Annotated in this window: 53 protein-coding genes (2 of these 53 cut by a window edge); 22 read left to right on the forward strand and 31 right to left on the reverse strand. The window is 66.0% G+C overall.

The genetic code is table 11. The features are described from left to right. Together AC1DOP_RS08945 and AC1DOP_RS08950 are read right to left on the reverse strand one after the other, a co-directional pair. Positions 1-766 carry the beginning of a xanthine dehydrogenase family protein molybdopterin-binding subunit gene (locus AC1DOP_RS08945; RefSeq protein ID WP_441934704.1) on the reverse strand. It extends 1478 nt beyond the left edge of the window, so the window shows 766 of its 2244 coding nt (coding positions 1-766); the start codon lies at positions 764-766; the stop codon falls past the left edge of the window. Between the two features lie 14 nt (positions 767-780). Then, positions 781-1284 carry a (2Fe-2S)-binding protein gene (locus AC1DOP_RS08950; RefSeq protein ID WP_441934703.1) on the reverse strand — a complete coding sequence of 168 codons (504 nt, stop codon included), beginning with the start codon at positions 1282-1284 and terminating at the stop codon, positions 781-783. 154 nt (positions 1285-1438) lie between these two features. Here AC1DOP_RS08950 and AC1DOP_RS08955 point away from each other — a divergent pair, with 154 nt between their 5' ends. The 7 genes from AC1DOP_RS08955 (at position 1439) to AC1DOP_RS08985 (ending at position 9534) form a co-directional block, all read left to right on the forward strand. Then, complete coding sequence (locus tag AC1DOP_RS08955; RefSeq protein ID WP_441934702.1) at positions 1439-2323, forward strand: HlyC/CorC family transporter; 885 nt, start codon at positions 1439-1441, stop codon at positions 2321-2323. A gap of 81 nt (positions 2324-2404) precedes the next feature. Then, positions 2405-3988, forward strand: coding sequence for an apolipoprotein N-acyltransferase (gene lnt, locus AC1DOP_RS08960; RefSeq protein ID WP_477250805.1), 1584 nt, complete (start codon positions 2405-2407; stop codon positions 3986-3988). 114 nt (positions 3989-4102) lie between these two features. Then, entirely contained in the window at positions 4103-5065 is a 963-nt protein-coding gene (gene glyQ, locus AC1DOP_RS08965) for a glycine--tRNA ligase subunit alpha (protein WP_441934700.1), read from the forward strand. 24 nt (positions 5066-5089) lie between these two features. Further along, entirely contained in the window at positions 5090-7201 is a 2112-nt protein-coding gene (gene glyS, locus AC1DOP_RS08970) for a glycine--tRNA ligase subunit beta (RefSeq protein ID WP_477250806.1), read from the forward strand. A gap of 12 nt (positions 7202-7213) precedes the next feature. After that, the gene (gmhB, locus tag AC1DOP_RS08975; protein WP_441934698.1) at positions 7214-7774 is read left to right on the forward strand and encodes a D-glycero-beta-D-manno-heptose 1,7-bisphosphate 7-phosphatase; all 561 of its coding nucleotides are present in this window, start codon (positions 7214-7216) and stop codon (positions 7772-7774) included. Between the two features lie 54 nt (positions 7775-7828). Continuing rightward, the gene (locus AC1DOP_RS08980; RefSeq protein WP_441934697.1) at positions 7829-8560 is read left to right on the forward strand and encodes a lysophospholipid acyltransferase family protein; all 732 of its coding nucleotides are present in this window, start codon (positions 7829-7831) and stop codon (positions 8558-8560) included. A 65-nt stretch (positions 8561-8625) separates the two neighbouring features. Beyond that, complete coding sequence (locus AC1DOP_RS08985; RefSeq protein ID WP_441934696.1) at positions 8626-9534, forward strand: M48 family metallopeptidase; 909 nt, start codon at positions 8626-8628, stop codon at positions 9532-9534. 19 nt (positions 9535-9553) lie between these two features. Here AC1DOP_RS08985 and AC1DOP_RS08990 read toward each other — a convergent pair whose 3' ends face one another. The 6 genes from AC1DOP_RS08990 to AC1DOP_RS09015 all read right to left on the reverse strand — a co-directional run bounded on the left by AC1DOP_RS08990 (position 9554) and on the right by AC1DOP_RS09015 (position 15559). Continuing rightward, positions 9554-10039, reverse strand: a complete 486-nt coding sequence (locus AC1DOP_RS08990; RefSeq protein WP_441934695.1) for a YcxB family protein — start codon at positions 10037-10039, stop codon at positions 9554-9556. Between the two features lie 118 nt (positions 10040-10157). After that, positions 10158-11444, reverse strand: coding sequence for a lipid IV(A) 3-deoxy-D-manno-octulosonic acid transferase (waaA, locus tag AC1DOP_RS08995; protein WP_477250807.1), 1287 nt, complete (start codon positions 11442-11444; stop codon positions 10158-10160). Further along, positions 11441-12424 (reverse strand): lipopolysaccharide heptosyltransferase I, encoded by a 984-nt coding sequence (gene waaC / locus AC1DOP_RS09000; protein WP_477250808.1) that lies wholly within the window; start codon positions 12422-12424, stop codon positions 11441-11443. The genes waaA and waaC overlap by 4 nt, the downstream gene beginning before the upstream one ends. An 11-nt stretch (positions 12425-12435) precedes the next feature. After that, a complete protein-coding gene (locus AC1DOP_RS09005) occupies positions 12436-13818 on the reverse strand; it encodes a phosphomannomutase/phosphoglucomutase (protein WP_441934692.1) in 1383 nt (460 codons plus the stop codon). A gap of 230 nt (positions 13819-14048) precedes the next feature. Continuing rightward, positions 14049-14378: an H-NS histone family protein gene (locus AC1DOP_RS09010; protein WP_441934840.1), complete on the reverse strand. Its 330-nt coding sequence runs from the start codon at positions 14376-14378 to the stop codon at positions 14049-14051. 86 nt (positions 14379-14464) lie between these two features. Beyond that, positions 14465-15559, reverse strand: coding sequence for an MraY family glycosyltransferase (locus AC1DOP_RS09015; RefSeq protein WP_441934691.1), 1095 nt, complete (start codon positions 15557-15559; stop codon positions 14465-14467). Positions 15560-15863: 304 nt separating this feature from the next. Here AC1DOP_RS09015 and AC1DOP_RS09020 point away from each other — a divergent pair, with 304 nt between their 5' ends. Continuing rightward, complete coding sequence (locus AC1DOP_RS09020) at positions 15864-16715, forward strand: symmetrical bis(5'-nucleosyl)-tetraphosphatase (RefSeq protein ID WP_441934839.1); 852 nt, start codon at positions 15864-15866, stop codon at positions 16713-16715. Positions 16716-16764: 49 nt separating this feature from the next. Here AC1DOP_RS09020 and AC1DOP_RS09025 read toward each other — a convergent pair whose 3' ends face one another. Genes AC1DOP_RS09025 through AC1DOP_RS09050 form a run of 6 tightly spaced genes read right to left on the reverse strand, consistent with a single transcriptional unit; the run spans position 16765 to position 21326 of the window. After that, positions 16765-17511 carry a lysophospholipid acyltransferase family protein gene (locus AC1DOP_RS09025; protein ID WP_441934690.1) on the reverse strand — a complete coding sequence of 249 codons (747 nt, stop codon included), beginning with the start codon at positions 17509-17511 and terminating at the stop codon, positions 16765-16767. Between the two features lie 16 nt (positions 17512-17527). Further along, the gene (locus AC1DOP_RS09030) at positions 17528-18811 is read right to left on the reverse strand and encodes a dihydroorotase (RefSeq protein WP_441934689.1); all 1284 of its coding nucleotides are present in this window, start codon (positions 18809-18811) and stop codon (positions 17528-17530) included. Between the two features lie 8 nt (positions 18812-18819). Then, complete coding sequence (locus AC1DOP_RS09035) at positions 18820-19785, reverse strand: aspartate carbamoyltransferase catalytic subunit (RefSeq protein ID WP_441934688.1); 966 nt, start codon at positions 19783-19785, stop codon at positions 18820-18822. Then, entirely contained in the window at positions 19778-20302 is a 525-nt protein-coding gene (gene pyrR / locus AC1DOP_RS09040) for a bifunctional pyr operon transcriptional regulator/uracil phosphoribosyltransferase PyrR (RefSeq protein WP_441934687.1), read from the reverse strand. The genes AC1DOP_RS09035 and pyrR overlap by 8 nt, the downstream gene beginning before the upstream one ends. Further along, positions 20286-20681, reverse strand: coding sequence for a Holliday junction resolvase RuvX (ruvX, locus tag AC1DOP_RS09045; RefSeq protein WP_441934686.1), 396 nt, complete (start codon positions 20679-20681; stop codon positions 20286-20288). The genes pyrR and ruvX overlap by 17 nt, the downstream gene beginning before the upstream one ends. A 30-nt stretch (positions 20682-20711) precedes the next feature. Next, positions 20712-21326: a YqgE/AlgH family protein gene (locus AC1DOP_RS09050; RefSeq protein ID WP_441934838.1), complete on the reverse strand. Its 615-nt coding sequence runs from the start codon at positions 21324-21326 to the stop codon at positions 20712-20714. A gap of 223 nt (positions 21327-21549) precedes the next feature. Between AC1DOP_RS09050 and AC1DOP_RS09055 the strand changes: the two genes are divergently transcribed. After that, positions 21550-22980, forward strand: a complete 1431-nt coding sequence (locus tag AC1DOP_RS09055; protein ID WP_441934685.1) for a cryptochrome/photolyase family protein — start codon at positions 21550-21552, stop codon at positions 22978-22980. Positions 22981-23023: 43 nt separating this feature from the next. Here the strand turns inward: AC1DOP_RS09055 and AC1DOP_RS09060 are convergent, their stop codons facing one another. The 6 genes from AC1DOP_RS09060 to AC1DOP_RS09085 form a co-directional block, all read right to left on the reverse strand. After that, a complete protein-coding gene (locus AC1DOP_RS09060; RefSeq protein ID WP_477250809.1) occupies positions 23024-28387 on the reverse strand; it encodes an Hpt domain-containing protein in 5364 nt (1787 codons plus the stop codon). Positions 28388-28396: 9 nt separating this feature from the next. Continuing rightward, entirely contained in the window at positions 28397-30724 is a 2328-nt protein-coding gene (locus AC1DOP_RS09065; protein ID WP_477250810.1) for a methyl-accepting chemotaxis protein, read from the reverse strand. Positions 30725-30760: 36 nt separating this feature from the next. Then, complete coding sequence (locus AC1DOP_RS09070; RefSeq protein WP_477250811.1) at positions 30761-31279, reverse strand: chemotaxis protein CheW; 519 nt, start codon at positions 31277-31279, stop codon at positions 30761-30763. 2 nt (positions 31280-31281) lie between these two features. Continuing rightward, positions 31282-31650: a response regulator gene (locus tag AC1DOP_RS09075; RefSeq protein ID WP_441934681.1), complete on the reverse strand. Its 369-nt coding sequence runs from the start codon at positions 31648-31650 to the stop codon at positions 31282-31284. 17 nt (positions 31651-31667) lie between these two features. After that, positions 31668-32057, reverse strand: coding sequence for a response regulator (locus tag AC1DOP_RS09080; protein WP_477250812.1), 390 nt, complete (start codon positions 32055-32057; stop codon positions 31668-31670). A gap of 176 nt (positions 32058-32233) precedes the next feature. Next, positions 32234-32386: a rubredoxin gene (locus tag AC1DOP_RS09085; RefSeq protein WP_441934837.1), complete on the reverse strand. Its 153-nt coding sequence runs from the start codon at positions 32384-32386 to the stop codon at positions 32234-32236. A 227-nt stretch (positions 32387-32613) separates the two neighbouring features. On the opposite strand from AC1DOP_RS09085, the gene thiD reads away from it, so the two are divergent. The 5 genes from thiD (at position 32614) to AC1DOP_RS09110 (ending at position 37251) form a co-directional block, all read left to right on the forward strand. Then, entirely contained in the window at positions 32614-33432 is an 819-nt protein-coding gene (gene thiD, locus AC1DOP_RS09090) for a bifunctional hydroxymethylpyrimidine kinase/phosphomethylpyrimidine kinase (protein WP_477250813.1), read from the forward strand. Next, entirely contained in the window at positions 33425-34726 is a 1302-nt protein-coding gene (hemL, locus tag AC1DOP_RS09095; RefSeq protein ID WP_441934678.1) for a glutamate-1-semialdehyde 2,1-aminomutase, read from the forward strand. Before thiD ends, hemL begins: the two co-directional genes overlap by 8 nt. A 107-nt stretch (positions 34727-34833) precedes the next feature. After that, entirely contained in the window at positions 34834-36117 is a 1284-nt protein-coding gene (locus AC1DOP_RS09100) for an NRAMP family divalent metal transporter (protein ID WP_441934677.1), read from the forward strand. Positions 36118-36509: 392 nt separating this feature from the next. Further along, positions 36510-36917, forward strand: a complete 408-nt coding sequence (locus AC1DOP_RS09105; RefSeq protein ID WP_441934676.1) for a hypothetical protein — start codon at positions 36510-36512, stop codon at positions 36915-36917. A 172-nt stretch (positions 36918-37089) separates the two neighbouring features. Then, positions 37090-37251, forward strand: a complete 162-nt coding sequence (locus AC1DOP_RS09110) for a hypothetical protein (protein WP_441934675.1) — start codon at positions 37090-37092, stop codon at positions 37249-37251. Positions 37252-37492: 241 nt separating this feature from the next. On the opposite strand, the gene corA is transcribed toward AC1DOP_RS09110, so the two are convergent. The 8 genes from corA to mpl form a co-directional block, all read right to left on the reverse strand. Then, positions 37493-38458, reverse strand: coding sequence for a magnesium/cobalt transporter CorA (gene corA, locus AC1DOP_RS09115; RefSeq protein ID WP_441934674.1), 966 nt, complete (start codon positions 38456-38458; stop codon positions 37493-37495). 332 nt (positions 38459-38790) lie between these two features. Then, positions 38791-39543: a monofunctional biosynthetic peptidoglycan transglycosylase gene (gene mtgA / locus AC1DOP_RS09120; protein ID WP_441934836.1), complete on the reverse strand. Its 753-nt coding sequence runs from the start codon at positions 39541-39543 to the stop codon at positions 38791-38793. Then, on the reverse strand, positions 39543-40367 hold the full coding sequence (gene aroE, locus AC1DOP_RS09125; RefSeq protein ID WP_441934673.1) for a shikimate dehydrogenase: 825 nt from the start codon (positions 40365-40367) through the stop codon (positions 39543-39545). The genes mtgA and aroE overlap by 1 nt, the downstream gene beginning before the upstream one ends. 6 nt (positions 40368-40373) lie before the next feature. Further along, entirely contained in the window at positions 40374-41258 is an 885-nt protein-coding gene (locus AC1DOP_RS09130) for a TonB C-terminal domain-containing protein (protein WP_441934672.1), read from the reverse strand. A gap of 232 nt (positions 41259-41490) precedes the next feature. Beyond that, a complete protein-coding gene (locus AC1DOP_RS09135; RefSeq protein ID WP_477250814.1) occupies positions 41491-43551 on the reverse strand; it encodes a ribonuclease catalytic domain-containing protein in 2061 nt (686 codons plus the stop codon). Position 43552: 1 nt separating this feature from the next. Next, positions 43553-44149 (reverse strand): chorismate--pyruvate lyase family protein, encoded by a 597-nt coding sequence (locus AC1DOP_RS09140; protein WP_441934670.1) that lies wholly within the window; start codon positions 44147-44149, stop codon positions 43553-43555. Next, the gene (locus tag AC1DOP_RS09145) at positions 44146-44736 is read right to left on the reverse strand and encodes a YqiA/YcfP family alpha/beta fold hydrolase (protein ID WP_477250815.1); all 591 of its coding nucleotides are present in this window, start codon (positions 44734-44736) and stop codon (positions 44146-44148) included. The genes AC1DOP_RS09140 and AC1DOP_RS09145 overlap by 4 nt, the downstream gene beginning before the upstream one ends. Next, positions 44733-46118, reverse strand: a complete 1386-nt coding sequence (gene mpl, locus AC1DOP_RS09150) for a UDP-N-acetylmuramate:L-alanyl-gamma-D-glutamyl-meso-diaminopimelate ligase (RefSeq protein ID WP_441934668.1) — start codon at positions 46116-46118, stop codon at positions 44733-44735. The genes AC1DOP_RS09145 and mpl overlap by 4 nt, the downstream gene beginning before the upstream one ends. Positions 46119-46206: 88 nt before the next feature. On the opposite strand from mpl, the gene AC1DOP_RS09155 reads away from it, so the two are divergent. The 8 genes from AC1DOP_RS09155 (at position 46207) to AC1DOP_RS09190 (ending at position 53447) form a co-directional block, all read left to right on the forward strand. Further along, positions 46207-46839: a hypothetical protein gene (locus AC1DOP_RS09155; RefSeq protein ID WP_477250816.1), complete on the forward strand. Its 633-nt coding sequence runs from the start codon at positions 46207-46209 to the stop codon at positions 46837-46839. After that, complete coding sequence (locus AC1DOP_RS09160; protein ID WP_477250817.1) at positions 46832-47389, forward strand: TlpA family protein disulfide reductase; 558 nt, start codon at positions 46832-46834, stop codon at positions 47387-47389. The genes AC1DOP_RS09155 and AC1DOP_RS09160 overlap by 8 nt, the downstream gene beginning before the upstream one ends. A gap of 127 nt (positions 47390-47516) precedes the next feature. Next, positions 47517-47954, forward strand: a complete 438-nt coding sequence (gene aroQ / locus AC1DOP_RS09165) for a type II 3-dehydroquinate dehydratase (RefSeq protein WP_441934665.1) — start codon at positions 47517-47519, stop codon at positions 47952-47954. An 88-nt stretch (positions 47955-48042) separates the two neighbouring features. Beyond that, a complete protein-coding gene (gene accB, locus AC1DOP_RS09170) occupies positions 48043-48510 on the forward strand; it encodes an acetyl-CoA carboxylase biotin carboxyl carrier protein (protein ID WP_441934664.1) in 468 nt (155 codons plus the stop codon). A 103-nt stretch (positions 48511-48613) separates the two neighbouring features. Further along, positions 48614-50014 carry an acetyl-CoA carboxylase biotin carboxylase subunit gene (gene accC, locus AC1DOP_RS09175; RefSeq protein WP_441934663.1) on the forward strand — a complete coding sequence of 467 codons (1401 nt, stop codon included), beginning with the start codon at positions 48614-48616 and terminating at the stop codon, positions 50012-50014. Beyond that, positions 50011-50925: a 50S ribosomal protein L11 methyltransferase gene (gene prmA, locus AC1DOP_RS09180; protein ID WP_441934662.1), complete on the forward strand. Its 915-nt coding sequence runs from the start codon at positions 50011-50013 to the stop codon at positions 50923-50925. Before accC ends, prmA begins: the two co-directional genes overlap by 4 nt. 5 nt (positions 50926-50930) lie before the next feature. Next, positions 50931-52490, forward strand: a complete 1560-nt coding sequence (locus AC1DOP_RS09185; RefSeq protein ID WP_477250818.1) for a zinc-ribbon and DUF3426 domain-containing protein — start codon at positions 50931-50933, stop codon at positions 52488-52490. A gap of 18 nt (positions 52491-52508) precedes the next feature. Further along, positions 52509-53447 (forward strand): carbohydrate kinase family protein, encoded by a 939-nt coding sequence (locus AC1DOP_RS09190; RefSeq protein WP_441934660.1) that lies wholly within the window; start codon positions 52509-52511, stop codon positions 53445-53447. A gap of 16 nt (positions 53448-53463) precedes the next feature. Here AC1DOP_RS09190 and AC1DOP_RS09195 read toward each other — a convergent pair whose 3' ends face one another. From AC1DOP_RS09195 to AC1DOP_RS09205, 3 genes are all read right to left on the reverse strand, one after another. Continuing rightward, entirely contained in the window at positions 53464-53988 is a 525-nt protein-coding gene (locus tag AC1DOP_RS09195) for a YggT family protein (protein WP_441934659.1), read from the reverse strand. Between the two features lie 76 nt (positions 53989-54064). Beyond that, on the reverse strand, positions 54065-55552 hold the full coding sequence (locus tag AC1DOP_RS09200) for a transcriptional regulator (RefSeq protein ID WP_477250819.1): 1488 nt from the start codon (positions 55550-55552) through the stop codon (positions 54065-54067). A gap of 525 nt (positions 55553-56077) precedes the next feature. Next, positions 56078-57671, reverse strand: partial view of a glycosyltransferase family 4 protein gene (locus tag AC1DOP_RS09205; RefSeq protein WP_477250820.1) — the 3' portion only. The gene runs 53 nt beyond the window's last position; 1594 of the gene's 1647 nt are visible here — the last part of the coding sequence; its start codon lies off the right edge, out of view; it ends in the stop codon at positions 56078-56080.

Genomic DNA, 57671 nt, shown 5'->3' on the forward strand with positions numbered 1-57671 from the left:
CCATCACCGCCGCGATGCCCATGTCCGGCAGGCGCGCGTCGATGCCGAACAGGGCCTGGCCGTTCACCTTGACCGGCGAATCCAGGCGCTTCATCGACTTGCCGATCAGGGTGAAGTCGGCCGCGTCCTTCAGTGTCACGGTCTTGGGGAACTGCAGCTTCGAGGCGGCGTCGACGAATTCGCCGAAATGGCCCGAGCGGTTCGAGGCATCGTGGCGCACGGTGCCGCCGACCACCTTCAGCTCCTTCTCGTCCACCTTCCAGGTCTGGGCGGCGGCCTGCACCAGCACCGTGCGCACCTTGGCGCCGGCCTCGCGCAGCGGCTTCCAGGCGCCGCGCACCGAGGTCGAACCGCCGGTTACCTGGCCGCCCAGCATCGGATCGGCATACAGGCTGTTGTCGGCCGGCGCCTGCTCCAGCTTCACCTTCGACAGGTCGGCGCCCAGCTCCTCGGCCAGCAGCATCGGCATCGAGGTGAAGGTGCCCTGCCCCATCTCGACCTTGTGGATGATGAGGGTGACCAGGCCGTCGCGGTCGATGCGGATGAAGGCGTCGTGGGCCAGGCCGGCCGGCTCGGATGCCGCGGTGGCGGCCTGGCCAACCGCGGTCTCGGACGGTTTCTCCTTGCGGTCGTTGTGCCCATCCTTGCCGTCACCCGTGCGATGACAGCCGAACAGCGAGAAGCCGAACACCAGGCTGCCGCCCGCCACCGCGCCGGCTTTCATGAAGCCGCGGCGCGAACCCGATACTTTTTCCTTGGTTTCCATGTGCGCTCCTCGGTTCAGGCCTTGCGGGGTGCTTGCGGCTGGGCGGCCGGGGCCACCGCGGGCGACGGGATGCCGGCCGCGATCTTGATCGCCTTGCGGATCCGTCCATAGGTGCCGCAGCGGCAGATATTGCCGGCCATGGCGCTGTCGATGTCGGCGTCGCTCGGCTTCGGCGTAGCCTGCAGCAGCGCGGTGGCCGACATGATCTGGCCGGACTGGCAGTAGCCGCACTGCACCACGTCGACCTGGCGCCACGCGTCCTGCACCCTTGCTCCGACCGGATCGTTGCCGATCGCCTCGATGGTCGTGATCTTCTTGCCGGCCGCCGCCGAGACGGGCGTCACGCAGGAGCGGATCGGCTGGCCGTCCAGGTGCACGGTGCAGGCGCCGCACAGGGCGACGCCGCAGCCGAACTTGGTGCCGGTCAGTCCCATCACGTCGCGGATGGCCCACAGCAGGGGCATGTCGTCGGGGATGTCGAGATTGGTGGTGGTGCCGTTGATGTCCAGGGCGGGCATGAATAACTCCTTCGGTAGCGAATGAACAACTATAAGACAAGCGGCGGACAGAAGGGCGCACACATTCGCCGGGCTAGGTGAGCTGCATAAAAAACAGGCATCCGCGCTTTTGGTGTATCCTAATGCCCATCGCAACAACGGCTTCACGCCAACTATGCCCGAGCACCCTGCTGACGTCCGTAACGACGTCAAAACCCACCGGTCGCTGTTCGAACGGCTGACCGCCCTGATCTCCCCCGAGCCCGAAAATCGCGCCGAGCTGCTCGAAGTGCTGCACGACGCCCACGAACGCAACCTCATCGACGCCGATGCCCTCTCCATGATCGAGGGCGTGTTCCAGGTATCCGACCTGTCGGTGCGCGACATCATGGTCCCGCGTTCGCAGATGGACGTCATCGACATCACCAAGCCGATCGAGGAATGGCTGCCGATCGTGCTCGAGACGGCGCACTCGCGCTTCCCCGCCATCGAGGGCGAGCGCGACAAGGTGGTCGGGATCCTGCTGGCCAAGGACCTGCTGCGCTACTACGCCGAGGAATCCTTCGACGTGCGCGACATGCTGCGCCCGGCCATCTTCATCCCCGAATCGAAGCGCCTGAACGTGCTGCTGCGCGACTTCCGCGCGAACCACAACCACATGGCCATCGTGGTCGACGAGTACAGCGGCGTGGCCGGCCTGATCACCATCGAGGACGTGCTGGAGCAGATCGTCGGCGACATCGAGGACGAGTACGACTTCGACGAGGAAGAGGACAACGTCCTGTCGATCAAGGAAGGCCAGTTCGGCCCGCGCTGGCGCGTCAAGGCCCTCACCGAGATCGACCAGTTCAACGAAGAGATCGGGGTCGACCTGCCCGAGGACGACGTCGACACCATCGGCGGCCTGGTTGCCAGCCACCTGGGCCGCATGCCGCACAAGGGCGAGGTCTTCGACCTGGACAACCTGCGCTTCGAGGTGCTGCGCGCCGACGCGCGCCAGATCCATGTACTGCTGGTCGAAAAGCTGCCTTCGCGCGACGGTGACGCCGATCACGACTGAATGTCGTCGTCCTCGCGCAGGCGGGGAGTCGTTTCCGGCAATGCCGGGAACGACAAATTAGCTAATGAATTGGACCCACGCTTGATCCTGCGCCGCCGTACCCAGACCGCCACCGCGCCCGACCCGGCGCTGCGCGGCACCCGCCCCTCCCCCATCGGCCTCGCCCTTGCCGCCATCGCCGGCGCGGCGAGCCTGTTCTCCTTCGAACCCTTCGGCTGGTGGCCGCTGCAGTTCCTCTGCCTGGCCTACTTCTTCTACCAGGTCGGCATGGGCAGCTCGACCCGCCGTGCGCTGTGGCTCGGCTGGGCTTTCGGCTTCGGCTGGTCGATTGGCGGCATGCACTGGCTGTATATCGCCCTGAACCGTTTCGGCGGCCTGGCCGCGCCGCTGTCGGCCGCCGCCATCGCCCTGCTCGGTCTCTACATGGGCCTGTTCGCAGCGTTCGCGGCAGGCGCCTCGAGCTGGTTGCGCAAGCGCTGGTCGCTGCCGGTGCCGGCCTTTTTGCTGCTGGTATTCCCGGTGCTGTGGGGCGTGTCGGAATGGATGCGCGGCTGGGTCTTCACCGGCTTTCCCTGGGCCGCTTCCGGCTATGCGCACAACACCGCGCCCCTCGCCGGTTTCGCGCCCATCCTCGGCGTCTACGGCATCGGCGTGCTGGTGGCCCTGTGCGCCTCCTGCCTGGTGATGCTGACCCAGCGCCGACGCCTGCCGGCGCTCGGCCTGGCGGCCGGCGTGCTGCTTGCCGGCTGGGGCCTCGGCCACGTGGAGTGGACCCATCCGGCCGGCCAGCCGATCAGCGTGCGCCTGCTGCAGGGGGACATCCGCCAGGACGAGAAATTCGCCTCCGCCTACCTGAACCAGATCCTGACGCGCTACCGCGACATGATCACGGCCGCGCCGGCCGACCTGATCGCCGCGCCGGAGACCGCCATTCCCGTGTTCCCGCAACAGCTGCCGCCGGACTATCTGGCCGGCTTTGGCGACTATGCGAAGCGCAGCGGCAGCTTCCTCATGTTCGGCATCCCGCTGGCCGACGGTCCCGACGCCTATGCCAACAGCGTGGCCGGCATCGGTCCGCAGGGCCAGACCTACCGCTACGACAAGCACCACCTGGTGCCTTTCGGCGAATTCATCCCGGCCGGCTTCCGCTGGTTCACGAACCTGATGAACATCCCGCTGGGCGACTTCACCCGCGGCCAGGCGGTGCAGGCGCCGTTTGCCGTGAAGGACCAGCTGGTGCTGCCCAACGTCTGCTACGAAGACGTGTTCGGCGAAGAGATCGCCAGGCAGCTGCGCGACGCCCCCCGTCCGGCCACGCTGCTGCTGAACGTGTCGAACCTGGCCTGGTATGGCGAGTCGGTGGCGATCCCGCAGCACCTGCAGATCTCGCGCATGCGCTCGCTCGAGACCGGGCGACCGATGCTGCGCGCGACGAACAACGGCGCCACCGCCATCATCGACGGCCGCGGCAATGTCCAGCAGGTGATTCCCTACTACCGCCAGGACGTCCTGACGGCCAGGGTGCAGGGCATGGCCGGCAGCACGCCGTATATCCGCTTCGGCAATCTGGCCTTCCTGGCGCTCGGCGCCCTGATGCTGCTGGGCGCCTGGCTGACCGGACGTTCGCGCCGGATGCCGAAGAAAAGTGCCCAAACCGCCGGCTGATTTCGCGATTCGTTTCGAGTCAGCCGTGAAAACCCGCTAAAATTGGCCTTTTAGCAAACTCACCGCGGTCGCGGCCAGCGTGCCCGACGCCGATATTTAGCTCCACGCCCAAAAATGCTTACATTCCAACAAATCATTTTGACCTTGCAAACCTACTGGGACAAGCAAGGTTGCGCCCTGCTCCAGCCGTACGACATGGAAGTCGGCGCGGGCACCTTCCATACCGGCACCTTCCTGCGCGCGATCGGCCCCGAGCCCTGGCGCGCCGCCTACGTGCAGCCTTCGCGCCGCCCGAAGGATGGCCGCTACGGCGAGAACCCGAACCGCCTGCAGCACTATTACCAGTACCAGGTGGTGCTCAAGCCTGCGCCCGAAAACATCCTCGACCTCTACCTCGGCTCGCTGGCCGCGCTGGGCCTGGACCTCAAGAAGAACGACGTCCGCTTCGTCGAGGACGACTGGGAAAGCCCGACCCTGGGCGCCTGGGGCCTGGGCTGGGAAGTCTGGCTGAACGGCATGGAGGTGACCCAGTTCACCTACTTCCAGCAGGTCGGCGGCCTCGATTGCAAGCCGGTGCTGGGCGAGATCACCTACGGCATCGAACGCCTGGCGATGTACCTGCAGGGCGTCGAGAACGTGTACGACCTGGTCTGGACCGAGTGGGAAGAAAACGGGGCGGCCGGCGAACCGGTCACCAAGCGCCTGTCCTACGGCGACGTCTTCCACCAGAACGAAGTCGAACAGTCGACCTACAACTTCGAGCACTCGAATACCGAACTGCTGTTCCAGGCCTTCAATAACCACGAGAGCGAGGCCAAGCGCCTGATCGAACTGGAGCTGACCCTGCCGGCCTACGAGCAGATCATGAAGGCGTCGCACAGCTTCAACCTGCTGGACGCGCGCGGTGCGATTTCCGTCACCGAACGCGCCGCCTACATCGGCCGCGTGCGCACGCTGTCGCGCATGGTCGCCCAGGCCTATCACGACTCGCGCGAGAAGCTCGGTTTCCCGATGCTGGGGGCCGCCGAGGCGCGAACTGGAAAAGATGTGAATGCCGAAGACGTCAAAGTCGGCTAAGCCCAGAACAAAGAATAGAAGACCATGAACCAGACCCTACTCGCTCAGACCTTGCTGATTGAGCTGCAGACCGAAGAGCTGCCGCCGAAGGCCCTCGTCAAACTGGGCGCCGCTTTTGCGAACGGCATCGCCAATGGCCTGAAGGCCCGCGACTTCCTCGACGCCGGAAGCGTCGTCACCGCCTATGCCACCCCGCGCCGCCTGGCCGTGTCGATCACGAACGTGCGCCCGACCTCGCCGGACAAGGCGATCCGCGAAAAAGTGCTGCCGGTTGCGGTGGCCCTGGACAAGGACGGCAAGCCGACCGCGCCGCTGGCCAAGAAGCTGGCCGCGCTGGGCTTCCCCGACCTGAAGATCGAAGACCTGGAACGCGCCCAGGACGGCAAGGCCGAGAGCTTCTTCTACAGCCATACCGCCCCGGGCAGCAAGCTGGCCGACGGCGTGCAGCCGGTGCTGGAGGAAACCGTCGCCAAGCTGCCGATCCCGAAGGTGATGAGCTACCAGCGGCCAAGCGGCGATACCGTGCAGTTCGTGCGCCCGGTCCACTCCCTGCTGGCCCTGCACGGCGAGGCCGTGGTGCCGCTGTCGCTGCTCGGCCTGGCCAGCGGCCGCGCCACCCTCGGCCACCGCTTCCTGTCGGACGGCCAGCCCTTCGACATCGCACACGCCGACCAGTACGCCGCCGTGCTGAAGGACCAGGGCAAGGTGGTCGCCAGCCCGGAAGACCGCAAGGACACCATCCGCACCCAGCTGCTGGCCAAGGCCGGCGGCGACCAGGTGCTGATGCCGGAATCGCTGCTGGACGAAGTGGCGGCCCTGGTCGAATGGCCGGTGGTCTACGAATGCCGCTTCGAGGACGTGTTCCTGTCGGTGCCGCAGGAATGCCTGATCCTGACCATGCAGACCAACCAGAAGTACTTCGCGCTGACGGACAGCGCCGGCAAGCTGCGCTCGCGCTTCCTGATCGTGTCCAATATCGAGACCGATGACCCGAGCGCCATCGTCGGCGGCAACGAGCGCGTGGTGCGCCCGCGCCTGTCGGACGCCAAGTTCTTCTTCGAGCAGGACAAGAAGAAGTCGCTGGAATCGCGCCTGCCGCTGCTGGCCAACGTGGTCTACCACAACAAGCTTGGCACCCAGGCCGAACGTACCCAGCGCGTCACCCGCCTGGCCGGCGCCATCGCGCGCCGCCTGGGCTACGACGTGCTGCTGTCCGAGCGCGGCGCCCAGCTGGCCAAGGCCGACCTGCTGACCGACATGGTCGGCGAGTTCCCGGAACTGCAGGGCATCATGGGTACCTATTACGCCCGCAACGACGGCGAGAACGAGGAAGTGGCGCTGGCCGCCTCCGAACACTACCAGCCGCGCTTCTCGGGCGACGCCCTGCCGTCGACGAATACCGGCCTGGCCGTGGCGCTGGCGGACAAGCTGGAAACCCTGGTCGGCATCTGGTCGATCGGCCTGCAGCCGACCGGCGAGAAGGATCCCTTCGCGCTGCGCCGCCACGCCCTGGGCGTGATGCGCATGCTGGTGGAGAAGCGCCTGCCGCTGGGTATCTCCGAGCTGCTGAAGGACGCCACCGGCGTGTTCGACTACATGGCGTCCTTCAAGGACCCGAGCGTGGAAGTCGGTGCCTTCATGCTGGACCGCCTGCGCGGCATGCTGCGCGACCGCGGCTTCTCGCCGAACGAGGTGGAAGCGGTGCTGGCCCAGAACCCGGACCGCGTCGACGACGTGGTGCAGCGCCTGGAAGCCGTGCAGGCCTTCGCCGCGCTGCCGGAAAGCGCTTCGCTGGCGGCCGCCAACAAGCGCATCACCAACATCCTAAAGAAGAACGAGGAAGCGCTGGCGCAAGCGGGTTCGGTCGACCCCGCCCTGCTGCAGGACGAGGCCGAGAAGCAGCTGTACGCCAGCGTGCAGCGCGTGCAGCCGGAAGTCGATGCCGCCTTCGCGCGCGGCGACTTCAGCGGCACGCTCAAGACCCTGGCCCAGCTGCGCGACGACGTCGACGCCTTCTTCAACGACGTGATGGTGATGGCCGAAGACGTCAAGCTGCGCAACAACCGCCTGGCCCTGCTGGCGATCCTGCACGGCATGATGAACCGCGTGGCCGACATCTCCAAACTGGCGGCATAGGCAAGACGCACCATGAAGCTGATCATTCTCGACCGGGACGGAGTCATCAACCACGACTCCCCCGAGTTCATCAAGTCGCCGGCCGAGTGGATCCCGATCCCGGGATCGCTCGAGGCGATCGCACGCCTGAACCAGGCCGGCTACCGCGTGGTGGTGGCCTCGAACCAGTCCGGCATCGCGCGCGAACTGTTCGACATCACCGCCTTGAACGCCATCCACCAGAAGATGCACGCGGCGGCCCAGCTGGTCGGCGCCGACATCGACGCCATCTTCTTCTGCCCGCATGCGGCGATCGACAATTGCGACTGCCGCAAGCCGAAGGCCGGCATGTTCGAGGAGATCAGCAAGCGCTTCAAGCTCAGCCTGAAGGGCGTGCCGACCGTCGGCGACTCGCTGCGCGACCTGCAGGCCGGCTTCATCAGCGGCTGCTCTCCCTACCTGGTCCTGACCGGCAAGGGCGAGAAGACCTATGCCACCGGCGGCCTGCCGCCCGGCACCCAGGTCTTCCCGGACCTGGCGGCGATGGTCACCGCCTTCCTCAAGCAACCTGCCTCTAGCCCAGCAGCCGCCTGATCTGCTAAGCTGAGCTGAGCAACAACCATTGCCGATCCATCCGGAGACTGTTCCTTGCGTACTGCCATCCTGTTCCTGCGCTCCCTGTTGTTCACGATTGTCATGATCGTCGCCACCGTGGTCTGGGCCTGCGTCTGCTTCCTCGCCGCGCCCTTCAAGTACAACACGCGCTTCTGGGTGACCTCGCGCTGGAACGTCTTCGTCATCTGGCTCGCCAAGGTCCTGTGCGGCATCCGCTATGAATTCAAGGGCTACGACAACCTGCCGCAAGGCCCGGCGATCCTGCTGTCGAAGCACCAGTCGGCGTGGGAGACCATCTTCCTGCTGCCGAACATGACGCACCCGCTGGTGTTCGTCTTCAAGAAGGAAATCCTGTACATCCCCTTTTTCGGCTGGGCCATGGCGCTGCTGCGCATGATCCCGATCGACCGCAAGCGCGGCAAGCGCGCCTTCGCCGACGTGATCCGGCACGGCAAGCGCCGCCTGGCCGACGGCCAGTGGATCATCATGTTCCCGGAAGGGACCCGCATCCCGGTCGGCCAGAAAGGCCAGTACAAGAGCGGCGGCACGCGCCTGGCGATCGCCACCGGCGCCGTGGTCGTGCCGATCGCGCACAATTCGGGCGAATGCTGGCCCAAGAACTCGTTCATCAAGCGTCCGGGCCTGATCACGGTCTCGATTGGCAAGCCGATATCGCCGGAAAACCACACTCCCGACAGTCTGATGCAAGAGGTCGAAAATTGGATAGAATCGGAAATGCGCGTCATTTCGCCCCACGCCTACTGAGGTACCTGGACGAACTGGGCGAGCAGACCACAGCACCATCCAGAGTACCAACGCTGCAGCCCTCCATGACCTCCCCGAAGATCGACGCGACACAGCTCGAGCTGTTTGCGCAAGAATTTTTTGCGGCGCTCAAACCCGTCGCATCGCCACCGGCGGCGCCCAAGCCGCCGGTCCCGCTGTTCAAGGCGCCGCCCGCGCCGACCCGCACCCTGCCGATTCCGCCGGTTGGTCCGAACGACGGACCGCTGCGCAAGATCCAGCTCGGCTCCCACACCGTCCACTACGTGCTGCGCCGCTCGGCGCGGCGCTCCCACGGCTTCATGATCAGCGACGACGGCCTGCACGTGACCTCGCCGCGGCGTGCACCGATGGACGACGTCGAACGCGCCATCCGCGCCAAGCAGAACTGGATCCTCACCAAGCTGTTCGAACGCAGCGAACGGCGCAGCATGCGCGGGAAGCAGCCGCCGGTCGAATGGGTCGACGGCGCCTGCCTTCCCTACCTGGGCTTTGATGTCGTGCTGCGCCTGGAGCCGGCCGCACGCAGCCACTGCGTGTTCGATGCGGATTTGCGCGAGCTGCGCCTCGGTGTGACGCCGGGACTGGAGGAATGGCAGATCCGCGAACGGGTCAAGCTGTGGTTCCAGGACGAAGCCAGGAAGCTGTTCCGCGAACGCCTGGACCTGTATGCGCCGCGCGTCGGCGTGAGGTATAGCGCGTTCGCGCTGTCCTCGGCCGGCACGCGCTGGGGCTCGTGCACGGTGGCCGGCAACATCCGCCTGAACTGGAAGCTGATCCACTATCCGCTGGCGCTGCTGGATTACGTGGTGGTGCACGAACTGGCCCACCTGCGCGAGATGAACCACAGCCCGGCATTCTGGGCCGTGGTGGGCGACGTCTTCCCGGATTACGAGGGCGCCAAGGCGGGCCTCAGGAAGCGGTCGATCGAGATGCCGGTGCTGTTCCCGGAGTGAGCCGGGCTGTATGCCCGACTTACACCGACCCGCGCAACTGCAACTCACCCGCCGCGCGCGCCGCGGCGATTCCCTTCATCGCATCGACCTCTTTCGAGCTCAGGCAGCGGAAGGGAATCGGCAGCGTGCCGCGCTTGAGCACCATCATGAAGCCGTTCGTGTAAGTACGGATACGCGCCACGTCGTCCCAGCCGATCAGCGTCACACCGGTATCGCTGGTGCGCACGATGCCGTGCTGGTCGATGGTGAACTCGTAGGTGCGGCGGCCGCGGCGCAGCAGCACGAAGTGGGTGGCGGCCGCCAGCGTGCTCTTGATGCGCAGGTAGAGGCCCATCGGCCGGCGGATGCGGCGGCGGCGGATCAGGTAGCCGCCGTGTTCCCACATGAAGCGTACATACTCCATCAGCGAGTAGCGGACCCAGAAATGCAGGCTGTAACGCGCTGCGGGTGGATGCACTACCGGAATCGGCGCCGGCGGCATTGCGTCGGCTCCAAGATCCCTCATTTCAGGCGCGTCCATGAGCGCGGCGCCGCCATCCACGTTGCCGCCCGCTCGCGCACGATTAGACCACAACATGTGCATCCCCTTTCGTTTACCAAGCTAAAGAGAATGGTAACAAAAGCTATGCAATAAGTTGTCGCAAGAGTTCAACAGTGCGCGCGGTCGCGCCACGATGGCGTCCGGCGAATGCCAGCGCCTGCTCGCCCATGCGCGCACGGGCGGCGCCGTCGCCCAGCAGGCGGGCGGCTTCGCTCATCAGCGCGCCGGCATCGGGCACACGCAGGGCCGCGCCGGCCCCGACGGCCTCATCCGTGGCCTGCAGGAAGTTGAAGGTGTGTTCGCCGACCAACACCGGTTTGCCGACGGCGCAGGCTTCGATCAGGTTCTGGCCGCCCAGCGGCATCAGGCTGCCGCCGATGAAGGCGCAGTCGCAGGCCGCGTAATAGGCGAACATCTCGCCCATCGAATCGCCCAGCAGCACGTCGGCATCGACGCGCTCGGGCAAGGCCGACCTGCGCGCCAGGCTCAGGCCGCGTTCCTCTACCATGCGCGCGACCTCGTCGAAGCGCTGCGGATGGCGCGGCACCAGCAGGAGCAGCATGCCCGGCGGCTTATTGGCCAGGTCAGCGGCCAGCGCGCGCCAGGCGTCGAGGATGAGCGCCTCCTCGCCTTCGCGGGTCGAGGCGCACAGCAGCACCGGACGCTCGACGAAGCGCGAACGCAGCATGGCGCCGGTCTGCAGCGCGCTTTCCGGCGGCACCACGTCGAACTTGATGCTGCCGGTGACGGCGACCTCGGGCGCGCCCAGCGAGGCGATGCGGGCCGCATCCGCCTCGGTCTGGGCCGCGGCCAGGGTGATGCCGCGCGCCGCTTCCATCATCAGTCCGCCAAACTGCTTCCCGCGCCGCAGCGAGCGCTCCGACAGGCGGGCGTTTACCAGCGCCACCGGCACCTCGTAGCGATCGCAGACGGCAACCAGGTTCGGCCACACTTCCGTCTCCATCAGGATGCAGATCGAGGGCTCGAAATGGCGCAGGAAGCGCCCGACCATGAAGCCGGTATCGTAGGGCAGGAAGGACTGGACCACGCGATCGCCGTGTTTGCCGAACAGCGCCTTGCCGGTGGCGCGCCCGGTCGGCGTCATGTGGGTCAGCAGGATGCGGCAGGCCGGCCATTCGCGCAGCAGGGCTTCGACCAGCGGCTCGGCGGCACGGGTTTCGCCGACCGACACCGCATGCACCATAATGGTGCGTTTCAGCTGCCGGTCGGGCCCCGGCTTGGGGCCGTAGAAGCCGAGGCGTTCGCCCAGGTGCTGGCGGTAGCCGGGCTCCCGGCGTCCGCGCCACCACAGGCGGCCCAGCACCAGCGGCAGCGCCAGCCACCACAGCAGGGAATACAGCAGTCTCATCGCGCTTGCTCCAGCAGGCGCCGCGCGGCGGCGATGACCTCGTCGCTGGAGGGCGGCCGGCCGGTATCGCCGAGATTCACGATGCGCGGCGACCAGTTGCCCTCGGTCTTCCAGCGCGGCGAATCGCAGTAGATCTCGACCGTCGGCCGGACGAAAGCGGCGGCGATGTGGGTCAGGCCGGTATCGACGCCGACCGCCAGCGCCGCGTGGCGGGCCAGCTCGACCGCGTCCATCATCGACAGCTTCGGCAGCACGCGCGCATTCGGCAGCGCGGCGGCCAGGCGCTCGGCTTCTTCCTTCTCCTTCGGCGAGCCCCAGGGCAGCAGAATCGTCATGGGCGCCAGCGCCTGGCCCAGCGCGATCCAGTTGGCAGGCGCCCACTTCTTGGCATCGCGCGCGGTGCCATGGAAGAACACGGCGTAATCCGCGGCCGGCATCCAGTCCGGACGCCGGCTTGGGTCGGGCGCGGGCAGGCCGAAGTCGGGCGGGGTGTCGGCCGCATAGCCGAGGCTTGCTGCGGCGATTTCGCGGCCGCGCTGGACCGCATGGGTGCGCAGCGCCACCGGGATGCTGCGGGTATGGAAGATGCGCGAGGCGCCCTCGTAGCCGGAATCCTCGGTGCCGTTCGCCATGCCGATCTTCTGGCCGCCGCGGCCCACGCGCGCGGCCGCCATCACGAGGCCGGTCTTGATCAGGCCTTGGGTATCGAACACGTAGTCGTACTGTTCCGCGCGCAGGTCGCGGAAGAAGGCGCGCACTTCGGCGCGCACGGCCTTGTCCTTCAAGCCCTTTTTCCAGCGCCGCAGCGCGAACGGGATCACCTTGCGCACATGCGGGTTCAGGCGCACCAGGCTGACATAGCCCTCTTCCACCACCCAGTCGATCTGGGCGTCCGGATGGTGGCGCAGGATGTCGGCCACCATCGGCAGGTTGTGCAGGACGTCGCCGAGGGACGACACCCGCACCAGCAGGATCTTCAACTTGGACTCGCTCAGAACGGCAGTTTGGCGTCGGGCTTGGCGGCCAGGATCACGCGCGCGAATTCCTTCTGGATGCGCGCCAGGGCTTCCGGGGTTTCGCCTTCGAAGCGCAGCACCACCACCGGGGTCGTGTTCGAGCCGCGCGCCAGGCCGAAGCCGTCGGCATACTCGACGCGCAGGCCGTCGATGTCGACCACCTGCTGCGCGCCCGGGAATTGCGCCTCCTTGCGCAGCTTCTCGATCAGCGCGAAATTCTCGCCTTCCTGCAGGTGCAGGTGCAGTTCCGGCGTGCTGCTGGCCTTCGGCAGCGCGTTCAGCACGGCGGACGGATCGGCCGAGCGGGTCAGGATCTCGAGCAGGCGCGCGCCGGTATAGAGGCCGTCGTCGAAGCCGAACCAGCGGTCCTTCCAGAAGATGTGGCCGCTCATCTCGCCGCCCAGCGGGGCGCCGGTTTCCTTCAGCTTGGCCTTGACCAGCGAGTGGCCGGTCTTCCACATCAGCGGGCGGCCGCCGTGCTGGGCGATCCAGGGGCCGAGGTGGCGCGTGCACTTGACGTCGTAGAGGATCTCGGCGCCCGGGTTGCGCGACAGGACGTCGGCCGAGAACAGCATCATCTGGCGGTCCGGGAAGATGATCTGGCCATCCTTGGTCACCACGCCGAGGCGGTCGCCGTCGCCGTCGAAGGCCAGGCCGATCTCGGCGTCGCCGTCGCGCACCGCGGCGATCAGGTCTTCCAGGTTTTCCGGATGCGCCGGGTCCGGATGGTGGTTCGGGAAGTGGCCGTCGACCTCGCAGAACAGTTCCGTCACCTCGCAGCCCATCGCGCGATACAGCTCGCCGACGAAGGCGCCGGCCACGCCGTTGCCGGCATCGACCGCGATCTTGATCGGACGGGCGATCTTGACGTCGCCGGCGATGCGCTGGATGTATTCATCCTTGATATCGTGGGTGGCATAGGCACCCTGGCTTGGTGCCGGCTTGAAATCGCCGCGCTCGATGGACTGGTAGAGGGCCTGGATGGCGTCGCCGTAGATGGCTTCGCCGGCCAGCACCATCTTGAAGCCGTTGTAATCCGGCGGGTTGTGGCTGCCGGTGACCATGATGCCGCTGTGCGCGTCCAGCACATTGGTGGCGAAGTACACCATCGGCGTGGCGACCATGCCGAGGTCGATCACGTCGACGCCCGCTTCGCGCAGGCCCTCGGCCAATGCCGCCGCCAATGCGGGGCCGGACAGGCGGCCGTCGCGGCCGATCACGACCTTGCGCTCTCCCTTGGCCAGCGCTGCCGCGCCGAAGGCCTGCCCGATCTTCCTTGCGATGCCTGCGTCGAGCGTGCTATCGAGCACGCCGCGGATGTCGTATGCCTTGAAGATCGTTTTCGAGAGAGGGACCATTGCCTATACCTTGATGGAAAAAGAGCTTCATTGTAATGGCAAGCACGAGGCTTGGGAACGATGCGTCCCTGGCGTGCGGCGGCAAATCGGAAGTGTAACGCGGGGAGTGTAAAGCGGGAGATGTAATGCGGGAGGTGTAATGCGGGGATACGGCAGAAATGATCGGCAATCGGAATCGATGCCGGAAATCCGCCGCCGCTGATCAGGCGGCGGCGAGCGCGGGATTCGGATCAGACGCGCAGTTTGTCCAGCGATTTACCGCCTTCGACCCATTCCTTCACCCATTTCGGCTGACGGCCACGGCCGGTCCACTGCTGGGATTCATTGTCCGGATTACGATAACGAACGGCGACCGAGCCCGTACCCGATTTGGCGCCGGCCTTGGCGCCGCGGCCACCAGTGGCGATCAGGTCTTTCAGGGGAACGCCAACGCTTTGCGCGATCGCAATGATCTGTTCGCGAGCTTTTTGTACTTCCTGCTGTTCACGCTGTTTCATTTCCTGCTTGATCTGCTCCTGCAGGTTACGCAAATCGCCCAAGGACATATTAGACAGATCCATCATCGTTCCTTTATCAATGTTAAGTTGAAACAGATTTTATCGAAATCTCACCAATTGTCGCAATATACACCATTTGCAATAATCTGTTAGTTCTTTTTGTTCCAAATCAGCCAGCGCGGGGACTTGAATCGAACAATACGCGCGTACAACCAAACGTAACTGATAATGAACAACAAACAGAAGAATATCAGGGCGCCTGTATTCCGCCAGAACACGGTTGCCGGAATAACCGCAGTCAATGAAAACAGCCACAGGTAAGGAGAAGTACGGGCGTTTCTTTTCATGAGTGCGCGCGCTTCCTTGCGACCGACCGTCCATTGAACGATGCGCCGGAAAATCAGGCTATGCAGGTGAATACCGTCTGGCATTGCGGGAGATTTTCCCCGTACAAACATGCGCCTATAGGCAGAAAACAGGGTTTCGAAAGCCGGATAAATCAACAGTAACGCCGCATACCAGGTCGACACCGAGGGATTGCGCATCACCAGCAGCAGGGCCAGTTCGCCCAGCATGAAACCGATGAAGTAGGCGCCGCCGTCACCGAGGAAGATCAGGCCGACCGGATAATTCCAGATGAGGAAACCCGCGGTCGCGCCGGCCACCGTCAGCGCCGCCACCACGATGAACATGTCGCCCACCTGCATGGCGACATACGCCAGCGATACCAGCATGAATATCGTGACCACGCTGGCCAAGCCATTGAAGCCGTCGATGATATTCACCGCATTCGCGATCCCGGCCACCGCCAGCACCGTCAGCGGCAGCACGATCCATGGCGAGAGCAGACTCCAGCTCATGAACGGCATATCCAGCCGCGCGATTTTCGCGTCCAGTACCAGATATCCGAACAGGGCCGCGATCATGGTTAATACCAGTCGCCGCGACGGCCTCACCTTGCCGGTATAGTCTTCGACGATTCCGCCGGCGAAGGCGATCGAGGAGCACACCAGCAGCGCCAGCAGCCAATAACCGAGGGAGGGCTGGCGCCATACCGAAATGCCCGCACTGATGGCAACCGCCAGGAAAATCGGCAGGCCGCCGATCCTCGCCACGTCGTGCAAATGGACCTTCTGGACACCGCTGAAATTGTTGTCGAGCGCAGGTCCATGCAATTTCGAATGCTTGATGACCAGCAGGGTCAGCAGTGCAGAGGAGACAAAGCTCACAAGGAATGAAAACATTTATTATTCTTCAAATGCAATAGCCGACCAGGCAATCCGCATGCAAGCCGCGCACCGGGCCCGAATATTGTGCTGGCTTCCGCTTCCTTACACCTATTCGATGCAGGCTGCGGCAAAACGCCATTGTACTGGATTAAGCGAAGCGTCCCGGAACCGAGCAGTTTACGCGCGCATGTCCTGTTCCGATTGACGGAGATCGGTATTTTCCCCGGCACCGCCAGGCAGCGGTCGACTAGTTACATTTAGAAATGAACTCATGACGGCCCTGCATCAATTCGTCCAAATACATTAGTATGGCTTCATGATGAAAACTTATGTGATTGGCGACCTGCAGGGTTGCGCCCATGAAGCCGGCCTGCTGCTGGAACGTATTGCCGCCGATGCGCACTCGATGGAGGAAGCGCGCGTTCTTTTCGTCGGCGACCTGATCAACCGCGGTCCGGAATCGCTGACTGCGCTGCGGCGCATGAAGACGCTGTCCGAAGCCAGCGGCGGCCGGGTCGAAGCCCTGCTCGGCAACCACGACCTGCACCTGCTGGCGGTGGCGGCCGGAGTCCAGAAGACCAGCCGCTCGGATACCCTGGACGAGATCCTGGCCGCGCCCGACCGCGACGAACTGATCGCCTGGCTGCGCCGGCGCCCACTGGCGATGTTCGTCGATGCGCATTTGCTGGTCCACGCCGGCGTGCCGCCGCAATGGACTGCGGAGCAGACCATGCGGCTGGCGGCCGAGGTCGAGGCGGTGCTGCGCGGCGACGGCTGGACCGACTTCCTGGCGCAAATGTATGGCAACGAACCGGACCGCTGGGACGAGGCGCTGACCGGCATCGACCGCCTGCGCTGCATCGTCAACGCCCTCACCCGCATGCGCCTGTGCGACCCAAGCGGCCGCATGGACTTCCAGCACAAGGAAAGCGACAAGGGACCGGACGGTTCGGACCTGCTGCCCTGGTTCGACGTGCCGGGCCGCCGCACCGCCGACGTCACCGTGGTGTTCGGCCACTGGTCGGCGCTGGGCCTGGTGCTGCGTCCGAATCTGGTGGGCCTGGACAGCGGTTGCGTGTGGGGTGGGAAGCTGACTGCGGTGTGCCTGGATGACCGGACTTTGCTGCAGGTGGATTGTCCCGCGTATCGGGAGCATAGCGGTAAAAAATGAAGCCTTCGCTGGCTCCTGCACGTCACCCCCGCGAAAGGGGAATGACGTTCTATTTCTCGACTACCGCCACCCCAAGCGAACCCGCAATCGCATCATGCGCCGCCCGCGCAAGCTCGCGCCGGTGCGCCCCCTGCGTCTCGATCGGCGCCAGGCAAGCCACCCGCGCCCGCACCGGCTCGCCGCCCAGGATGCGGAAGATACTGTCCACGAACGTGGTCTCACCGGTGTAGTCCACGGCGGGATGCCAGTCACCGCGGGCGTCGAGGTAGGACAGCGCCACCGGCTGCACCGGGACCCGGGCGTCGATCGCCGCTTCGAACAGGTTGGCGTGGAAAGGCAGCAGGCTGCCCTGGCTGGCCGTGGTCCCTTCCGGGAAGAAGGCCACCCTCTGGTGCTGGGCCAGCGCGTCCACCAGTCCCTTGAAGATGTGGCGCAGGTCGCGCCGGTTGCCGCGCGCGATGAACACGGTGCCGGCCTGCGCGACCAGCCAGCCGACCACCGGCCAGGCGCGGATCTCGGCCTTGGCCACGAAGCGGCAGGGGTGCAGGGAATTGATGACGAAGATGTCGAGCCAGGAGATGTGGTTCGACACGATCAGCGCGTGCTGCAGCGGCATGCCCTCTCCGCCCCGCTCGAGCTCCACCCGGCAGATGCCCAGCAGGCGCGCCGACCAGTGCCGTACCAGGCGCTCGCGCAGCGGCGCGCCGGCCCAGGGGAACACCAGCGCGCAGGTAACCAGGCCTTGCAACAGATGGAGTACGATGCGCGCGAGGCGCCACGCGAGCCGGATCTTCACACCGTGGGGGCGCTGCTCAACGCTCCCAGGCAAGGTGGCCGGCGACGACGGTCGCCTTTACCTGGCCGGAGAGCTCGTAGCCGAGGAAAGGCGTGTGCTTGCCCTGGCTGGCCAGCGCCGACGGCGCAACCAGCCAGCGCGCCTGCGGATCGAACAGCACCACGTCGGCGCTGGCGCCGACCGACAGCGTGCCCGCCGACAGGCCGGCCGTGCGCGCCGGATCGGCGGTGATCTTGCGGATCGCCCGGGGCAGCGCATCGGCCTGGCCGTGCTGGTCTTCGGCCCACTTCAGCATCAGCGACAGCAGCAGTTCCAGGCCGGTGGCGCCGGGCGAGGCTTCGGCGAAGGGCAGCAGCTTCTCGTCGTCGTCGACCGGGGTGTGGTCGGAGCAGACGGCATCGATGGTGCCGTCCAGCAGTGCGGCGCGGATCGCCTCGCGGTCGCGCTGGCTGCGCAGCGGCGGGGTCAGGCGCGCGTTCGGGTCGAAGAAGCCGATGTCGGCATCGGTCATGTGCAGGTGGTGCACGCCGACGTCGCAGGTGACCGGCAGGCCTTCCCGCTTGGCCGCGCGGATCAGGTCCAGCGCCGCGGCGGACGAGATGCGGCACAGGTGCACGCGTGCGCCGGTCGCGCGCATCAGTTCGAAGATGGTGTGCAGGGCGATGGTCTCGGACATCACCGGCACGCCGGACAGGCCCATGCGCGAGGCCAGCGGGCCGGCGTGGGCGATGCCGCCGCGGCCGATGTGCGGGTCCTGCGGACGCAGCCAGACCGTGTAGTCGAAGGTCTTGGCGTACTGCAGGGCGCGCAGCAGCACCGTGGTGTCCTCGATCGGCTCCTCGGCCTGGGCAAAGCCGATGCAGCCGGCCTCGGTCAGCTCGGCCATCTCGGTCAGGGCCTTGCCCTTCAGGCCGACGGTCAGCGCGCCGAGCGGATGCACATTGGCCTGGTTCAGGATGCGCGCGCGGTGCTTGAGCATCTCGACCAGGCCTGGCTCGTCGAGCACCGGGTCGGTGTCCGGCGGGCAGACCAGGGTGGTCACGCCGCCCTGCACCGCCGCCTGCATTTCCGATTCCAGCGTCGCCTTGTATTCGTAGCCCGGCTCGCGCAGGCGCGCGGACAGGTCCACCAGGCCGGGCGCCACCACCAGGCCGCCGGCGTCGATGGTGCGCTCGGCGGCAAAGCCTTCCGGCGCGCTGCCCACGGCGGCGATCTTGCCGTCAGCGATGAAAAGGTCCTGTACGGCGTCGATGCCGTTTGCCGGGTCGATCACCCGGCCGTTCTTGATATGTAGTTTCATGCCCGAGTTCATCCGTGAGTACCTGCCAGAATGCTCATCACCGCCATGCGCGTGGCGATGCCGAACGTCACCTGCGGCAGGATCACCGCCTGCGCGCCGTCCGCCACCCTGGAATCGATCTCGACGCCGCGGTTGATGGGGCCCGGGTGCATCACGATCGCGTCCGGCTTGGCCAGCGCCAGGCGTTCCGGGGTCAGGCCGTAGCTCTTGAAGTATTCGCCGGCCGAAGGCAGCAGCGCGCCCGACATGCGTTCATTCTGCAGGCGCAGCATGATGATCACGTCGACGTCCTTCAGGCCTTCTTCGATGTTCGTGAAGACGCGCACGCCCATCTGTTCCAGGCCGCCCGGCAGCAGGGTGTGCGGACCGATGGCGCGCACTTCCGGCACGCCCAGCGTGGTCAGCGCGTGGATGTCCGAACGCGCCACCCGGCTGTGCAGGATGTCGCCGACGATCGCCACCCGCAGGTTGGTGAAGTCCTTTTTATAGTGGCGGATGGTGTACATGTCGAGCAGGCCCTGGGTCGGGTGCGCATGGCGCCCGTCGCCGGCGTTCACCACGTGCACGTGGTTCTGCCTGGTGTCGTTCAGGTGCTTGGCGATCAGGTAGGGCGCGCCGGACTGCGAGTGGCGCACCACGAACATGTCGGCATGCATGGCCGCCAGGTTGTCGATGGTGTCGAGCAGGGACTCGCCCTTGCTGGTCGAGGAAGCCGCGATGTTCAGGTTGATGACGTCGGCCGACAGGCGCTTCGAGGCGATCTCGAAGGTGGTGCGGGTGCGGGTCGAGTTCTCGAAGAACAGGTTGAACACGCTCTTGCCGCGCATGAGAGGCACCTTCTTGACCTCGCGGTCGGAGATGCTCACGAAGCTCGATGCGGTATCGAGGATGTGGTTGATGATGGACTTGGGCAGGCCTTCGATGGTGAGAAGGTGCTGCAGCTCGCCGTTCTTGTTGAGTTGCGGGTTATGCATTGTCGTCTTCGATCGTGAGCGAGAGTTGGCCGGCGGCGTCGCGCGACAGGGACAGCGACTGGCCGGCTTGGAGCGTGGCGTGGGAGCCGACGAAATCGGCGGCGACCGGCAACTCGCGGCCACCACGGTCGGCCAGCGCCGCCAGCATGATGCGCTGCGGGCGGCCGTAGTCGAACAGCACGTTGATCGCGGCGCGCACCGTGCGGCCGGTGTACAGGACGTCGTCGACCAGCACGATGGCCGCGCCGTCGACATTGAAGTCGATGCGGGTCGGCTTCACGTCCGGGTGCAGGCCCTTCTTCGCATAGTCGTCGCGGTAGAACGAGACGTCGATGAAGCCCAGGCGGTTTTGCAGGCCGAGGTCGGCGGCGAGCCGTTCGGCCAGCCAGGCGCCGCCCGAATGGATGCCGACGATGGCGGCATCGGGCAGGCCGGCAAGCCCGGCGCGCAGCTGCTCGAGCAGGGTCCGGTACAGGGCCTCCGCATCGAAGTCCGGAGTTTCAATAGTTGTTGGCATGGTCGTCAAAGTATTGTTGCAAAATGATGGCGGCGGCCTTGGCGTCGATGATCTCGCCGCGCTTGGCGGGGATCACGGCCGACGAGTAGCGTTCGTCGACCAGCTCGACGGGCAGCTTGAAACGGCCGTGCAGCTGGTTGGCGAAGCGGCGCGAACGCTGGGTCATCTCGTGCTCGGCGCCGTCGGGATGGCGCGGCTCGCCGACGACGAGAAGCGCCGGCTTCCATTGCTCGATGAGTTCGCCGATGACCTTGAAACGGGTTGCGTTGTCGATGGCCTTGATGACGGACAAGGGCTGTGCCTGTCCAGTCAGCGTGTTGCCCATCGCGATGCCGATGCGCTTCACGCCGAAGTCGAATCCGAAAACGATCTCTACCATTACAGGGACACGATCCCCTTCCGGATCCCTTTATGCATGGCCGGCTTCCGATGCGAGCATCAGCGGGTCGATGCCCAGCAGCTTGATCGCGGCGACATAGCGCTCCTCGATCGGCAGGTCGAACAGCACGCGGGCGTCGGCGCCCACGGTGAGCCAGCCGTTGCGGGCGATTTCCTCTTCCAGCTGGCCCGGGCTCCAGCCGGCATAGCCGATCGAGACCAGCATGCGCTGCGGCCCGGTGCCGTTGGCGACGGCTTCCAGTACGTCGATCGAGGTGGTGAAGGCGACATCGTCGGTGACGCTGAGCGAGGACGAATAACGGCCGCCCGGCGAATGCAGCACGAAGCCGCGGTCGTCCTGCACCGGGCCGCCGAACATGATGGGTTCGTCGACCACGTTGGGGCGCAGGGTGTCGGTGACCTTGAGGTCGATGCGGTCGAACAGCACGTCCATGGTCATGTCGGTCGGCTTGTTGATGACGACGCCGAGGACACCCTTGTCGTTGTGTTCGCAGATATAGACGACCGTGCCGCCGAAGATCGGGTCATTCATCGACGGCATGGCGATCAGGAAATGATTAGCCAGGTTCAGCTCGGACTGGACCGAAACCGGTTGCATCAGGCGCTCGGGAGCCTCCTGCGGCATTCCGGGCATGATTAGAGGCTTGCCGACCTTACTTTTCTTCATACTCATACTCTCTGTTGGCTCACTCTCTCCGACCGCTGGTGGTCCACACGCTAAGCTTGGGTTTTTCGCTAGTTTACACCCATTTGCTTACGCGGCCATGAAGGCACGTTCGGACGCCCCTCCAGGTCGAAAGAATGGTAGACAGTAAAATTGCCCTTTACCTTGACTCCGCACACAAAAGATGACTCTAAGAAACTCTCTGGTCTGGTTCCGGCGTGACCTGCGGGTCGAGGACCATGCTGCGCTGCACCATGCGCTGAGATCGTCGGATCGTGTGTTCTGTGCCTTCGTGTTCGACACCGACATCCTGGCCGGCCTGCCGCGCGACGACCGCCGCGTGCAGTTCATCCATGCCAGCCTGAGCGAACTCGACGCCCGCCTGCGTGCATGGGGAGCTTACCTGATCGTGCGACAGGGGCGCGCCGCAGACGAGATCGTCCGCCTGGCTGCCGAGCTGGACGTGGAGTCGGTATTCGCCAACCGCGACCACGAACCGCAGGCGCTGGCGCGCGACGGCGAGGTCCAGCAACGCCTGCGCGAAGCCGGCCGCAGCCTGCAGACCTTCAAGGACCAGGTGATCTTCGAGCAGGACGAGGTGCTGACCCAGGCCGGCGGCCCCTTCTCGGTCTTCACGCCGTACAAGAATGCCTGGCTAAAACGGCTGGCCGCCCATCCGGAAGCGGCCGATGCCTGGGAGACCGCGCCCTGGGCCGGCACACTGGCGCCCGCACCCGCAGGACATGCCCTGCCCACTCTGGGCGAGCTCGGCTTCACGCCGCATGCCGATCCCGTCGTCCCGACCGGCATCTCCGGCGCGCAAGCGCTGCTGGACGCCTTCCTGCAACGCATCGACGGCTACCACACCGACCGCGACTTTCCCGCCCTCGACAGCACCTCGCGCCTGTCGGTGCACCTGCGCTTCGGCACGCTGTCGGTCCGCGCCCTGGTGCGCCTGCTGCGGGAACGGAGCGGCATTGGTGCCGGTACCTGGCTGTCGGAGCTGATCTGGCGCGAATTCTACATGGCGATCCTGCAGCGCCATCCGCGCGTGGTGACGCACTCCTTCAAGGCGGCTTTCGACAGCTTGCGCTGGGAAGAAGGTCTTGAAGCCGACGCCGCCTTCGCCGCCTGGTGCGAGGGCCGCACCGGCTATCCGCTGGTGGATGCGGCGATGGCGCAGCTGAACCGCAGCGGCTTCATGCACAACCGCCTGCGCATGGTGACGGCCAGCTTCCTGACCAAGGACCTCGGCATTTCATGGGTACACGGCGAGCGCTATTTCGCGCAGCACCTGAACGACTACGAGCTGGCGTCCAACAACGGCGGCTGGCAGTGGGCGGCATCGACCGGCTGCGATGCCCAGCCCTGGTTCCGCATCTTCAATCCGGTCACGCAGTCGAAGCGCTTCGATCCGGACGGCGCCTTCATCCGCCGCTGGCTGCCCCAGCTGGCCGGACTCGACAGGACGGCGATCCACGCGCCCTGGCTGGCCAGGCCGGCGCTGCTGGAGCGCGCCGGCCTGGTGCTGGGACGGGATTATCCGCATCCCATCGTCGACCACGAACAGGCGCGCGAACGCACGCTGGCGCGCTTCGGCGTGCTGAAGACCTAGGGTGGGCACGCCGTGCCCACGATGAGCAGGCGTCGCGCCAACCCTACGCCAGCAGGCCCTCGATCGCGGCCAGCAGCGCGTCTTCCTGGAAGGGCTTGCCGAAGTAGGCATTCACGCCCAGGCCGAGCGCATAGTTGCGGTGCTTGTCGGCCGTGCGCGAGGTGATCATGATGATCGGGATGCCTTGCGTGGCGTCGTTGCCGCGCACGTTGCGGGTCAGGTCGAAGCCGTCCATGCGCGGCATCTCGATATCGACCAGCATCAGGTCCGGGCGGGTGTCAGGTGCCTGCACCTGTTCGAGCGCCTCGACGCCATCCTTGGCCAGCAGCACGCGGTAGCCTTCGCGCTCCAGCAGGCGCTGGGTCACGCGGCGCACGGTCAGCGAATCGTCGACCACCATGATGGTGGCGCGGTGCGCCGGCAGCGCGGCCGTCTCCGGCTGCGCGTGGGCATGGTCCTGGCCGTGGTCGGGCAGCAGCAGCGGGTTCAGGATCAGCACGATCTCGCCCGAGCCCAGCACGGTGGCGCCGGCGACGCCCGGCATGCGCGCCAGCTGCGGACCGACGTTCTTGATCACCACCTCGCGGTTGCCCAGCACTTCGTCGACCTGCAGCGCCAGGCGGTGGGCGCCGGCGCCCAGCACCAGCACCGGCACGGAACGCTGTGCGGCGGCGCCGCCCGGCTCGTTCAGCAGCTCCGGCAGGTAGCGCAGCGGCACCGCCTCGCCCTGCACCTGGATGGCGCCGGCCGCGCGCGCGGCATGCAGCTCGGCCTCGCGCACCTGCGCTACCATCCCGACCAGGTTGGCCGGCAGCGCATAGGTCCTGGGACCGCTGGCCACCAGCACGACCTGGTTGACGGCCAGGGTCAGCGGCAGGTGGATGGTGAAGGCGGCGCCCTTTCCGGCCTCGCTGTCGACCTCGACCCGGCCGCCCAGGGCGCGCGCTTCGGAGCGCACCACATCCATGCCGACCCCGCGGCCGGCCAGCTCCGTCAGCGTGTCCGCGGTCGAGAAGCCCGGTTCGAAGATCAGGTCCGCCACCTCGAGGTCGGACAGCGCCTCGCCGGCGCCGAGCAGGCCGCTGGATTCGGCCTTGGCGCGGATGCGCGCCAGGTCCAGGCCGGCGCCGTCGTCGGCGAAGCGGATTTGCACCTCGTTGCCCTGCTGGCTGACCTGCACTAGCAGCTCGCCGGTTTCTTCCTTGCCACCGTCGACGCGGCGCGCGCGCGGCTCGATGCCGTGCACGATGGCGTTGCGCAGCAGGTGTTCGAAGGGCGCCGCCATCCTTTCCAGCACGCTGCGGTCGATCTCGACCGCGCCGCCGCGGATATCCAGGTTGACGCGCTTGTCGGTCTCCTTGGCGGTCTGGCGCGCGACCCGGAACAGGCGCTCGGACAGGCTGGCGAAGGGCACCATCCGCACCCGCATCAGGTCGCGCTGCAGCTCGCGCGTCAGGCGCGACTGCGCGCCCAGGTCGTCGACGGCGGCGTCCACCGTGCGGCTCAGGCCTTCATGGAAGGAGGCCACGTCGTTGACGCTCTCGGCCATCATGCGGGTCAGTTCCTGCAGGCGCGTGAAGCGGTCGAATTCGAGCGGATCGAATTCGCGCTCGCCGGCGATCGACAGGCGCGACGCGATCTGCGATTCGGCCTGCATCTCGACCTCGCGCAACTGGCGGCGCAGGCGTCCCAGGTTGTCCGAAAAATCGGCCAGCGCCGACTTCAGCGAGCCGACCTGGGTCTCCAGCTTGGAACGCGTGATCGACACTTCGCCGGCCTGGTTGACCAGGCGGTCGAGGATGTCGGCGCGCACCCGCACCAGCGGCGCGCGCACGTCGTCCTGGCGGCGGTTCTGGGACGGCGCGGCGGCCGGCGCCTGCGGGGCTGCCGTTGCTTCGGCGGACTCCACAGGCTCCGCCGCCGGCTGCTGCAGCTGTTCGAACAACAGCACGGCCTGGTCGTAGTTGGCCAGCAGTTCGTCGAAGGCCGCCGGGCTGGTGGTGCCGGCGTGCAGCATGTTCTCGACCTGGGTTTCCAGCGCATGCGTGTGCTGGCCCAGGCGCATCGCGCCGGCCATGCGGGCGCTGCCCTTCACCGTGTGCAGGGCGCGCAGCAGGCCGTGCGCCACCGCGTTGGCGGCCGGGTCCTGCTGCCACTGGCGCAGGTCCTTGCCGATCTGCGGTAGCAGGTCGGCCGCCTCTTCCATGAAGACCGGCAGCAGGTCGGGGTCGAGCTCGTCGGTGAAGACGGGCTCGGTAGCCAGCACCGGTTCCGGCGCGGCCTCCTCGGCGTCGGCATCGAGCGCGATGGCTTCCGGTTCGGCGGCCGGGAATTCGTCGTCGAGGACGGCGCTGTCGAATGCCGGTTCGGTTTCGGGCTGCGGCTCGGGCTCGGGCGCAGGCGCCACGGCCTGCTCCAGGCTGGGCGCGGCAAACGGGTCGTCGAAATAGCTGTCGAACAGGTCGTCGACGGCGGCCACGACAGGGTCGACCGGCGGCTGCTCGGCCGCCTGCGGCACGGGCGCCGGCATGTCGGACTGCGGCACCGGCAGCGGACCGGCCGGCAGCGGCGGATCGGCCAGGATGCTGTCGTAGGTGGCGGCGAACAGCGCGTCCAGGCGCTGCGCCAGCTCCTCGTCGGCGCCGTCGAACACGCTGTCGGCCTTCCTGCGTCCGAGCTCGTCGCGCATGAGCTCCAGGCGCGCCAGCAGTTCCGGCTGCGGCGGCGCCAGCTCGCCGAGCGAGAACACCTGGCGCATGATGCGCACGCGCTCCACGGTTTCCTCGATCAGCTGGAACTGCTCTTCGCCCAGCGGCGGCGTCGCCACCTGCAGCGCCTCTTCCAGCGCGAAGGCGATCTCTCGCAGCGCATGGAAGCCGACCGTGGCCGAGGTGCCGCCCAGCGTGTGCGCGGCCTTCAGGGCCTGCGCCGACACCGCGCGCAGCGGCTCTTCGCGCCATTCGGCGAAGTCGCGCGCCAGCGTAGCGATCAATTCCTCGGTCTCGCCCAGGTAGATGTTATACAGCGGCAGCGGGATCTCGAGCCCGGCGATGCGCTTGATGTTCTCTTCGGCCAGCGGGAAGGCGAGCACGTTCTGCGGCAGCGCGGCTTCTTCGGCATGGGACGCGCCCGGAGTCGCCTCCACGGCCGGCTCGGCGGCAGGCTGCTCCGGCTGTTCCAGCGCGAAGGTCCCGCCCTCCTGCACCCGCGCCGCGGCCTCGGCCAGCGCTTCGCCGCTGCGCGCCGGCTGTGCACCCGCGGCCAGCTCGGCCACCCAGGCGGACAGCTCGGCATGCGCGTGGTCCAGCAGCCCCAAGAGATCCGGCGTGGCGGCGCGCGATTCGGCCAGCCACAGGTTCATGACTTTTTCGATGGCGGCGGCGGCATGCGCGAACTGCTCTAGGCCCACCATGCGGCCGCTGCCCTTCAGCGTGTGGAAGGAGCGGCGCAGGCGGGTCAGGGTTTCCTGACTGTCCGGACTGGCGTGCGCGGCCGGCAGCGTCCCGGCCACCACGGCCAGCACTTCCTGGGCTTCGCCGATGAAGATGTCCAGCAGCTCGGCCTCGATGGCCGCATCGGCCTGCACGGTGCCGGGGGCCGCCAGCGCGGGCGCGGCGGGAGCCGGCATGCCGGCCGCAGCGGCGGCGGGAACCGGCGCGCCCTGCTTCGCCATCGCATCGAAGGGCTGTTCGCGGAACAGCTGCTCGCCGGCGTCGAAGCGGAAGCGCTGGCGCGCGCCCTCGGGATTCTGGGCCAGCGCGTCGATGAAGAAGCCGAGCGCGCCCACGTTCTGGGCCAGGTTTTCCAGGACCTGCTTGCGGGCCGCGTCATCGATGCCGCCGGCGGCCAGCTCGCGCACGCGTTCGCGTACGTGGCCAATGGTCTGGGTGGCCTGGTCCTGGTCGAGGATGGACAAGGCGCCGGCCAGCTGGTGCAGCAGCGGGTCGGCCTGCTCCAATGCGTCCAAGCGGGCCGGGTCTTCGTAGTATTCGTCGATCAGCTTCTCGACCTGGCGCAGGCCGGTGCGGATCTCGCCCGCCAGGACGGCCACGGTCTGGCCCTGCTGCAGCTCGCGCGCCAGTTCGCCCTGCCAGACCGGCGCTTCGGGCGGGGTTTCGCCCTGTGCCAGCGCCAGCAGGCGCTGGCCGACGGCTTCGGCATGCTGGTCGAAATCCTCGGGCAGCTGGCGCACCTGGTCGAGTCCGTGCTCGACGAACAGCATCGCCGTCGCCATCTCCATGCTGAACTGGTCGCTGCGCCCGCCGCTCATGGCCTGGCGCGCGGCCTGGCCCAGTTCGCGCAGCAGCTGCGCCAGCGGCGGAGCGCCCAACTTCTCGCTGGCGCCGGCCAGTCTGGACAGGGCGGCGTCGAAGCCGGCTTCCTGCCCGGGCGCGCCCTCGCCGGCGATGCGGTCCCAGCCTTCCTTGGTCTGGGCCAGCGCCTCTTTCGCATCCTTCAGCGCTTCGCGGTCGATGCGGCCGTAGCGGCGTTCCAGGTAATCATGCGGCACCTGGCCTTCCAGGCCGTAGGCATCGCGCAGCCGGCGAGCATCCTCGGTGGGCTCGGCCGCCTGGGCGATGAAGAACAGGGCGTCGCGCAGCATCGCTTCCGGCAGGCTGGTGTGGCCTTGCACCAGGCGCCGCAGCTGCAGGTTGATCTGGCCGAGCAGCTGCTTCAGATAGATGTCGGCAGTCAGCTGCCCGCGGGCGGCCAGGTCGGCGACGCTCTGCATCGCCAGCCAGAAGGCATGGGGACGCGCTTCGCGCTGGGCGCCTGCGATCGGCGCCAGGGCCTCGCGCATTTCGCCTGCGGCATCCAGGCTGCCGCTCTTCAGGAAAGGCAGCAGCGCCTTCTCGAAACGCGCGCGGCAGGCCGCCAGGTCGGGCGCCTCGTCACCACCGCCTGGCAACGGCAGGGCCACGCCCGGATCCAGCGCCAGCATCTCGCCCGGATGCACGCGCTCGGAGCCCAGCAGTTCCTGCAGCGCGCGGTAATAGGGGAACAGGCGCACCGGCTGCTGACGGATCATGCCGGCGCCGGCCAGCAGCTCTTCCAGGTACTCCACCAGCGCCTGGTAGGCCTGCGCCACCACCGCCGCGTGTTCGTCGTTCACCGCCAGCGACCCGTCCTTGAAGCGGTCGAGCGCCTTCTCGGCGGCGCCGGTGATGCGGTCGACGCCCTCGACGTCCACCATCTGCAGCGCGCCGTGGGCCTGGTGCAGGTGGGTCTTGGCGTGCAGCAGCAGGGTCGGCTGGGCTTCCGCGCTGCGTCCCGCCGCATCCTGCAGCGCCTTGGCCGAACGCTCGAGGGCGTCGCGGATCTCGCCGATCACCCAGGACAGGGGATCGGTATCGAACGGGGCCATGGACGTGGACTGGATCGAAGGCAGGGACGAAGAGTGGGTCATGGATTGTTCTTAAGCGGCGGAGACGCGGAAGCGCGACACCGAGTTTTTCAGCTCCTGCGCGAGCATGGCCAGTTCGCGGATCGACTGCGCGGTCTGCTGCGTGCCGTCCTGCGCCTGACCGGTGATCGCCAGGATGTGCTGCATATTGTGCGCCACCCCGTTCGCGGACGTCGCCTGCATGCCGGTCGCGGTCGAAATCCCCTGGATCAGCTCAGCCAGGCGGTTCGACACGCGCGAGATGTCGGCCAGCGCGGCGCCGGCGGCGTCCGACAGGCGCGCGCCCTCGACCACGCCCTGGGTCGACTTCTCCATCGCCGCCACGGCGTCGTGGGTGTCGGTCTGGATGGTGCGCACCAGCGCGCCGATCTGCTTGGCCGCCTCGCCGGAGCGTTCCGCCAGCCGCTGCACCTCTTCGGCCACGACCGAGAAGCCGCGTCCCGCCTCGCCGGCCGACGCCGCCTGGATCGCCGCGTTCAGCGCCAGCACGTTGGTCTGTTCCGTGATGTCCGAGATCAGCTCGGTGATCTCGCCGATCTCCTGCGAGGATTCGCCCAGGCGCTTGATGCGCTTCGAGGTTTCCTGGATCTGCTCGCGGATCTCACCCATGCCCTTGATCGCGTTCTGCACCGCGGTCGCGCCCTGCTCCGCCGCGGCCACCGACTGGCGCGCCACCTCGGCCGATTCGTTGGCCGACTGCGACACGCCGGTGATCTCGCCCGCCATCCTCAGCATGGTCGACGAAGTGTCCTGGATCTCGCGGGCCTGCTGGCCGGCCGCGACCAGCAGGTCGCTCGAGATCTTCTGCGCCTGGTTCGACGCCTGCGTCACTTTTCCGGCGGTGTCGATGACGCGCACCACCAGGCCGCGCAATTCCTCGACCGTGTAGTTGACCGAGTCGGCAATCGCGCCGGTGATGTCTTCGGACACGGTGGCGTAGACGGTCAGGTCGCCGTCCGCCACTTCCTGCAGTTCGTTCATCAGGCGCAGGATCGCGGCCTGGTTCTGGTCGTTGGTGGCCTTCGCCTCCTCTTCCTTGGCCTGGGCCAGCAGGCGCATCGCTTCCGCTTCCTGGCGGCGGGCGTCGGCACCGCGGGTGCGGTTGCGCGAGTCCTGCAGCATCACGCGCGAGATGCTGCCGGCCATCGCCAGCGTGAAGATGGAGGCCGCCACCAGCAGCCAGAACCAGGGGCCCTTGACCCCTTCGCCGATACGGAAATCGCCCTGCAGCGCGGTCAGCTGGGCGCGCAGGTCTTCGTTGTCGCGGAAGATGGTCTGTTCGGCGGCCTTGGCGGCGGTCAGGTCGGACAGGTTGTTCAGGAACGAAGCCACCACCTTCTGGCAGATCTCGAATTTGGACTGGACTTCCTCCAGTTTCGCGCGCAGGTCGTCCTCGCGCAGCGGCGCCAGTCCGAGCTGCGCGTTCCCGTGCAGCAGACCGTCGACGGTGGCGCGGAAGGTGGCGGTGTCGCGGCCCATCTGGAACGCGGTTTCCGGGCTGATGCCGCCCGAGGTCAGGAATTCGCTGGCGCTGCGCGACAGGCGCTGGGTCAGCATCATCAGGCGGCCAAGCGCGGCCAGTTCGCGCGGGCTGCCGCCCTTCGCGGTGCGCTGGGTCAGGATCTCTTCGGTCAGCGCCAGCATTTCCGGCGACAGGATGTTGAGCTGCTTGAGGCTCTTGTCGAAGCCGACCAGCTCGGGCTTCATCTTGAGGATGCTGGCGGCGGCGGCATCCGAACCCTTCCACTTGGCGCGCACCTTGTCCAGCTGGTCCAGGGTATCGCCGGACGCGGCCGGAATCTCGTGGCCGTTGTAGTCGCCGCCCTTGGCCAGCAGGACCAGCTGGCGACCCAGGGCCAGCTGGCTGTCCTGCAGCTGGGCGAAGGCGTCCGGGTGGCCCTGCATCGCGTTCGGCGCCGCCTTGCCGACGCGCTGCGAGTGCATCAGCGCTTCGCTGGCGATCTGGGTCTGGCTGGACGCCACCGCGCCGCTGCCGGCGTTGCGCCACAGCGAGAAGATGGTGACCAGGATGCCGACCGCGAAGGCCACCAGCAGGATGCGCAGCTGGCGCGGCAGCGACAGGTGGCCGATCAGCGGCAGGCGCAGGTCCTCGTCGTCGCCCCCGGCGGCGGCGGCGGCGGCGCGCTGCTTGCGGCCGGCCAGGTTGCCGAGCCGTTCCGCGGCCTCGTCGGCCGAACCGGAGGACGGCGCAGGATCGGCGATGCCCGCGGCCGGCATCACGCCGGCGCCGAACTGGGTGTCGGGCGAAGCCAGCACGGTGGCGCCGTCGTCCTTGTCCTTGGGGAGAAAATTCACCGAGAGTTTAGATGCGAATCCCATTCCAGCTCCAGTCCTGAACCTGTTGTCGTTATTTGTTTAAAGGCCAACCTGCAGGAAGCGTTCGTCCTGCGCCAGCGCGGCCAGCGCCAGGGGCGTCCAGGCATTGCCGTCGGCGTCGACGAGGCGGCCGTCCTGCGGGGTCATGTCGGCCGCCTGGCGCAGACCGTGCACGCGCGCCGCCAGGAAGCCGCAGGGCAGGCCGAGGCCAGGGGCGAAGGTGACCAGGCGCGTCGCCGGGCCGATGGCGGCGCCTTCCTGGGCGCCGCGCTGTGGTCCGAGATAGCGCGCCAGGTCGACCACGCCGACCAGGCTGCCGCGGATGTTGGCCAGCCCCAGGTACCAGGGCTGGGTCAGCGGCACCGTGGTAAGCGCCGGCACCGGCACGATCTCGCCGGCTTCGAGCAGGTCGAGCAGGTAGCGCTCGCCGCCGATCTCGACGCCCAGTTCGTGCGTGCGCTGGCCGCTGCCGGTGCGCGCGACCTGCACGCGCTCTAGCAGCTCTTCCTGGTACTGGCGCAGGCGGGCGCGCCGGGCGGCGGGATCGAGGCCGGCCATGGTCAGGCGCCGAGGGCGGCGATCCTGGCCAACAGCGCTTGCGCGTCGACCGGCTTGACGAAGTAATCCTTCGCGCCCTGGCGCATGCCCCAGATGCGGTCGGTTTCCTGGTTCTTGCTGCTGCAGATGATGATCGGCACCGAGGCCAGCTCGGGATCGCGCGTGATCGAACGCGTGATCTGGAAGCCGTTCGCGCCCGGCATGACGACGTCCATCAGGATCAGCTCAGGACGGTCGGCGCGGATCTTGGCCAGCGCCTCCTCGCCGTTCTCGGCGGTGGTGACGGTGAAGCCGTTGCGCACCAGGATGTCGGTCAGGTAGTAGCGTTCGGTCGGGGAATCGTCGACGATCAGAATCTTTTGTATGGCCACGATGGGCTCCGGAGTATTCATGCCGCCGCGGCCGTGTGATCACGCACGGCCGCCAGCAGGCTGTCTTTGGAAAACGGTTTGGTGAGGTAGGCGATCGAGCCGACCATCGCGCCGCGCGCGCGGTCGAACAGGCCATCCTTGGAGGACAGCATCACCACCGGGGTCGCATGGAATTTCGCGCTCTTCTTGATCAGGGCGCAGGTCTGGTAGCCGTCCAGGCGCGGCATCAGGATGTCGCAGAACACCAGCGCCGGCTGATGGTCGTTGATCTTGGCCAGCGCATCGAAGCCGTCTTCCGCCAGCACCACCTGATACCCTGCCTGGGTCAGGAAGATCTCGGCGGAGCGGCGGATCGTGTTGCTGTCGTCGATCACCATGATCTTCAGGCCTGTCGCTTGCGTCGTCATATTAGTTTCACTTCAGCATGAACCCGCACGATAGCATAGGGCGCTGGCCTTGTGCGCGAAGTGTTGCTATACGTCAACTAGCTGAAAACCAAGGTGATAATTGTTTGACAAGAAGCTTGGCAAGAAGGCATCGCCGAAGGCGGAAATGCCCCGATTTTGCTGGCTAAAACGACAACTCAGATGGCGGTCATTTCGAAATCGTCCTTGCGCGCGCCGCATTCCGGGCAAGTCCAGTTCATCGGCACGTCGGCCCACCGCGTGCCGGGCGGGATGCCGTCTTCCGGGCTGCCTGTGGCTTCGTCGTAGACCCACCCACAAATCAGGCACATCCAGGTTTGGTAAGCCTGCGTTTCATTACTCACGTCGAATCCTTCTTTATAAAATTAGGTAAAGCATCAGGGACCTCCAGAACCGTAGCGAGCGGAAGCTGGAGCATCCGAGAAGCGCAGCCGTACTTGGGTACGGCGAGCATCGCAGGACGGTCCAGCGACGCGCAGTAGGTTATGGAGGTTCCCATCTAGTAAAATGGGAAGCTAGGTATCTTAATCTAACGCTTGTGCAAAACCAACCGTCTACACTCATCCTCACCTTCGGGCCGGCCGATCCGGTCGGCGCGATGGGCATCCAGTCCGACGTGGCCGTCTTCGCCATGCACGGCTGCCATGGCCTGTCGGTGGTGACCGGGCTACTGGTGGCCGACTCCGCGCGCGTCGACGACATCCATCCGGTCGAATCCGGCAGCGTGGTCGAACAGGCCCGCATGCTGCTCGAGGACATGCCGATCGCGGCGATCAAGGTCGGCACCATGGCCAGCCTGGAGCAGATCGCGGCGATCGCGGAAATCGTCTCCGACTATGCCCAGGTGCCGCTGATCCTCGATCCCTTCACTTCCGGCCTGCCGGACTGCGGCGTGCGCGACGACGACATCATGACCCTGATCCACCAGCTGCTGGTGCCGCAGGCGCACGTGCTGGTGATGTCCCAGCCCGAGCTGGCGCGCTTCGCCGACTGCTGGCGCGACCCGGGTTCGATCGCCACCGTGGCCGAGGACGCGGCCGAGCTGACCGGCTTCGGCTGCGGCCACGTGCTGGTCACCGGCATCGGCGGCGGCGACGGCGTCCGCGCCGACAACCTGTACGACCCCGACGGCCTGGCCGTCAGCCTGTCCTGGAACCAGCACCTGCCCGGTCCCTTCGTCGGCGCCGGCAATACGCTGTCGGCCGCGCTGGCGGCGCGCATGGCGCAGGGCATGGACGCGATCGAGGCCCTGACCTACGCCCAGGACTACACTTTCGGCACCCTGCAGCATGCCTGCCGCTTCGGCATGGGCAGGCTCATTCCCAACAAGCTGTACAAGAAGAACAACCATGACTGAACATACCGAACACACCTCCAGGAACGACACCCTGTTCGCCCGCGCCCAGCAGACCACGCCGGGCGGCGTGAACTCCCCGGTCCGTGCCTTCCGCTCGGTCGGCGGCACCCCGCGCTTCATCACCCGCGCCGAAGGCCCGTATTTCTGGGACGCGGACGGCAAGCGCTACATCGACTACATCGGCTCCTGGGGCCCGGCGATCGTCGGCCACGCCCATCCGCAAGTGGTCAAGGCGGTGCAGGACGCTTGCGCCCGCGGCCTGTCCTTCGGCGCCCCGACCGAAGGCGAGATCGAGATCGCCGAAGAGATCTGCCGCCTGGTGCCTTCGATCGAGCAGGTGCGCCTGGTCTCCTCCGGCACCGAAGCGACCATGAGCGCGCTGCGCCTGGCGCGCGGCGCCACCGGCCGCGACAAGATCGTCAAGTTCGAAGGCTGCTACCACGGCCACGCCGATTCCCTGCTGGTGAAGGCCGGTTCCGGCCTGCTCACCTTCGGCAACCCAACCTCGGCCGGCGTGCCGGAAGACTTCGTCAAGCACACCCTGGTCCTCGACTACAACAACATCCCGCAGCTGGAAGACGCCTTCGAATCGATGGGCGACACCATCGCCTGCGTGATCGTGGAAGCCGTGGCCGGCAACATGAACCTGATCCGCGCGACGCCGGAATTCCTGCGCCGCATGCGCGAGCTGTGCACCGAGTACGGCGCGATCCTGATCTTCGACGAAGTGATGTCGGGCTTCCGCGTCGGCCTCGGCGGCGCCCAGGCCCTGTACGGCATCACCCCGGACCTGACCGCGCTGGGCAAGGTGATCGGCGGCGGCCTGCCGGTGGCGGCCTTCGGCGGGCGCGCCGAGCTGATGCACAATATGGCGCCGATCGGCCCGGTCTACCAGGCCGGCACCCTGTCCGGCAACCCGGTCGCGGTGGCGGCCGGCATGACCACCCTGAAGCTGGTGCAGGAACCGGGCTTCTACGAGAAGCTGTCCGCGCAGACCACCCGCCTGGTCGACGGCCTGAGCAAGGCGGCGAAGGAAGCCGGCGTGGCCTTCTGCGCCGATGCTGTCGGCGGCATGTTCGGCATGTACTTCTCGCACCACGTCCCGTCGAGCTACGGCCAGATGATGGCCGGCGACAAGGAGCGCTTCAACCGCTTCTTCCACGGCATGCTGGACGAAGGCGTCTACTTCGCGCCCGCGATGTTCGAAGCCGGCTTCGTCTCCGCGGCCCACGACGACGCCGTGATCGACGAGACCATCGAAGCGGCGCGCCGCGTGTTCGCGCGCATCGCTTAGTCGATCGCTTAGTTGATCACTTAAGCCTGACTTATTTTCACGGCGGACGCCCCTTGCGGGTTTCCCGCCGTGCTACACTCCGCGCCGACCCATCCTCGTCGGCCGCCATGAAGTCCAAGCCCAAGCTCTTCCGCCGTCTCACCGACAACGCCACCCTCAAATCCCTCGGCCCCGGCCTCATCACCGGCGCAGCGGACGACGATCCATCCGGCATCGCCACCTATTCCCAGGCCGGCGCGCAATTCGGCTTCAATACCCTGTGGACCCTGGTGCTGACCTATCCCTTCATGGTCGGCATCCAGCTGGTGTCGGCGCGCATCGGCCGCGTCACCGGACGCGGGCTGGCCGCCAACATCCGCCGCGCCTATCCGCCCTGGCTGCTGTACGTGGTGGTGCTGCTCCTGCTGGTGGCGAACGTGATCAACATCGCCGCCGACATCGCCGCCATGGGCGAAGCCCTGCGTCTGGTGACGGGCGTCGGCTCGCAGCACATGTATTCGCTGGGCTTCGGCATCCTGTGCCTGCTTTTACAGGTTTTCCTGCCCTACAGCACCTATGTGCGCTACCTGAAATGGCTGACGCTCGGCCTGCTGGCTTACGTTGCCACCGCCTTCGCCGTGCACATGCCCTGGACCGAGGTGCTGGCGCGGACCGTGTGGCCGCACTTCAGCTTCACCAAGGACTCGGTGGCCCTGGTCGTCGCCGTGTTCGGCACCACGATCAGCCCCTACCTGTTCTTCTGGCAGGCCTCGCAGGAAGTCGAGGAGATCCGCAACGATCGCAACACCCGTGCCCTGCGCACCCGGCCGAAGGATGCCAAGGCCCAGCTCAGGCGCATCCGGGCCGATACCCTGATCGGCATGGGCTTCTCGAACTTGGTCGCCTTCTTCATCATCCTGACCACGGCGGTGACCCTGGGCGCGCACGGCATCACCGATATTCAATCGTCCTCCCAGGCCGCCGAAGCCCTGCGCCCGGTGGCGGGAGAATTCGCCTTCCTGCTGTTCGCGCTGGGGATCATCGGCACCGGCATGCTGGCGGTGCCGGTACTGGCCGGCTCGGCCGCCTATGCCGTCACCGAGAGCTTCCGCTGGCGGAATGGCCTGGACCTGAAGGTGGTCGAGGCGCGCGAGTTCTACGGCATCATCGCGCTGGCGACGCTGGGCGGCGTGCTGCTCGACTTCGCCCCGATCGATCCGATCGCGGCCCTGGTGCTGTCGGCTCAGATCAACGGCGTGATCGCGGTGCCGATCATGACCGTCATGATGATGCTGGCGCATAACCGCAAGATCATGGGCAGCTATACGCTGAGCACCCGCCACACCGTGATCGGCTGGTTCGGCGTGGCCATCATGCTGGTGGCGGTGGTGGCGATGTTCGCTACGATGTGAGTTAGCTGCATTCCTCCATCAGCTGGACCTCGGCCCAGCGGCCGGCATGGACGTCGTCGATGCGGCCGTCCAGGGTCTCGAAGCGGATGGCGTTGGGGCCGGCGTGATGCGTAAGCGTCTGTTCGATCTCGATGTAGGCGCAGTCCGGGCTGACGCCACGATGACGCGGGCGCCGTCGCGGACCGGGCGGCCGCGGCCAGGGTCAGGGTCAGGCATGCCAGTGCGAAACTCGATTTCCTGCTGAGTTGCATTTTCATCCTTTCGGTGAAGGACCGCGCGCCATCCCCCACGTATGGGGCTGCACTTTGGCGCCATCCCTGCCTACGATGCTTGTACTGGGGGATCGGTTCGCGATCCAGATTCCAAAACTATATCGTACGGGAAAAATTATCATGCAAACCTCTGTCACCTCTTCCGCACCGCGCTTTTCGGACGCCGGCGTCATCTGGCTGAAGCTGGCGGTGGTCTACCTCATCATCGGCATTTCGATGGGCATCGCCATGGGCGCCAGCCAGAACTTCACTCTCCGCCCGGTGCACGCCCACATCAACCTGCTGGGCTGGACCACGATGGCGCTGGCAGGCCTGATCTACAGCGTGTTTCCGAAGGCCGGCGAGAGCCGCCTGGCGCGCCTGCACTTCTGGTTGCTGAACCTGGCGCTGCCGGTGATGATGTCGGCGCTGGCCCTGCTGCTGTTCGGCCAGGTCGGCGTGGCGCCCGTGCTGGCGCTGGCGGAGATCGTCGCCGCGCTGGGGATCGTGGCCTTCGCGGTCAATATGTTCATCAACCTGAAGCATTGAGGCCGGCGGCGCGGCCATACTGTCCCGCTGCAGACGGCAGATCGGGACAAATGAAAAACAAAGGGTTCATCGGGATGTTGGCAGTATTGGCGGCGCCGCGCCCCGGCTCTACTTCTTCGACAACTGGAACGGCTGTCCGCAGAAAGGCGCGTCCTGCCAAACCAAGGCCTACGTGGTTCCTGGTGATCGCCTCCTGCTCGGCAAGACGCATGGGGAATGGACCTGCGCCTGGTACCAGGGCAAGTCGCACGAGACCGTCGGTTGGGTGCGCAAGCGCGACCTGGCGATCCAGGCGGCTGCCGAACCGGCGCCGGCCGACTGGACGGGCCGCTGAAAGATCTACAGGGAACGCGGCCAGATCGACATCGACCGCAAGGGCACGGCCTGGTACGTGGACGGGATGGCATTCTGGGGCAGCGGCGCCTCGACCAATTCAGGCCAGCTGGGAGGGGAGCTGCTCATCCAGGGACGCCGACCTGGCACGCATCGGCGACTTCCTCATCGTGCACGACAACCAACGCTGCGGTGGCCTCAACGTTCGCTTCGACGGCGTCTACGCCCGTATGCGATGAGTCTTATTTCAGCCAGCCGCGGTGGCGGAAATACAGGAAAGGCGCGATCGCGCTGATCAGCATCAGGCTGAGCGACCAGCCATAGCCGAACTTCCAGTCCAGCTCGGGCAGGAACTTGAAGTTCATGCCGTAGATGCTGGCGATCAGGGTCGGCGGCAGGAAGGCCACCGAGGCCACCGAGAAGATCTTGATGATCTTGTTCTGGTTGATGTTGATGAAGCCGACGGTGGCGTCCATCAGGAAGTTGATCTTGTCGAAGAGGAAGGAAGTGTGGCCGTCCAGCGATTCGATGTCGCGCAGGATCTGGCGCGCTTCCTCGAACTGTTCCGAATTGAGGAGCCGGCCGCGCATCAGAAAGCTGACCGCGCGCCGGGTGTCCATCATGTTGCGGCGGATGCGGCCGTTCAAGTCTTCCTCGTGGGCGATCGCATTCAGCGCGGAGGCCGCGTCCTGGTCGGTGAATTCCTTCTGCAGCACGCGCTGGCTGACCTCTTCCAGGCTCTCGTAGATGCCCTCGAGCGCGTCGGCCGAGTACTCGGCGTCGGTCGCGTACAGGTCGAGCAGCACGTCCATGTAATCCTCGATCGAACCGGGACGCGAACGCGCGCGCAGGCGCACCAGGCGGAACACCGGCAGGTCATCGTTGTGCACCGAAAACAGGATCTTCTTGGCCAGGATGAAGGCCACGGTGACGATGCGCGAGGGACCATCCTCTTCCTCGCGCAGGAAGTCGGTGCGCAGATGCAGGTCGCCGTTTTCCGCCTCGTAATAGCGGGCCGAGGCTTCGATGTCGGAAACTTCGTCCTCGCCCGGCAGGATCACGCCATACATGGCCTTGACCACGGCACGCTCTTCGTCGGTGGGATCGGTCAGATCGACCCAGACGGGCGTTACTTTCTCCAGATCGGCGCGCGACGCAATCGCTACCTGATTCAGTCGGCCATTTTGTAGGACAAATACATTGATCATGCGCTGCTTTCTCGGCCGGATTCGGAAACAGCGCAAGTGTACCCGTAAGCCCTGAGCCCGGCCACCCCGTAGGCAACAAATTTGCTTTACGACACCATCAATTCGGGGTCAGAGCACATTCCGCCAAAAATTCGGGGTCAGAGCACATTTTGAGGAAATGACGCCTCGGAACAATTGCAGCAAGAGCACAACGTTTTTGCCCCAATAGCCCCGGATAGGCAGCCAATGCGCGTCCGTGTAGCCAAGCGGCGAAATGTGCTCTGACCCCGAATTAAGCGAATAATGTGCTCTGACCCCAAATTTTCTCTGACCCCAAATTTTTGGGCGGGATTTCAGGGGAGGTCGGCGGCGTTCATTCGGCGCTGGATGACGCCGGTTCGGCGCGACAGGTAGTTGGTCTGGCGGTGGGCGTCGTAGTAGCGGGGGTTCGGCAGCATTACCGCCAGGCGCGCGGCCTGGGTTGGGTCGAGGCGGGCGGCGGAGGTCTTGTAATAGTGGCGGGCGGCGGCTTCGGCGCCGAACACGCCGCGGCCGAATTCGACCACGTTCAGGTAGATTTCGAGGATGCGCTGCTTGCTCATCACCGCCTCCAGCATATAGGCGATGACCAGCTCCTGGCCCTTGCGCAGGTAGTTGCGCGAGCCGGACAGGAAGAGGTTCTTCGCCAGCTGCTGGGTGATGGTGGAACCGCCGCCGATCACCTTGTGACGCTTGTTGTTGCGCTGCCAGGCTTTTTCCAGCGCTTCCCAGTCGACGCCGTCGTGTTCGGTGAAATTGGCGTCTTCCGAGGCGATCACCGCGCGCTTCAGGTTGTCCGAGATGCGCTCGTACGGCACCCAGACCTGTTCCAGCCTGGCGTTCGGGTTCTTTTCGCGCAGGCTTGATAGCTGCTGGCGCATCATGCTGGTCGACGATGGATTGAACTGGGTCCACCAGAGAATCATCACAAAGAAGTACAGCTGGATCAGCAGCACCAGCAGCAGCGGTCCCAGGACGATCCATTTCAGCCAGCGCCGGCGGCTCTTGCCGCTGGCCGTGCTGGCAGTCTTGCCACCGGCGGCAAGACCCGCCCTGAGCGCTTTCATCATAGCTGTCGCCGCATCTGTTCCAGGATGGTGGAGGTCTGCGGCCGCACGCCACGCCAGATGGCGAAGGCTTCGGCGGCCTGCTCGACCAGCATGCCCAGGCCGTCGCGGGTCGCGGCGCCATGGCTGGCGGCGAATTCCATGAACGGGCTCGGCATTTTCCCGTACATCATATCCAATGCCAGCGTGTCCTGGCAAAACGCCAGCGCCGGCACCGGCGGCATCGCGCTCGACAGGCTGGCGGAGGTGGCGTTGATGACGACGTCGAAGGCGGCGTCGATGTCCTCGAAGCCGCAAGCGGATACCTGGCCCGGATGCGCAGTGTGCGCCGCAAACTGCGCGACCAGAGCGTCGGCGGTGGCGCGGGTGCGGTTGGCGATCACGATCATCGCGGGGCCATGCTGCAGGATCGGCAGCACCACGCCGCGCGCCGCGCCGCCCGCGCCCAGCAGCAGCACGCGCTTGGCCCCAAGGGGCACGCCGGCATTGCGGACGATGTCGGCGACCAGGCCGGGGCCGTCGGTATTGTCGCCGACGATCTCGCCGTTCTCGAAGCGCAGGGTGTTGACGGCGCCGGCCAGGCGCGCGCGCTCTTCCAGCCGGGTGGCGAGGGCCGCCGCTTCCAGCTTGAAGGGCACGGTGACGTTGGCGCCGCGGTAGCCGCGCGCGATCAGCTCCTGCACGGTGTCTTTGAAGCCGTCCAGCGGCGCCAGGCAGCGCTCGTAGACGATGTCCTGGCCGGTTTCAAGCGCGAAGGCGGCGTGGATGTCCGGCGACTTGCTGTGGGCGATCGGATTGCCGATCACGCAGTATTTATCGCTCATATAAGCTCATGCTCCTTTTTCTTCACGCAGTTCGGCCTGCAGCTTGCCTTCCCGGGTGAAGGTGAAGGTCGTGATGACGATCCACAGGTCGTCCTTGTCGCTGGAGCGCATATTGGCCGGGAATTTGCCGAACGGGGCCGCACGCCGCACGATGCCCAGCGCGGCCTGGTCCAGCGCGCGGTTGCCGGACGAACGCTCGATGCGCGGTCCGCCTTCCTTTTCATAGATGCTGCCGTCCTGGAACACCGGGATGTACATCACCAGCTCGCCGTACAGCTTGCGGCCGTTCTGCTGCGGGAAGCTGAGGGTACCGACCTCCTCCACCCGCTTCTGCAGGGCCTTGTAATAAATGGCGTAACCGACCCCGCGGGTGCTCGGGCTGATGAAGGTCTTCTTCGGACGCTTGTTCTGGTCGACGATGCGCTGGGTGATCTCGGCCGTCTGGCGCGCGATGGCGCGGCTGGTCTCGAGCATGTCGGCACCGTTGCGCGACGGATCGGGCTTGTCCTGCTGGGCGATCGGGGGGGCGGCGAACGCGGACGGGTGGGTCTGGGTCAGGAGTTTCTGGCGCTGTTCCAGGTCGGCGATGCGGCGCTGCAGGGTCTTGATGCTGTCGCCATCCTCGATCTTGCGCAGGTCCGGCAGCGGCGACTGGGCGCGGCCGGCATCGGCATTGCCGCCGCCGTCGAGGTTGGCCTGGGCCAGCGCCTCGGCCTTGACCGGCGCGCGCTCGTGCCTGGCATTGACGAGGATGACTTCCAGCCCCGGATCGGTCGGCTGCAGCCGGAACGCGTCCGGCGCGGCGAAGCGGATCGCCAGCAGGGAGGCGTGCGCCAGCACCGAGAAGGCAATGGCGATCGTCAGGGGGCGGTTGTGTTGAAGGCTCTTCACGTGCTGCGGGACGGGACGGTTGGGAGTACGGAACTACCCATTCTACCGTGCGCGGGAAGGAGTTTGTTAGTCCCTGCGGCAACAAACAGTCTTGCTAGCAACAGTGGGTTGTTGCTGTTTTAAGTTCGGTTATTCAAGAGTCAACAGGGAGTGTCAATGTACTCACTGTTCATGTGAGCCTTGGATTCCCGCGAAGGCGGAAGAGTGCTCCCGGCACGCTTCCGCCAAGTTCTCAAGCCGCAGGCACGTCCGTCTGCGTCGCCGGATCCGTCACGGTAACGGAACCTTCGGCCTCGACAGCTTCAACAGCCGCCGCCTCGCCGGTATCCTCGGCCGTCGACGCCGCCTCTTCCTCCTCCTCGAACTCGAGCGCCGCGGCCGCATCCGGCGCCGGCTCGGCCACCTCGAGCAGGCGGGCTTCCAGCGACAGGTCGACCTCGTCCCAGCGCACGATATCCAGGCGGACCTGGGCGCCGCGGGCCACCTGCGGCATGCCCGGCAGGCGGATCACCAGCGGGATCTCGACCAGGCGCAGCACCTCGTCCTTCAGCACCACTGCCTCGACCTGGCGCGCGTTTTCCTGGCCCAGCCAGCGCAGGCACCAGTAGCGTTCCATGTTCTGCTGGAACTCGTTATAGGCCGCATAGGCGGCGTCGAAGGCCGAGACGATCGAGAACAGGGTGGCGTCGCGCGGCTTGAACGGGGCCACCAGCGGCGCCGTCACGCCGTGGGAGGCGCAGGCCAGGATCTGCCACTGGTTGACCAGGTCCGTATAGCGGCGCAGCGGCGATGTGCTCCAGGCGTACTGGTCGACGCCCAGGCCCTGGTGCGGGGCCGCGTGGGTCACCATGCGCACCTGGATCTTGGCGTTCCAGCCGCCGGCGCCCGGTCCCTGCGAGCGGTAGATGCCCGGCACGCCGGAGTCGTGCAGCAGCTTGCCCCAGGTGCTGTTGGCGAAGATCATCAGCTCGGCCACGATCTTGTCCAGCGGCGCGCCGCGCTTGCGGCGGACGATGGTCACCACGTCGTCCTCGACGTAGAAGTTGAAGTCGACGCGGTTGCCCTGCTCAGGCTTCAGGCCAAAGGCTTCGCGCTTTTTCATGCGGCCGGCTTCGAGCTGCAGCGCCCACTTCCACAGCAGGCCCAGTTCGTCCTTGTGCGGATAGTCGCCGGCGCCGCTTTCCAGCACGTCCTCGGTCACCAGGGCATCGAGTTCGTTGAGGCGCAGGTTGGTCTTGATCGGCACGCGCTCGGCGCGGGTCTCGGTCGACAGCACCGACCAGGTATCCGGATCCAGGGTCGCGTACAGCGACAGCGCCGGGCAATCCCTGCCTTCGGCCAGGGTGTAGGCTTCGACCACTTCGTCCGGCAGCATGGTGATCTTATCGCCAGGCATATACACGGTCGACATGCGCGCGCGCGCGATCTTGTCGAGCACGTCGTCGGGGCGGATCGCCAGGCCCGGCGCGGCGATGTGGATGCCGACCCGCACCGTACCGTCGTCCAGGTGCTCGACCGACAGGGCGTCGTCGATCTCGGTGGTGGTCACGTCGTCGATCGAGAACGCCGCCACCTTGGCCAGCGGCAGCTCAAGCGGCGCGCTTGGCACCGGCACCTGCGGGAAGCCGGCGCCGCGCGGGAAGTGTTCGAACAGGAAGCGCGACATGTGCAGGTCCTTGGCCGACGCGATGCCGCCCGTGCTCAGCATCAGGCGCTGGGCGGTGGTCTGCAGTTCGCTGGCGGCGGTCTCCAATGCCTTGTATTCGATGCCGTTCTTGTCCGGCTTGAACAGCAGCTGCTGCACCAGCGGCTGCATGGCGGCGGGCAGGCGGCCCGCCTTCAGTTCCTCGACATACGAGGCTTGCACGAGGGCCTGCTGCCTCTTCTTTTCGATGCCGGCCAGGGCCGCGCGCAGCGACTGTTCCGGCGCGGCCTTGTAGCGGCCGCGGCCCTTCTTGTAGAAATAGATGGGCGCGTTGTGCAGCGCCAGCACCAGGCCTGCGGCCTCGAAAGGCAGCGGCGCGTGGCCGAAATATTCGGCGCCCAGCTCGGTAAAGCCGAACTCTTCCTGGCCTGCGACTTCCCACAGGAATTCGAGGTCGACGTCGCCGGCGACCGTCTTGGCCTGCTCCAGCAGCGTGGCAGGATCGGGTTTGTCGAACTGCAGCAGCACGTCGCGGGCCTTGACCTTGGTGCGCTTACCGCTCGGCATCTCGACCTGGTAGGCCTCGCCCGCCTGCGACAGCACGGTGCCGACCTTGAAGTCGCCGGATTCTTCGAAAAAGAGGTTCATGTTATTTCGTGTTCAAATTGGTTGCGGCCGCCGCCAGGTTCAGCACCGCGGGCAAAAATACCTCGGTGACCAGCAGCAGGCCTTGACGGCGGCGATAGAGGCAACGCCGTGCATGATAGACGGTATCGGACCCCAGGCTCCGGCCCTCCCTGGCGAGCGCCGCTTGCACGCGCGCCAGCAGGGGATGGCCCGGACGGATCCGGGCAAATTCGAGCTGGCCGCGCCTGACCAGCGGATCGCGGAACAGCGTGGTGCCGAGCGAGCGCTCGCCCAGCGCCGAGAACAGCGGCCAGTCCTGCGCCGTCGCGCTCGTCGGCACCACGGTATGGCCGTAGACCACCGGCTCGCCGTCGCAGCGCAGCAGCACCTCGCGTTCCCACACGCGGCGCGGCCGCGCGAGGCCGATCGCCACGGCTTCGTCCGCCAGGCACAGATTAGTCTCCTGGCGCAGCTTCTGCACGCGGAACTGGCGGCTGTGCGCGATCAGGCGCGCGGTCAGCGAGCCCGGCGTGGTCAGCCAGTCGCGCATGGCGGCGCCGGCGCCCACGCTATCCGGATTCCCCAGCCAGCGGGCCCGGCGCAGCGACGCCGGCCTCACGACGCCGTGCCCGATCTACAGAAGTTCAGCACCTCGTCGACATACTGTTCGAATTCCGACACCGCATGGTCGCTGCCCTCGATCACGTGCTGACGGGCGCCGGCATAATGGGCGACCATGTCGCGGTAGTCCAGCACCTCGTCGCCGGTGGCGGCCAGCAGGAAGTAGCGTTCGGGACGCGTGATCCGCGCCACTTTCAGCTCGGCCAGCTCGTCGATGTACTCGCGCTTGAACTCGAAGGGCTCGTCGGAATGCCAGGCGGTGGTCACGCCGACGTGCTTGTCCAGGTCCTTCAGCGGATCGACCGCCGGATTGATCAGCACCGCGCGGCAGCCGAAGCGCTCGGCCAGCCAGGTCGCGTAAAAGCCGCCCAGCGAGGAGCCGACGATGGCCAGATTGTCCCGATGGCGCTCGACCAGGGTCAGCACCAGCTCCATCGCCGCCCTGGGCGAGGCCGGCAGCTGCGGGCAGATCAGCTTCGATGCGCAGCCGAGCTGCTCCATGCGCTGCTGCACCACCCGCGCCTTGAAGGATTTCGGCGAGGAGCGGAAGCCGTGCAGGTATAACAGATGCGGAAAACCGCTCATTCCGCCAGCGCCTCCAGCAGCTTCTGGTGCACGCCGCCGAAGCCGCCGTTGCTCATCACGAGGATGTGGTCGCCCGGCTGGGCGGCCTGCACGATGGCCTTCACCATATAGTCGAGCTGGTCGAAACTGTGGGCGATGCCGCCCAGCGGTTTCAGGGCATCGGCCAGCGACCAGCCCAGCGCCTGCTGGCTGCCGAAGCCGAACACCAGGTCGGCATCCTTCAGGCTGCCCGGCAGCGCATCCTTCATCGCGCCCAGCTTCATGGTGTTCGAGCGCGGCTCGAGCACGGCCAGGATGCGGCCCGGGGTGCCGGCTTTACTTGTTCCGATCTTCTGGCGCAGGCCGGCAACCGTGGTCGCGATCGCGGTCGGGTGGTGGGCGAAGTCGTCGTACACGGTCACGTCCTTCACCACGCCGCGCACCTCCATGCGCCGCTTGACGCTCTGGAAGCGTGCCAGCGATTCGATCGCCTGGGCCGGGGGCACGCCGACGTGGCGGGCGGCGGCGATCGCGGCCAGCGCATTGTTGCGGTTGTGGTGGCCGGTCAGGTCCCAGTGCACGGTGCCCTGCAGTTCGCCATTGAAGAGAACGTCGAAGCTGGACCCGCCCGGATGCTCGACCAGGCTCCAGTTCGTGCCTTCGGATGCACCGAAGGCTTCCTTTTCGCTCCAGCAGCCGCGCTTGAGCACGCGCGCCAGCGAGGCTTCGTCGCCGTTCACGATCAGGCGGCCGACGCCCGGCACGGTGCGCACCAGGTGGTGGAACTGGGTCTCGATGGCGCCGATGTCCGGGAAGATATCGGCGTGGTCGTATTCGAGATTGTTCAGCACCGCCGTCTTGGCGTGGTAATGCACGAACTTGGAGCGCTTGTCGAAGAAGGCGGTGTCGTACTCGTCGGCTTCGATGACGAAGAAGTCGGATTCCGCTTCGCCCGACAGGCGCGCCGAGATGCCGAAGTTCATCGGCACGCCACCGATCAGGAAGCCCGGCGAATAGCCGGCATCTTCGAGGATCCAGGCCAGCATCGAGGTGGTCGTGGTCTTGCCGTGGGTACCGGCGACGGCCAGCACCCATTTATTACGCAGGATATGTTCACCGATCCACTGCGGGCCCGACATATAAGGAAGGCCGCGGTTCAGGATTTCCTCGATCAGCGGATTGCCACGCGTCATCACATTCCCGATCACGTACAGGTCGGGCTCGAGCGCCACCTGGTCCGGGCTGTAGCCCTGGATCAGCTCGATGCCCTGGGCCTCGAGCTGGGTGCTCATCGGAGGATAGACGTTGGCGTCGCACCCGGTGACGCGGTGGCCGGCCTCTTTTGCCAGGACTGCCAGCCCGCCCATGAAGGTGCCGCAAATGCCGAGGATGTGGATGTGCATGTTTGTTGGCGCTACTGCCGGGAAAATTGCGAATACGCGATTTTACCCGACACGATGCCATTTTCCGTTCAAGAGTATGATCACGGACATGATGCCAACGCCAAATGACGACCTCCAACAGTTACGCGCACGTATTGCGGCCACCGCCGCGCGCATGATTGCGCAGGATGGGGCCGACTATGCCACCGCCAAGGCCAAGGCCGCCCGCCAGGTGCTGGGCGTGGACCGGCCCTCCCCCAACCATTTACCGGACAATATCCAGGTCGAAGACGAAGTGCGCCGTTACCAGGCCCTGTTCCAGGGGCCGGCCCAGGCCGCCCGCCTGCAGCATCTGCGCGGCACCGCCCTCGAGGTGATGGAGCAGCTGGCCGAGTTCCGGCCCTACCTCACCGGCGCCGTGCTGAACGGCACCGCGGGCGAGCACGACGACATCCACCTGCAGCTGTTCGCCGACAGCGCCAAGGAAGTCGAGATCTTCCTGTTGAACCGCAACGTCGACATCGACATCTCGGAAACGCCGCACTTCAAGGGCGGCCGCCACGAGCCGGTCGAAACCGTCAGCTTTCAATGGAAGAAGGAGACCGTCCACGCCGAGCTGTATGAAATGAACGACTTGCGCGGCGCCCTGAAACCGCGCGCCGACGGCCGCCTGCAACGCGTGGACACGGCCGGCCTGCGCGCCCTGATGATTACCGACGAGACCTTAGAGCAAGATGAATAAGAAGAATCTGGCCGGCTACGCCATCCTGGCGGCCGCCTTTGCCGTGTTCGGCGCCATCGCCGCCGTCAAGCAGGAAGCCAAGGGTCCCCTGACCACCGCCTATTCGCCGACCAGCGACGGCCGCCCGCACAGCGCGGTCAGCAATCTGTATGCACAGTCGCTGAACGACCTGTCCGGCAAATCCCAGTCCCTGGGCCAGTGGAAAGGCAAGCCGCTGCTGGTGAATTTCTGGGCATCGTGGTGCGCGCCCTGCGTGCAGGAGATGCCGGAACTGTCCGAGCTGGCGGCCAAGGATGGCGGCAAACGCTTCAATGTCATCGGCATCGGCATCGATTCGCCGGCGAACCTCGCGGAATTCGTCAAGAAGACGAAGGTGTCCTACCCCTTGTATGTAGGCGGCATGAGCGGCACCGATCTGTCCCGCGAACTCGGCAACGTGAATGGCGGCCTGCCGTTCACGGTGCTGATCGGCCCGGATGGCCAGGTGCGCAAGACGTATCTGGGGCGCCTGAAGTTCGATCAACTTCGGGCAGATCTCGCTAAGCTGTAGTCATCCGGCATTTTGGCGGCGCACAAGCGAACGGTCGTTCACTTATATTCAGAGCGCTTTTTATCGCTTGCCAACACACAATGTTGACGGCAAAATGCCTGTCTTTCGGGCAAATAGACGGTTCATCATGGCGAAAAAGCTACTGCTGCTCAACGGCCCCAACCTGAATCTATTGGGGACGCGCGAGCCTGCGGTGTACGGCGCAACGACCTTGGCCGACATCGAGCAGGCCGCCACTGCCCAGGCAGCAGCGGTGGGAGCAAGCATTGCTTGCTTCCAGAGCAACCATGAAGGCGCGTTGATCGACCGTATCCATGCTGCCAGGCAGGAAGGAGTGGATGCGATCGTCATCAACCCGGGCGGGCTGACCCACACCAGCGTTGCCCTGCGCGATGCGCTGGCGGCGGTGGACATCCCGTTCGTGGAGGTCCACCTCTCTAATATTTATAAGCGTGAGGAGTTTCGTCACCACTCGTTTTTGTCTGCGATCGCACAAGGGACGATCTGTGGACTGGGAGCTGATGGATATCGCTTTGCCATCGACTTTGCGCTCAAAGAGCGTTAATCTACGTCAACTTCACGCATTCTGTGCGGATTCGCGCTAACCACCTGACGCGCCGCATTCAACTACAAATAATTCCAAGGGGTTTCACATGGATCTAAGAAAACTCAAGACATTGATCGACCTCGTTGCCGAATCGGACATCGCTGAACTCGAAGTGACCGAAGGCGAAAGCAAGGTTCGCATCGTCAAATCCTCCGCAATCCCGCAGAATCAGGTGGTCATGGTTCCGCCGCAAGGCGTCCAGCAGTACGCCGCACCGGCCGTCGCCGGCGCCCCGGCACCTGCAGCCCCGGCCGCAGCGCCGGCAGCCGCCGAACCGACCGGCCACGTCGTCAAGTCGCCGATGGTCGGCACCTTCTACCGTTCGTCGGCGCCGGGCGCTCCGGCCTTCGTCGAAGTGGGCGCCACCGTCAAGGAAGGCGACACCCTGTGCATCATCGAAGCGATGAAGCTCCTGAACGAAATCGATTCCGACATCTCCGGCACCGTCACCAAGATCCTGGTGGAAAACGGCCAGCCCGTCGAATTCGGCCAGCCGCTGTTCGTGATCGGCTAAGTACCAAACATCAAGGCCCGGACTCTCAGAAAGAGATCCGGGCCCGATTCATTTCTTCCTGTTGCATCCGGCTCCGCCGGCACTCACAGAAACACCGCATACCATGTTTGAAAAAATTCTTATCGCCAATCGTGGTGAAATCGCGCTGCGTATCCAGCGCGCCTGCCGCGAGATGGGCATCAAGACGGTCGTCGTGCACTCGGAGGCCGACAAGGACGCCAAGTACGTGAAACTGGCCGATGAATCCGTCTGCATCGGTCCCGCGCAATCCGCGCAGAGCTACCTGAGCATGCCGGCGATCATCAGCGCGGCCGAAGTCACCGACGCCGAAGCGATCCACCCGGGCTATGGCTTCCTGTCGGAAAATGCCGACTTCGCCGAACGCGTCGAGAAATCGGGTTTCGTCTTCATCGGCCCGCGTCCGGAATCGATCCGCATGATGGGTGACAAGGTGTCGGCCAAGCAGGCGATGATCCGCGCCGGCGTGCCCTGCGTGCCGGGTTCGGAAGGCGCCCTGCCGGACGAGCCGAAGGAAATCATCCAGATCGCGCGCAAGATCGGCTATCCGGTCATCATCAAGGCCGCCGGCGGCGGCGGCGGTCGCGGCATGCGCGTCGTCCACACCGAGGCAGCCCTGCTGTCCGCCGTGCAGATGACCAAGACCGAAGCCGGCACTGCCTTCGGAAATCCCGAAGTCTATATGGAGAAGTACCTGGAAAATCCGCGCCACGTGGAGATCCAGGTCCTGGCCGACGAGCACAAGCAGGCCGTCTGGCTGGGCGAGCGCGACTGCTCGATGCAGCGCCGCCACCAGAAGGTGATCGAGGAAGCGCCGGCACCGGGCATCCCGCGCAAGACCATCGAGAAGATCGGCGAACGCTGCGCCGAAGCCTGCCGCAAGATCGGCTACCGCGGCGCCGGCACCTTCGAATTCCTGTACGAGAACGGCGAGTTCTACTTCATCGAGATGAACACCCGCGTGCAGGTCGAACACCCGGTCACCGAGATGATCACCGGGATCGACATCGTCCAGGAACAGATCCGCATCGCCTGCGGCGAGCGCCTGCGCTTCAAGCAGCGCGACATCATGCTGTCGGGCCATGCGATCGAGTGCCGCATCAACGCCGAAGATCCGTTCAAGTTCACCCCGTCGCCGGGCCGCATCACCAGCTGGCATCCGCCGGGCGGCCCCGGCATCCGCGTCGATTCGCACTCCTACGCCGGCTACTACGTGCCGCCGCACTACGACTCGATGATCGGCAAGGTGATCGCCTACGGCGCGACCCGCGAGCAGGCGATCCGCCGCATGCAGATCGCGTTGTCGGAAATGGTGGTCGAGGGTATCCTGACGAACATCCCGCTGCACCGCGAACTGATGGTCGACGCCCGCTTCATCGAGGGCGGCACCAACATCCACTACCTGGAGCAGAAACTGGCCCACAAGCCGGACCTGCCGAAGGATGGCGCGATCGGTTCCAAATCCGAGACCAAGGGCGAACAATGAGCTGGACTGAAGTCGTCATCGAGATCGCACGCGAACACGCCGAGGGCCTGTCCGACGCCCTGATGGAAGCGGGTGCGCTGTCGGTCTCGGTCGAGGACGCCGACGAAGGCACCGCCCAGGAAAGGCCGCTGTTCGGCGAGCCGGGCATGGTGCCGACCGAGGCAGCCTGGGATCACAGCCGCGTGGTCGCGCTGACGGATGTCGACGCCGACCAGGCCGCGATCGTGGCCGAGGCTTCGGCCGCGATCGGCCTGGGCACCGTACCGTCGTTCGCCACCCGTCCGGTGGCGGATGCCGACTGGGTGCGCCTGACGCAGTCGCAGTTCGAACCCATCCACATCGGCAAGAACATCTGGGTCGTGCCGAGCTGGCACGAAGCCCCGGACCCGAACGGCCTGATCCTGGAAGTCGATCCGGGCCTGGCCTTCGGCACCGGCAGCCACCCCACCACCCGCCTGTGCATGGAGTGGCTGGAAGCCCATCCGGCGCCGGGCAAGTCGGTGCTGGACTACGGCTGCGGCTCGGGCATCCTGGCGATGGTCGCCAGGAAGCTCGGGGCACAGGACGTGGTCGGGGTCGACATCGACCCGCAGGCGATCGAATCTGCCAGGCTGAACGCCGAACGCAACAACTGCGAGATCGACTTCTACGTGCCGGAAGAATTCGGCGCCTCGAAGTATGGCAACAGCTGTTTCGACATCGTGGTCGCCAACATCCTGTCGAGCCCCCTGAAGCTGATGGCGCCGATGCTGTCCGGCCGCGTCGCGCCGGGCGGTGCGCTGATCCTGTCGGGCGTGCTGGCACGCCAGGCCGAGGAAGTGGCCGCCGCCTACGCACCTTTCATCAAGCTGAGCGTCTGGGCCGAGCTGGACGGCTGGGTCGCTCTGCACGGCACCCACGGCGCTGACTAAGCGGCATGGCGCTCGCCACCCAGTGCCCTCATTGCCACACCACGTTCCGGGTCGCCTCGGACCAGCTCAAGCTCCGCGGCGGCATCGTCCGCTGCGGCGCCTGCCAGAGCATCTTTGACGGCAACGCCCACCTGATCGACCTGGATGCGCTGGCGGCCAGCAAGGCCGGCGGCGCGCCGGCGCCGGCGCCTTCCCCTGCCACCGCTCCCGCCGTGGAACCTGCACCTGAGGGAGCTGCCACGGCTCCCGCCCCGCTGACTACCGCCGACGAGAACAGCGCGCAGCCGCAGGACGATGCCGCCGAGGCCCTGCCCGTCTACACCCTCGATTTTGACCACACCTTCGACCCGCTCGGCATCCTGCCGAAACCGGCGCCCGAGGAGCCGGCGGCTGCGCCCGTGCCTGCGACTGCGCCGCGTGCGCAGGTCTGGCGTAACGGCGGCGGCATGGCGGCCGCTCGGCTTGTGCCTGAGCCCGAGCCCGAGACTGAACCCCCGCCCGAGCCGGGAACGATTCCGGAAGCGGAAGCTGCGCCCGAACCGGCGCCGGGAGCCGAACCGGCGGTGCCGGAAGAACCGGCAGTGCAAGCCGATGTCGCGCCTGAAGCGGCGGAGACGGCTCCCGCTGCCATCGCCGAGCCGGTACCGGCCGAAACGCCCGCCGAAGCTGCGCCGCCGCCGCCGGCTGCTTCCGCCTACGCGCCCCAGGGCCGCATCGAGCCCAGCTTCGATCTGCCGGTGGACGAGGAACTGGTTGCCCGTCCGCTGCCCGGCGACGAGGACGCCGATGCCGACGAAGCGCCCGCAGCGCCGGCCATAACCGCCACCACCAGCACCCCGCCGGACGATATTCCATCCGCCGCACTGCCCATGCGCGCCTCCGCGGCCGGCGTCGACACCTTGATGCCGTCATCCGCCCCGGCGCCCGGACCGGCGATGAAATCGGCGCGCGCCAAGGCCGTCGAGGCCCGCACGCGCCGCTCCAGGCTCACGCCTACCAGGATCGATGCGCCCAAGCTGCGCGTGCCGGCGTCCCTCGAGACCGACGAGCCGGAGTTTGTCAAGCGCAGCCGCAAGCAGGAAGAGTCGGGGCGGACCCGGCGCCTCCTGATGTTCGGCGGCGCCGTGGTCCTGGCGCTGCTGCTGGCGGCCCAGCTGGTGCTCGACTTCCGCAACGTGCTGGCGGCGCGCTATCCGGGCGCCAGGCCGCTGCTCGGCAGCGCCTGCGCCGTGCTGGGCTGCCGCGTCGGCCTCCCGAGCCAGGTCGAGAACCTGTCGATCGAGACCGGCGAACTGACCACCCTCGGCGTCGACACCTATTCGCTCAACACGCTGCTGCGCAACCAGGGCAGCCTCGCGCAGGCCTGGCCCAGCATCCAGCTCGAACTGACCGACGCCAACGACAAGCCGCTGCTGCGCCGCGTCTTCGGCCCTGCCGACTATCTGCCGAAGGGCGTGCCGGTGGCCGCCGGCTTCGCCGCGCGTTCGGAACAGCCGGTCCGGCTGAACTTCACGCTCACGGATCTGAAGCCGTCCGGCTACCATATGATCGTTTTTTATCCCTAGTTTGACTCAGGACCCAACATGACCAAGACTGCGCTGATCTGCGGTTCGATTGCCTTCGACAAGATCATGCAATACCAAGGCCGCTTCGGCGAAACCCTGCTGGCCGACCAGCTGCACCGCGTGAACGTATCCTTCCTGGTGCCGACCCTGCGCACCGAGTTCGGCGGCTGCTCCGTCAACATCGCCTACAACCTGAAGATGCTGGGTGGCGATCCGCTGATCATGGGCACCATCGGCCAGGACGGCGGCGACTACCTCGAGCGCATGGAAAAGCAGGGGCTGGCGACCAATGCGATCCGCACCATCGACCACGCCTACACCGCCCAGTGCTTCGTCACCGCCGACCTGGATAACAACCAGATCAACGCCTTCCACCCGGGCGCAATGCAGTTCTCGCACGAGAACAGCCTGGCCGACTACCTGCCGCTGCGCGTCGCGATCGTCTCGCCGGATGGCCGCGACGGCATGATCAAGCATGCCCGCGACTGCGCGGAGCGCGGCGTGCCGCTGATGTTCGATCCGGGCCAGCAGCTGCCGATGTTCAACGGCGAAGAGCTGCTGACCTTCCTCGACCAGGCCAGCTACCTCGCCTGCAACGATTACGAATTCGAGATGGTGATGGACCGTACCGGCCTGACTCTGCAGGACATCGCTTCGCGCCTGGACGCGCTGATCGTCACCCGTGGCGAGCAGGGTTCGGACATCTACGCCGGCGGCGAGCACCACAAGATTCCGGCGGTGCCGGCCAGCAGCGTGGTCGATCCGACCGGCTGCGGCGACGCCTATCGCGCCGGCCTGCTGTACGGTATCGCGAACGATCTGGACTGGCCGACCAGCGGCCGCCTGGCCAGCCTGCTCGGCTCCATCAAGATCGCCCACCAGGGCGGCCAGAACCACAGCTTCACGCCCGAGGACATTGCGGAGAAGTTCGAAGCGGCATTCGGCTACCGCTTCTGATCACTGGGTCAGGACTTCAGAACAGCGCCTGGCCCAGGAGGTACTTGATGATCTGCAGCAGGATCAGCGCAACCAGTACCGACAGGTCCAGGCCACCCACCGGCGGGATCACGCGGCGCAAGGGCCGCAGCAGCGGGTCGTTGAGCGCCCGGATGAAAGGCGCCAGCGGCGCATGCGGATTGATCCAGCTGAACACCACTTCGATGATCAACAGGCCCATGAAGCCGTAGATGATCCAGTTCAGGAAGCGGAACACGGCGTACAGCACGACGGTGTATCCGCTCCACCCCGCCACCAGCATCACTGAACTCGCCACCAGCACGATCAGGAAAGCGCCGATCAGGCTAGCCCAGTCATAGCCGCCGAGACCCGGCAGCAGACGGCGCAGCGGGCGTACCAGCCAATCGGTCAAGGTGAAGATGAATTGGGCGATCGACATGGGCGGCCGCACGCGGATCGCCTGCATCCAGAAGCGCAACAACAAGACTCCACCGACGACGCTGGCCGCGGTATCGACGATCAACTGAAGAATGGGCAGCACAAGGACTCCTTAAAAAAAAACCGCTGTGTGAATTTCTCACACAGCGGTATTTTGCCTGAACCAGGCAAGAAAGGTATTACGGACGGCTGCTGGTCGGGAACGGCCATGCTGCCGGCACCGGCACGGTCTTGGCGGTCGACTGGGCTGCCTGGCCTGCCGATGCGCTGTCCTGCTTGGCTTCGGTTTTCGCTTCGGCCTTGGCTTCCGGCTTGGCTTCCGCTTTCGCTTCCGGCTTGGCTTCCGGCTTGGCTTCGGCCTTCGGCGCGGCGGCTTTCTTTGCGGCCGGCTTGGCTGCCGGCTTGGCGGCGGCCTTCACTGCCGGCTTGGACTCGGCGGTTTTGGCAGCAGCCGGTGCCTTGGTGGCAGCGGTTTTGCTTGCGGCAGGCTTGGCGCCCGTCTTCGCCACTGGCGAAGCCGAGCCCTTGGCAGCGGTGGTCTTGGTTGCAGCAGCTTTGGCCGGAGCTTTGGCAGCGGTCTTGCTTGCAGCAGCTTTAGCCGGGGCTTTGGCAGCGGTCTTGCTTGCAGCAGCCTTGGTCGGGGCTTTGGCAGCGGTTTTGCTTGCAGCAGCTTTGGCAGGAGCTTTAGCGGCGGTCTTGCTTGCAGCAGCTTTGGCCGGAGCTTTGGCGGCGGTCTTGCTTACAGCAGGCTTGGCGCCCGTCTTCGCCACTGGCGAAGCCGAGCCCTTGGCGGCGGTCTTGCTTGCAGCGGCTTTGGCCGGAGCTTTGGCGGCGGTCTTGCTTGCAGCAGCTTTCTTGGCCGGCGCTTTGGCAGCGGTCTTGGTTGCAGCAGCTTTCTTGGCCGGCGCTTTGGCAGCGGTCTTGGTTGCAGCAGCTTTCTTGGCCGGTGCTTTGGCAGCGGTCTTGGTTGCGGCAGCTTTCTTGGCCGGAGCTTTGGCAGCGGTCTTGGTTGCGGCAGCTTTCTTGGCCGGTGCTTTGGCAGCGGTCTTGGTTGCGGCGGCTTTCTTGGCCGGTGCAGCTGCCTTGGCGGCGGTCTTGCTTGCAGCCTTGGCCGGAGCTTTGGCAGCGGTCTTGGTTGCTGCGGCTTTCTTGGCCGGTGCTTTCGCTACGGTCTTGGTTGCAGCAGTTTTGCTTGCTGCGGCTTTCTTTGCCGGAGCTTTGGCAGCGGTTTTGCTTGCAGCGGCTTTCTTTGCCGGTGCAGCTGCTTTGGTTGCAGCAGCTTTCTTGGCCGGAGCTTTAGCAGCGGTCTTGGTTGCAGCGGCTTTCTTTGCAGCCGGTTTTGCAGCGGCTTTAGCGGCCGGCTTGGCTGCCGGTTTTGCTGCGGCTTTTGCTGCCGGTTTTGCTGCCGGTTTTGCTGCGGCTTTAGCTGCCGGTTTAGCGGCGGCTTTAGCAGCCGGTTTTGCAGCGGCTTTGGCGGCCGGTTTGGCGGCCGGTTTGGCGGCGGCTTTAGCGGCCGGTTTGGCGGCTACCGTCTTTTTAGCGGCGACGGTTTTTTCTGCGGCGGCCTTTGCGGCCGGCTTTGCTGCGGTTTTCTTAGCGGCTGTTGCCATTTTAAGTTCTCCTTCTCTGCGATGAGAAAATACGCTACAAGGTTTGAACCCGTCCAACCCGGTCTGCTTGGTCGGGCGAATTATTCATCGGCGCACACTCGGCGTCTGCGTCAATGAATCCGGCACCAGCTGAACTGCTGCAACTCCTCAAGTCTGCAGCACTTCAGCTATCGTCGTCGCCGACGACCGAAACGACAAAAGTTCGATGGTTCACTGCGCTGTCCACACCGCTGCCCGCGAGAGCGCGAAAAGAAAAAGCCGCCATGCCCGACATTAATCAGGCAATGCGGCTTGTTCTTTTCGCGAAGCTTACGTGCATACTGAATGAATCAGCGTCCCATTTTTTGATCGGTTTGCCACCCGTTAAACACGCTTAAAAAATTGCGTGTTCACGTTTTGACAAATTCAATCACGTAAAGTACACGAAAACCTTGTCAGTGCGCAACCCGCACACAGTATTTTTCATGTCTTTCCGCTTGGGCGAAGTGCTATCGGCAGCTTTCAATCGATCGTCGCGATAACTTTGATCCCATTCGTACTTCAGCTCCTTCAAAAACAAGCGCGCACCTGCCGCGCATTCCATTAAGTCTTCATACCAATACGCAGCAAATCCATCTTGCAAAGCCACGCCAATCCGCGCAGCAAAGTCGGCCGATCGCAAGGCCCGAGCGCGTCGAGCAATTCATCGACCTGCGTCGGCCGCGATTCGATCGAACCGAAGATCTGGCCGAATTCTTCGAGCGTCGGCAAGGACGACGCGGCGAAGCGGTTGATTCCCATTTCGCGGTATTCGCGCAACTGCGCAAGCGATGCATCCGGCGCCAGTTCGACGATCGATTCCGGCGTCAACTGCGCGCTCGGATAACTCGCGAACGCCGCGAAGGGATCGAGCCGGTCCGGCACCGATTGCGGCAGCGCCGGCACCAGCGCGGCATCGGCGCGGCGCCGCTCATCGAGCTCGCTCCACAGCGCGCGGTAGCGCCCGAACACCACCTGCCAGTCGAACTCCTCGCGTGCGCGCCGGCGTCCGCTTTCGCCCAGCTGGCGGCGCAGTCCGGCATCCTTGATCAGGCGCTCGTAGGCCTGGGCGAGCTGCGCGCCATCCACCGCCACCACCTGGCTGGTATGACCGCAATACTGGTCGTAACTGTCGACGCCATCGTCGTAACGCTGCGCGAGGTCAAGGCCGGCGCCCGCGCCGGGCATGATGGTCGGGATGCGATAGCCGTCGACGCCGTCGCGCACCGTGTCGCGGTAGCCGTTCCAGTCGCTCACCACGCAAGCCAGGCCGGCCGCCATCGCCTCGAGCGGCGTCAGGCCGAAGCTTTCCTGCATATTGTCCGCCAGCGAAGTGAAAACGTCGGCGGCGGCCCAGGCGGCCTGGCTGTCCGCTGTGCGGCCGTCGAGCACCGTCAGCCGCACCGATGGACACAGCAGCGCGGCGGCCTCGCGGAAAGCCTTCTCGATCGCCTCGCTGGCGAACCATCCGCACAGGATCAGGTGCACCTGGCGCCCGCCCTTGTCGGCGCGCTCGAGTGCGCTGAACATCTGCTGCGGATGCGCCTTCGCATGAAAGGAAAGCCGGCCCGGGAACAGGAAGGCGACGTCCTCGTCTTCGATGCCGAGCCGGCGCCGCGCCGCACCGCGGCCGGCTTCGTCGAATGCGAAGTCGCGGCCGTGCACGCCGAGCGGAATCAGCGGCAGCTGCGGCAGCTCGAAACGCTGCGCTCCCAGGCGCGCACGCAGGTAGTCGGCCTGGCGCTCCAGCACTTCGCGCACGCTGTCGCGCACCACGCGCGAGGTGCAGATCACCGCATCCCAGCTGCGCACCGGCGCCACCAGGAGGTTGGCGATTGCGCTCATCACCGCGTGGCTGGACGTGGTGTGCGTGACGCCGCACAGGCTGTAGCGGCGCTCGCCGATGCCCAGGCGGCGCCAGGCCAGGCGCTCGATGCCGGGCGCCGGATGGTAGAGCGTGCCGAAACGCTCGAGCTGCTGCGGCCTGCCCTGGCTCACCCGCTCGACCGCGCCCTTGAAGCCTTGCTCGCGCAGCGCGCGCTCGCATTCGCCGGCATGGGCTTCGCCGGCGGCAAAACAGCCGACCGCGGACAATTCGCTCTGCGCGACGGCGCGCATCAGTGCGGCGCCGGCCGCCTGACGTCCCATCGGTTTCGGT

It is taken from the genome of Massilia sp. 01N410 (assembly GCF_056399665.1).

Coding starts and splice junctions, on each gene's coding strand:
- AC1DOP_RS08985 (WP_441934696.1), top strand. CDS start 8,626: ATGACCTCCCCGAAGATCGACGCGACACAGCTCGAGCTGTTTGCGCAA.
- AC1DOP_RS09085 (WP_441934837.1), bottom strand. CDS start 32,386: ATGTGCCTGATTTGTGGGTGGGTCTACGACGAAGCCACAGGCAGCCCG.
- AC1DOP_RS08990 (WP_441934695.1), bottom strand. CDS start 10,039: ATGAGGGATCTTGGAGCCGACGCAATGCCGCCGGCGCCGATTCCGGTA.
- AC1DOP_RS09105 (WP_441934676.1), top strand. CDS start 36,510: ATGCAAACCTCTGTCACCTCTTCCGCACCGCGCTTTTCGGACGCCGGC.
- AC1DOP_RS09185 (WP_477250818.1), top strand. CDS start 50,931: ATGGCGCTCGCCACCCAGTGCCCTCATTGCCACACCACGTTCCGGGTC.
- glyQ (WP_441934700.1), top strand. CDS start 4,103: ATGCTTACATTCCAACAAATCATTTTGACCTTGCAAACCTACTGGGAC.
- AC1DOP_RS09065 (WP_477250810.1), bottom strand. CDS start 30,724: ATGGGATTCGCATCTAAACTCTCGGTGAATTTTCTCCCCAAGGACAAG.
- AC1DOP_RS09080 (WP_477250812.1), bottom strand. CDS start 32,057: ATGACGACGCAAGCGACAGGCCTGAAGATCATGGTGATCGACGACAGC.
- AC1DOP_RS09020 (WP_441934839.1), top strand. CDS start 15,864: ATGAAAACTTATGTGATTGGCGACCTGCAGGGTTGCGCCCATGAAGCC.
- AC1DOP_RS09060 (WP_477250809.1), bottom strand. CDS start 28,387: ATGACCCACTCTTCGTCCCTGCCTTCGATCCAGTCCACGTCCATGGCC.
- AC1DOP_RS09010 (WP_441934840.1), bottom strand. CDS start 14,378: ATGGATCTGTCTAATATGTCCTTGGGCGATTTGCGTAACCTGCAGGAG.
- mpl (WP_441934668.1), bottom strand. CDS start 46,118: ATGCACATCCACATCCTCGGCATTTGCGGCACCTTCATGGGCGGGCTG.
- accB (WP_441934664.1), top strand. CDS start 48,043: ATGGATCTAAGAAAACTCAAGACATTGATCGACCTCGTTGCCGAATCG.
- waaA (WP_477250807.1), bottom strand. CDS start 11,444: ATGAGACTGCTGTATTCCCTGCTGTGGTGGCTGGCGCTGCCGCTGGTG.
- accC (WP_441934663.1), top strand. CDS start 48,614: ATGTTTGAAAAAATTCTTATCGCCAATCGTGGTGAAATCGCGCTGCGT.
- AC1DOP_RS08955 (WP_441934702.1), top strand. CDS start 1,439: ATGCCCGAGCACCCTGCTGACGTCCGTAACGACGTCAAAACCCACCGG.
- pyrR (WP_441934687.1), bottom strand. CDS start 20,302: ATGCCAACAACTATTGAAACTCCGGACTTCGATGCGGAGGCCCTGTAC.
- gmhB (WP_441934698.1), top strand. CDS start 7,214: ATGAAGCTGATCATTCTCGACCGGGACGGAGTCATCAACCACGACTCC.
- AC1DOP_RS09055 (WP_441934685.1), top strand. CDS start 21,550: ATGACTCTAAGAAACTCTCTGGTCTGGTTCCGGCGTGACCTGCGGGTC.
- AC1DOP_RS09145 (WP_477250815.1), bottom strand. CDS start 44,736: ATGAGCGGTTTTCCGCATCTGTTATACCTGCACGGCTTCCGCTCCTCG.
- AC1DOP_RS09100 (WP_441934677.1), top strand. CDS start 34,834: ATGAAGTCCAAGCCCAAGCTCTTCCGCCGTCTCACCGACAACGCCACC.
- hemL (WP_441934678.1), top strand. CDS start 33,425: ATGACTGAACATACCGAACACACCTCCAGGAACGACACCCTGTTCGCC.
- AC1DOP_RS08950 (WP_441934703.1), bottom strand. CDS start 1,284: ATGCCCGCCCTGGACATCAACGGCACCACCACCAATCTCGACATCCCC.
- corA (WP_441934674.1), bottom strand. CDS start 38,458: ATGATCAATGTATTTGTCCTACAAAATGGCCGACTGAATCAGGTAGCG.
- glyS (WP_477250806.1), top strand. CDS start 5,090: ATGAACCAGACCCTACTCGCTCAGACCTTGCTGATTGAGCTGCAGACC.
- AC1DOP_RS09135 (WP_477250814.1), bottom strand. CDS start 43,551: ATGAACCTCTTTTTCGAAGAATCCGGCGACTTCAAGGTCGGCACCGTG.
- mtgA (WP_441934836.1), bottom strand. CDS start 39,543: ATGAAAGCGCTCAGGGCGGGTCTTGCCGCCGGTGGCAAGACTGCCAGC.
- AC1DOP_RS09015 (WP_441934691.1), bottom strand. CDS start 15,559: ATGTTTTCATTCCTTGTGAGCTTTGTCTCCTCTGCACTGCTGACCCTG.
- AC1DOP_RS09030 (WP_441934689.1), bottom strand. CDS start 18,811: ATGAAACTACATATCAAGAACGGCCGGGTGATCGACCCGGCAAACGGC.
- AC1DOP_RS09155 (WP_477250816.1), top strand. CDS start 46,207: ATGATGCCAACGCCAAATGACGACCTCCAACAGTTACGCGCACGTATT.
- AC1DOP_RS09005 (WP_441934692.1), bottom strand. CDS start 13,818: ATGGTCCCTCTCTCGAAAACGATCTTCAAGGCATACGACATCCGCGGC.
- AC1DOP_RS09050 (WP_441934838.1), bottom strand. CDS start 21,326: ATGCCGCAGGAGGCTCCCGAGCGCCTGATGCAACCGGTTTCGGTCCAG.
- AC1DOP_RS09070 (WP_477250811.1), bottom strand. CDS start 31,279: ATGGCCGGCCTCGATCCCGCCGCCCGGCGCGCCCGCCTGCGCCAGTAC.
- AC1DOP_RS09160 (WP_477250817.1), top strand. CDS start 46,832: ATGAATAAGAAGAATCTGGCCGGCTACGCCATCCTGGCGGCCGCCTTT.
- aroQ (WP_441934665.1), top strand. CDS start 47,517: ATGGCGAAAAAGCTACTGCTGCTCAACGGCCCCAACCTGAATCTATTG.
- prmA (WP_441934662.1), top strand. CDS start 50,011: ATGAGCTGGACTGAAGTCGTCATCGAGATCGCACGCGAACACGCCGAG.
- aroE (WP_441934673.1), bottom strand. CDS start 40,367: ATGAGCGATAAATACTGCGTGATCGGCAATCCGATCGCCCACAGCAAG.
- ruvX (WP_441934686.1), bottom strand. CDS start 20,681: ATGGTAGAGATCGTTTTCGGATTCGACTTCGGCGTGAAGCGCATCGGC.
- AC1DOP_RS09035 (WP_441934688.1), bottom strand. CDS start 19,785: ATGCATAACCCGCAACTCAACAAGAACGGCGAGCTGCAGCACCTTCTC.
- AC1DOP_RS09190 (WP_441934660.1), top strand. CDS start 52,509: ATGACCAAGACTGCGCTGATCTGCGGTTCGATTGCCTTCGACAAGATC.